Source organism: Desulfuromonas carbonis (assembly GCF_054658035.1).
Genome location: NZ_BAAHXR010000003.1, coordinates 1,694,403 through 1,752,073, shown reverse-complemented (window position 1 = coordinate 1,752,073; position 57,671 = coordinate 1,694,403). Strand labels below are relative to the sequence as shown.

The following is a 57,671-nucleotide window of genomic DNA, read 5'->3' as shown; positions in this document are numbered from 1 at the left end:
CTTTTCCGGTCTCTCTCTCGACCAGTTCGACGGCCTGGTCGAGGGTCTGGCACACCCCCGGGGCGAGGGTTCATGGTAAGCAAGGAGAACATTCAGAATCTCTACGTTTTGACACCCCTGCAGGAAGGGATTCTTTTCCATCAGCTGCGGGAGGGGGGACGCGCCTATTTCGAACAGGCCCGCTTCCGGTTGCAGGGTGTGCTGGAGCCGGAGCTGTTTCGCCAGGCCTGGGAGCGCCTCGCCGCTCGTCACGACATTCTGCGCACCCTCTTCGTCCACGAAAAAGTTCCCCGACCGCTGCAACTGGTCCTGCGCCAGGCCCCCCTCGATTTCCGCTTTGAGGATCTCTCCGGCCTCGGCACCGCCCGGGCCGAGGAACGCCTGGCGGAGGAACGCCGGGCCGACCTCGCCCGTCCCTTCGCGTTGCCGCGCCGCCCGCCGCTGCGCCTGGCCCTGTTCCGACTTGGCCCCGAATGCCATGAATTCCTCTGGAGTTTCCACCACATCCTCCTCGATGGCTGGAGCCTCGCCGTCCTTCAGCGCGACTTCGAAGCCCTCTATCTCGAGCTGCTGGCCGGCCGCGAAGCGCAACTGCCGCCGGCCCGGCAATTCCGCCACTACGTTCAGTGGCTGGAGAGCCGGGACCAGCAGGCCACCCTCGATTACTGGCGTCAAACCCTCGCCGGTTATGAGGAACTCGCCTCCTGCGCCGCCACCCCCTTTTTGGCGACCGGCTATGCCGGAGGCGAGTTCGAACTGACCCTGGAGCCGGAGCTCGGCGCCGAATTGCGCGCCCTCGCCCGCAGCCGCGGGGCGACCCTGAACAGCCTGTTCCGGGCGCTCTGGGCCCTGGCGCTGGGCGCCTGCGACGGCAGGGAGGAGGTGGTTTTCGCCGCCACCGTCTCCGGCCGGCCGCCGGAGCTGCCCGGCTGCGCGGAAATGGTCGGACTGTTCATCAACGCCGTGCCGGTGCGGGCCCTGCTGGCGCCGGAGCAGACCCTCGGCGGACTGGTCGATGCCCTGCACCAGGAGGGGGCCCGGGCTCTGCCCCATCACTACGCTTCTCTGGCCGAAATCCAGGCCCAGACCCCGCTGGGCGCCCACCTCCTCGATTCCCTGCTGGTCTTCGAAAATTATCCGGAAGGGGAACCAAGCCGGCTCCCCTTTCGCCAGGTCGATTTTGGCGTCGCCGAGCACACCAACTACGCCGTCGAGGTCCAGATCTTTCCCGAACCGGTACTGCGACTGCGGCTGCGCTACAACCGCAAGGCCTGTCCCGCGGCCCTCCCCGGAGCGTTGCAGCAGGGACTGCCGCTCCTCGCCGCAGCCCTGGCCCGGGAACCGGAGCTGCCCCTGGCCGAGCTTTTCGAACGCTGGCGCCAGGCGGGATTGCCGCGGCGCCGTCCGCTGCGGCTGGGGGTGGCCGCCAGCTTCACCGCGGAGGAACTGGAGGGCTATTGCGTCGCCCAGTTGCGCCCCTTCGGCGTCAATGCAGTATTGCGTTTCGCCGGCTACAACCAGGTTTTTACCGCGCTCAACGATCCGGCCGGCAGCCTGCGCCACGACTGCGACGTCGCCCTGCTGCTGGCCCGTTTCGAGGATGCGCTGCACGACCGGCCGGCCGAGCCGGAAGCGGCCCTGGCCACCTTTCGCCAGCTGCTGTTTCAGCTCCTCGCTAACTGGCCGGGACCGGCGCCGCTGCTGGTCGGCCTCTTCCCCGTCGACCCGGCTCTCGATCCGCAGCTGCGACAACGGCTGCAGGAACTCGGCAGCGAACTCGCCGAGCACCTGGCGGCCACCCCCGGCTGCTTCCCCCTCGACCTGCGCCAGAGCGCGGTCCGCTTCCGGGTGCGGGAGGTTTTCGATCCGAGCAGCGCCCAGGAAGGGCATATCCCCTTCAGCCGCGAGTTTTTCGCCGCCATCGGCAGCGAGACCGCCCGCGCCTGCCTCGCCCTGGCCGGCCACTCCTTCAAGGTGCTGGTCGTCGATGCCGATAACACCCTGTGGGGGGGGATCTGCGGCGAAGTCGGCCGGGAGGGGATCGACACCGGCGGCGGTTATCGCGCCCTGCAGGAGTTCCTCCTTGCTCGCCACCGGGAGGGGATGCTCCTCGCCCTGGCGAGCAAGAACCAGGCGGCGGATGTCCTGGATATCCTCGATCACCACCCCGGCATGCTGCTGCGCCGGGAGCATTTCGCCAGCTGGCGCATCGACTGGAACGACAAGCCGGCCAACCTGCGTGCCATCGCCGCCGAGCTCGGGCTGGGGAGCGACAGTTTCATTTTCCTCGACGACAGCCCCGCCGAATGCGCCCGGATGCTGCACGAATGCCCGGAGGTGCTGACCCTGCAGCTCCCTGCCGCCGCCGACCGGTTCGCTCCTTTTCTAGACCGGCTCTGGGCCACCGACAAACTGCTGCTCACCCGGGAAGACGCCGACCGGCCGGCCCGCTACCAGGCCGAACAGCAACGCCGTGCCGCGGAGCAGCGTTGCGGACGGGATGAATATTTGCGGGAGCTCGCCCTGGAGCTGGTGCTGCGACCGGCCCATCCGGCCCAGTCCGAGCGCATCGCCCAACTGACCCAGCGCACCAATCAGTTCAACCTCAACCTCGCCCGGCGCACGCCGGCGCAGATTGCAGAATTCCTCGCCGCCCCCGGCCAGTGCGGCCTGACTCTGGAGGTCAACGACCGCTTCGGCGCCTACGGCCTGACCGGAGTGGTGCTGATGCAGCGCCGCGCCGACACGGCTGAGATCGAGACCTGGCTGCTCAGCTGCCGGGTTCTCGGCCGCGGCGTCGAGGAAGGGCTCCTCGCCGCCCTCGGCGACTGGTGCCGGACCGCAGGGATCGCCACCCTCGGTGCCCGCTTCGTCCCCGGCCCCCGCAATGGCCAGGTGGCCGACCTGTTGCGCCGCGCCGGCTTTTCCGCTCTCCCGCTGGAAGATGGTGCCTGCCATTTCTCTCTGCCGACCAGCAGGCTGCCGGCGCTGGCCGCCCAGCTGACCCTGCGCTGGGAGGAGCCCTGCACCACGCCCGAAGCACCGCCGCGGCCGCTGCCGCCCACGCCCCTCCAGCCGCCGTCGGAACTGGCCGCCGACGCCCCGGAGCAGGGAGAGTCCTGGGAGCCGCCCCTCCTACCCGCCGGGGTGCGCCATGACGCCTACTACCATCCACTCGCCCTGGCGAACGCCGGCCAGCTGGTGGCACGGCTGCGTTGGCGGCGTCCGAACGCGGCCCCAAGCCCCTATACCCCCCCCCAGACTTCGACAGAAGCCAGCGTCTGTGCGATCTTCGCCGAGCTTCTCAACAGCCCGCCCCTCGGGCGCGACGACAACTTCTTTGCGGCCGGCGGCCACAGCCTCCTCGCCATTCGGGTCCTGGCCCGCCTCTACCGGGAGCTGGGGGTGCAGGTCGAGGTGGCGACCCTGTTTGCCCGGCCGACCGCCCGGGAGCTCGCCGCCTGGCTCGATGCCGCCGCGTGCGCCGGTTTCGAACCGATCCCGCGTACTCCGGCCGCCGCCGACTACCCCCTCTCCCCGGCCCAGCGCCGCCTCTGGGTCCTCGACCGCCTGGAGCCGGGCAACCCGGCCTACAATATCTTCGCTGTCGATCGCATCGACGGCCCCCTCGCGCCGGCCGCCCTGCAAACCGCCTTCGCCGAGCTGGTCGCCCGTCACGAGATCCTGCGCACCTGCTACCGGGAGCGGGACGGCGAGCCCCGTCAGCAGGTCCTGGAGGCGGTCGCCTTCCGCGTACCGCTGGAGGACCAGCCAGACGAAGCGGCGGCCCTTGAGCGCTGCCGGGAGCTGGCACTGCTCCCCTTCGCGCTGACCGACGAGCTGCCGCTGCGGGTGCGGCTGCTGCGCCTCGCTCCCGAGACCCACCTGCTCCTCTTCACCCTCCACCATATCGCTGGCGACGGCTGGTCGCTGGGGGTGCTGCTCAAGGAATTCCTCCTCCTCTACCGCGCCGCTTGCGCCGGAGTTCCGGCCGAGCTGCCGCCACCGGCCCTGCAGTATCGCGACTTCGCCGCCTGGCAGAACGCCCGCCTCGCCGATGGCACGCTGGAGTCGGCGCGCTCTTACTGGCGAGCGCAGTTGGCCGATCCGCCGCCGGCGCTGCCGCTGGCGACCGACTTTCCCCGGCCGCTGCGCCCCGACGGCCGTGGCGGGGTGATCGCTGCCACCTTCGACGCTGCCCTGACCCGCCGCCTCAACGACCTCGCCGTCGCCCAGGGCGCCACCCTCTTCATGGTTCTGCAGGCGCTGCTGCGGGTGCTGCTCTACCGCTACACCATGCAGCGCGAGCAGATCATCGGCACCGTCAGCGCCGGCCGCACTCACCCCGAACTGGAGGAGCAGGTCGGCTTCTACGTCAATACCCTCGCCCTGCGTGAGACCCTCGCCCCCGAGGAGGATTTTCTCACTCTGCTGCAACGGGTTAAAACAACGACCCTGGTGGCCTTCGCCCACCAGGACTACCCCTTCGACCGCCTGGTCGATGAACTGCGCCTCCCTCGCGACACGGCCCGCGCCCCCCTCTTCGACGTGCTGCTGGTGCTGCAGAATAACGAGGCGCCCCTCTTCGCCGTCGACGGCTTGCGCATCGCGCCGCTGGAACTCCCTGAGCAGACCAGCCGTTTCGATCTCTCCTTCCTCTTTGCCCCGCAGGGAGAGGAGCTGGGGTTGCAGATCAACTACGCCAGCGCTCTCTTCGAGGCCGCTACGGTCGCCGCCCTGGCCGGCCACCTGCAGCAGCTCGCCCGCTCTTTGAGCGCCGCGCCGCAGGAGGCCGTCGGCCGGGCGCAACTTTTGTGTGGTGAGGAGCGTGAGCGGCTGCTGGCCCTCTCCCGCGGCCCGTGCCGACCGCTGCCGGAGGGGCTCACGGTGATCGATCTGATCCGCGACCAGGCCCGCCGTCGGCCGCAGGCGCCGGCGCTCATCGCCGGGGAGGAGGGCTGGAGCTACCGGGAGCTCGACCAGATCAGTGACCGGATGGCGGCGACCCTGGTCGCTGGGCACGGCGTGACGCCGGGCAGCCGGGTCGCTCTGCACTGCAGCCGCGGACCCTGGACGGTGCTGGCGGCCCTGGCGGTCCTCAAGGCGGCGGCGGTCTACCTCCCCATCGACGCCCGCTATCCGCAGGAGCGCATCGCCCTGCTCGCGCGCGATGCCGCACCGGTGCTGGTCATCCGCTGTGCCGAGACGGACGCGCCGCCCTGGCCGCAGAGCGGCCCCTCCGTCACCGCCCGGCAGCTGGCGGAAGGGGACGCCGCGCCGCTGCCGCGACCGCCGCGGCCGGAGGAGGCCGCCTATGTGATCTACACCTCCGGCTCGACCGGACGTCCCAAGGGGGTCGTGGTCCCCCACCGCGGCATCCTCAATCTGGCCCGGGAACAGGGCGCGGCCTTCGGCCTGGAGGAAGACGACCGGGTGCTCCTCTTCGCCTCCCCCGGTTTCGACGCCTCGGTTTCAGAGATCTTCGTCACCCTGGCCAACGGCGCCGCCCTGGTCTGCCCGGTCGAAGCCGACCTTCGCGACCGCGCGCGGCTGATCGCCCTGCTGCACCGCCAGCAGGTGACCGTTGCCACTTTCCCTCCTTCCTATCTGGCCCACTTCGGCGTCACCGACCTGGCCGGGCTGAAAACCCTGGTCACCGCCGGCGAGAGTCCCCGCGCCCAGCAGGTCCAGGAGTTCGCCCCCCGGCTGCGCTACCTCAACGCCTACGGCCCTACCGAGAATACCGTCTGCGCCACCCTCTACCCGGTCGCGGCGACCCAGCCGATCCCCGAGCCCCTCCCCATCGGCCGCCCCATCGCCAATGTCAACTGCTATCTGCTCGACGACCAGGGGGAGCTCGTCCCCGACGGCGTCGTCGGCGAACTCGCGCTCGGCGGCAGCGCCCTGGCCGACGGCTATCTCGGCCAGGCAGAGCTGACCGCCCGCGCCTTCGCCGCCAGCCCGGCCCTGCCGGGGGAGCGCCTCTACCGCAGCGGCGATCTCGCCCGGCGCGGCAGCGACGGCGAGCTCCGCTTTCTCGGTCGCCGCGACGACCAGGTCAAGGTCCGCGGCTACCGCATCGAACTGGAGGAGGTCCGCCAGGCCCTCGCCACCCATCCGCAGCTGCGCGACGCGGCGGTGGTGCCGGTGGGGAAGGCGGGGATCTACAGCAGCCTGCTGGCCGCCTACGTCGCCGCCGAGCCGGCGCCGGGCAGCGCCGAGCTGCGCGCCTTTCTCGCCGCACGCCTCCCCGCCTTCATGGTGCCGGAGCAGCTGCTGGCGGTGGCGCAGCTCCCCCTCAACCGCCACGGCAAACTGGACGGCACCGCCCTGCTGGCGCTGGCGCAACCGTCGGCGAAGGTCACGGCGCCGCCGCAGACGCCCGCCGAGAAGCTGGTCGCCGCCAGCTTCGCCCGCGTCCTGAATTGCGGTGCCGTCGACCGTGAAGGACATTTTTTCGACCTCGGCGGCAACTCGCTGAGTGCCCTGCGCCTTCCCGACCTGCTGCGACCCCAGTTCCCGACGGCCACTGTCGCCGACCTCTTTCTGCACCCGCGGGTCTGCGCCCTGGCCGCGGCGCTGCAATCGGGCGCCAACCACCCAGAATCCGGGGTTGGTACCGACGTTTTCCTCTTTCCGTCCATCGACAGCCTCTTTTCGCCCATCAGCGCCCGAATCGCCGCGGCCCTGGCGCCGCGCCGCGTTCTTCCCCTCGAATTTTCCCCGGGGGGATTTGCCGAGTACTGCGAAACGGTGGTTCGCGACCGTATGACCCTCCCCGAAAAGACTCTCTTCCTCGGTTATTCGGGGGGCGGCAACTTCGCCTTCGAGGTCGCCCGCCGTCTCGGGGCCCGGGCGCCGCGGGCGCTGTTGCTGGTCGACTCCTGGATCTTCGAGGAGCCACCGACGCCGGACGACTACCTGGGCTGGTACCGGCAACTCTGCCGTGAGCAGGGGCTCACCGACGATTCCGAACGGCTCGCCGGCTATATCGCCACCCTCCCCCCCTGCTGTGAGCCGGAACCAGTGGCCAGTGACATCATCCTCATCACTTCCAGCGATCCGGAGCCTGCCAACGGCCGCTGCCACCGCCGCTGGTCCGGCAAGACCCGGGGGGACTGCCAGACGCTAACCGGTTCCGGTGCCCATATTGACATGTTCGCTCCGGGTCATTTTCAGCTCAACCTGCAAACCGCAAAGGGGATCATCGATGGACTCTTCAAAGTCTAGCCATTTCCGGCGTCATAGTTCCCTCCGCTGCCCGGCGGTCGGTCTGCTGCTGGTCTTCCTCCTGCTCCTGCCGGGCTGTTCCGGCGAAGATCTTGGGGACTACAAACAGCAAAGCCTCGATCAACTGGCGGCCGAACGTACCGGGAGCCTCAACGTCCCCTCGGTGAGCATCGCGGTGCGGGAAACGGACGACCAGGTCACCACCGTGGTCTACGGGGTGGAGGATCTCGCCAGCGCCACCCCGGCCACCATCCATTCCCGTTACCGGATCGGCAGTCTGACCAAGACCTTTGTCGCGGCCCGCATTCTGCAGATGGTCGAAGCCGGTATCCTCCGGCTCAGCGACACCCTCGAAGAGCTCCTGCCCGACGAAGCGCAGCGGCTGGCCAACTACCGCCCGGGGCGGATTCAGCTCACCAACCTGCTCAACCACACCAGCCTGATCTGCAGCTTCACCGAAATGCCGGAATGGAGCGGCAAGTTCACCAGCGATCCGACCTATCGCTGGAGCCCCGAGGAGCTGCTGGAGGTGGTTGCCCCCTACGCTACCGACTCCTGCAACGAGCCCGGGCAGACCTGGCACTATTCCAATACCAACTACGTCCTGCTCGGCAAGATCATCGAAAAATACGACCCGCAGCAGCGCCCCTACGGCCAGCAACTGCGCGAGGAGCTGATCGATCCCCTCGGCCTGACCGATACCTTCGTCCCCTCCTCCGACTTCCCCGACCAGATCCGCTGGATTCACGGTTACGTCAACTGGGATCTCCAGTTTGCCCCGCTTACGGACATTACTGACCTCGACTGGTCCTTCACCTGGTCCTCGGGGGAGATCATCTCCACCCCCACCGATCTCACCCGCTGGATCAAGTCGCTGCTGACCCCGGGAGTGGTGCTGCAAGCTGCGACGCTGGCGCTGATGGAAGATATGGTAACTACCGGCCTCGAAGGCGGCTATAATTACGGTCTTGGCCTGATGCAGATCAGCATCTACGGCACGCTGGGCCATGCCGGTGGCCATCCCGGATTCGACTGCACCGCCCAGTACCTGCCTGAATTCGACCAGGCGGTGGCCATGTGCGAAAACCGCACCCTGGCCCATCGCCAGAAGAGCGACACCGCCTTTCTCGGTTCGGTGCTGAGAAGCCTGCACCCGGAACGGAACTACCCTCTCATGCCGGGGACGATCCTGGCGACGGAATGATGCAATGGACCTGACAATTTATCGTTTTCTTTTCAGCCAGGCCGGCCCCGCGCGGAGCAGGATTCTGGCCGCGACTCTGGTCGCCGGGGTCGCCAACGCGGCTTTCATGGTCATCGTCAATTCGGTGGCCAGCGACTTTTCGGAGATCAGTGTCCGCTACTTTTTGATGTTCATCCTCTGCATTCTGGTCTACGTCCAGGCCAAGCGCTATGCGCTGCTCGGCACCACCCGGGTGGTGCAGCAAAATCTCTCCGGCACCAACCTGCGGATCATCGGCTCGGTACGGCGCATGGGGCTCGATGGCTTCGACGCGGTCGGCGACCGCACCATCTACCGCAGTCTGCTGGAGCATGGCGAGATCATCTACGAATCGTCGCGAATGGCGGTCTCGGCCTCTTCCGGAGCAATCATGCTCCTGGTCTCCTCTGTCTACATTTATCTCCTCTCCCCGACCGCCTTCTGGATTGTTCTGCTGGTCATCGGTGTCGGGGTCATGGTCTATCAGCTCAACCAGGCCCGGACCGCCGCCGCCCTGCGCGCCTACCAGGCCAACGAGGTCCGCTTCTTTGCCCTGCTCGACCATTTCCTCAGCGGCTTCAAGGAGCTCAAGGTCAACGTCCGCAAGGGTGACGACCTTTATCACCATTTTCTGGCGACCACTCTGGAGGAGACCGACCGGCTGAAGCAGGAGACGGAGAGGAGCTTCGTCTCCTCCATCGTCCTCTCCCAGACCCTCTTCTTCCTGCTGATGGGGGCGATGGTCTTTCTGCTGCCCAATTTCGAGCTGACCACCCCGGAGACGACCATCGCCATCGTCGCCGTCGTCCTCTTCGTCGCCGGGCCCATCGGCATCATCGTCGACTCGATCCCGATGCTCTCCAAGGCGCGCCTCGCCATCGACAGTCTGCAGAAACTGGAGACGCGGCTGGCGCAGCACGACGACCGCTCCGACCAGACAGCGGCAGCAGCCCCCGACGATTTCGCGCGGATCGTTCTGCAGGGGGTGACCTACAATTACCTGCGGGACGACCAGACCCTTTTCACCCTCGGCCCCCTCGATTTGACCATCTGCAAGGGGCAGATCCATTTCGTCACCGGCGGCAACGGCAGCGGCAAAACCACCCTGATGAAACTTTTGGCCGGCCTCTACTATCCCCAGAGCGGCACCATCCGCCTCGACGGCCCGCCCCTGAAGCGTGCCGACTACGGTCCCTACCGGGAGCTCTTTTCGGTCATCTTCACCGACTTCCATCTCTTTGACCGCCTCTACGGCTACCGGCAGACCGATCCGGAGCAGGTCACGGGATGGTTGCAGCGGCTGCAGATCGCCGACAAGACCGGCTACAGTCCGCAGGAGGGTTTTGGCAACCTCAATCTCTCCACCGGCCAACGCAAGCGGATCGCCCTGGTCTGTGCCCTCATCGAGGAACGACCGATCTGCCTCTTCGACGAAGTCGCCGCCGACCAGGATCCCGAGTTCCGTGAGTTCTTCTACCGCGAGTTCCTCCCCGAACTGAAGGCGAAGGGAAAGACGGTCATTGTCATCAGTCATGACGACCGCTATTTCGACATCGCCGACGAACTGATCAAACTGGACTGTGGCACCCTCCAGCACAGGAGCGAACGTTCATGACAATCTCGGTAAAACAACGGCTCAAGGGCTGGATTCGGGGCAATCTGCCGAGCCTGGCCATCCTCGCCATGCTGCTCGTCTTCTGCGTCCTCTTCTTCTGGCCACGGATCTTCATCACCATCGATGCCGGTCATGGGGGGGTTCTGTTCCGCCGCTTTTTCGGCGGGACCGTCACCGATCGGGTCTTTGCCGAAGGCTTCCACGTCATCGCCCCCTGGGACCGGATGCAGATCTACGATGGCCGGGTGCAGACCAACTATTCCGACTTCGAGGCCCTCTCCAGCGAAGGGCTGCCGATCAAACTGACCCTGGCGATCCGTTATCGCCCTCTTTACCAGACCCTCGGTCTGCTGCATAAAAACATCGGGCCCGACTATCTGGAGAAGATCGTCCTGCCAGAAACCGAGGCTGTCATCCGCCAGGCCGTCGGCCAGTATACGGCGGAGGAGCTCTATTCGCAGAAGCAGGCGGTCGTCGAGGGAATTCTCAAGGAGTCGCTGGAAAAGGTGATGCGGCGCTTCGTGCTGATCGAGAGCGTCGTCATCCGCCAGGTGATCCTGCCGAAAGTCCTGGTCAGTGCCATCGAAAACAAACTCGAGCAGGACCAGTTGGCCAAGGCCTATGAATTCAAGCTCCGGCAGGCCGAGAAGGAAGCCCGCCGCAAGGTCATCGAAGCGGGCGGGGTCAAGGGGTACAACGATTTGGTGAACAGTTCCCTGACCGACCGGGTCCTGACCTGGAAAGGGGTCGAGGCGACCCGCCAACTGGCCGAATCGAACAACGCCAAGGTGATCGTGATCGGTTCCGGCAAGGGGGGGCTGCCGATCATCCTCAATACCGGCGAAACCGCTCCGGCGGGCGGCGGCCAGCAATGAAGCTGATTCGCAACTTCCTCCTTCTGGCCCTCGCCATTGGCGCGCTGCAGATCTGGTTGCACCAGCGCGACAGCGATATTGCGGACCAGCGTCCCACCGAACTTTCCCAGGTCGAGCAGGTCAAGGTCGCCCTCCTCTGGCCCTTCGAGCTGCCCGGAAAACCGCGCGATCTCACCCGGGAAGGCGCCCAGTTGGCTGCCGAGCAGATCAACGCCGCCGGCGGCATCGGCGGCAAACCGCTGCAACTGGTCTTTTTCAACAACGGCGGCGATACCGACCGCAATGCCGAGCTGTCGCGTAAAATCAGCGGCGACCCGAGCTATAACGCCCTGGTCGGCTCCTACTATTCGAGTCTCGCCCTCGACACCCTGGTGGCCACCGAAGCGAAGAACCTCTTCTACGTCATCATCGGCGCCGAACTCCCCTCCCTGACCGGCTACTCCTTCCAGCATGCGGTCCGGCCCCACTTCAACACCAGCGACTACACCCGGGCGCTGGCCGAACTGCTGCGCTGCCGGGGGGATAAAAACCTCGCCATCATCGGCGACCAGAGCAGCTTTTCGGCCCAGAGTGCCGCCGATCTGATCAAGGCGTTTCGCGACCTCGGCGGGAACCCGCCGATTCAGCGCACGGTGCCGGCCTGGGTCCGCGATTTCCGCCACGTCCTCTCCGAAGACGCGATGGCGACAGCCGACGCCATCTACTTTTCCGGCAGCTATCAGCAATTGCCCGATTTCGTCAAGCAGCTCAGGGAATTCGGCCTGCGCGGCCGCGTCTATGGCGACAGCTCGGCGCTGCGCAAAGAGACGCCGCAGCTGCTCGGGCCGGCCGGCGAGGGGTTCGAGGCACTGACCACCTTCCATCCCGGGGAAGAAGGGAAGACTGCTGAATTCGTCCAGGCCTTTGTCGCCCGCTATGGGACCGAACCCGACCTCTGGGCGCGGGACACCTACGACGGGATCATGCTCCTGGCCGAATCGATCCGCGCCACCGGATCGCTGGAGGCGCGGACCCTCTTCGCCCATGTCCGCTTCCTCCCCGACTGGGACCTGGTCAGGGGAAAAATCTCCTTTGCCCCCGACGGCAGTCTGGAAGGGGAAAGGTTCTATCGGGGGCAGATCCGCCAGGGTGCCTGGATCTTTCCGGACGGCACCGTCCCGATCCAATCCTGCCAGCCCCCGCCCACGACGCCCGGGGGAAGCAAGGGGGGGCCGTGAAACCTCTGATTTTCGTCTTTCCCGGGCTGGGAGCCCAATGGGCCGGCATGGGCCAGGCCCTGCTGAAGTCGGACCCGGTCTTCGCTGACGCCGTGGCGGAACTCGACCCGCTCTTTGTCGCCGCGGGGGAACCGCCGCCGGGCGAGTTGCTGCGGCTGGCCGATCCGGCGCTGATCGACCGTTCCGATTACTCCCATCTGCAAACCTTCAGCTACCAGACCGCCCTGGCCCGATCCCTGATAAGGCGTGGCATTGTGCCGACCGGAGTGATCGGCCACAGTTCGGGGGAGGTCGCCGCCGCCGTCACCGCCGGCATTCTCACCCCGGCCGCCGCGGTCGAGCTGGTCGTTGCCCATCTCGCCCTGATTCGCGCCGTCGCCGGCCAGGGGGAGATGCTCTTCGTCGCCCTCCCCCCGGAGCGGGCCGCAGAACTGGCCAGCGCCCGGCCGGGGCTGGAGATCGCCGCCTGCAACAGCCGCAACTCGGTGGTCTTCGCCGGCAGCGCGGAACAACTGGCGCAGCTGACCGTTGAACTCGGCGCCAACCAGGTTTTCTGTCGTTCGCTACGCACCAGCATCGCCTTTCACAGCCAGATTCTCGACCCTCATCTCGACCGGTTTTCCGCCGCCATCGCCAAACTGGCGACCGCACCATCCCGGTATTCCTACTATTCATCCCTGACCGGCGGCCCCTTTGCCGGGCCCTGGGACGCGGCCTACTGGCGCCGGCATATCCGCCAGCCGATCCTCTTCAGCCAGGCGGTGGCGACGATTCTGAGCACCGATGCGGCCGTCGATTTCCTCGAAATCACTCCGCACCCGACCCTCGCCCTCGGCCTGCGCGCCGATCTTGCCGGATACGGCGCCGCGGGCCGGGTCTTCGCCCCCCTGGAGCAGGGGTGCGACGAACCGGCCCGGCTCGCGACCCTGGCGGATGAACTGGCGGCTGCGCCAGCCCCGGCGGCGCGGGAGGAAACGGCAGCCGCGACGTCCCCGCGCGAGGCCCTGGTTGCGGAGCTGACCCGCCAGCTTGGCAGGAACCCGGACCTGGAAGAGGAAGCGAGCTGGTCCGAGCTGGGGCTGACTTCCCTGCAGCTGATGGAACTCGCCCAACGGCTCGGCGCCCGTCTCGGCCGGCGCATTTCTCCGGCCAGTTTTTTCCTGCATCCGCTACCGGCCGCTTTCCTGCGTTTCCTGGAGGCCGCGCCCCCCCCTTCCGTGCGGCGGGGAGCCCCCCAGGCCGCCGCGGGGACTCCCGTGGCGATCATCGGTATGGCTTTTCGCTTTCCGCCCGACCTCGATTCGCCCGGGCGGCTGTCCGCCTTTTTGCGCAGCGGCGCCAATGCCGTCACCGCCGCCCCGGCCGACCGACCGGAGCTGGCCGGAGAGAGTGCTGCCTTTCTGCAACCGCTGCCGATCGGCTTCGATGCCCGTTACTTCCATATCTCCGCCGCCGAGGCCGCTGACCTCGACCCCCAGCAGCGGCTGCTGCTCGAAGTCTCCTGCCAGGCGCTGGAGTCGGCCCGGATCGCTCCCGGCAGCCTGCGCGGCGCCAACGTCGGCGTCTTCCTCGGCATCAGCACCGACGATTTCAAGGAGCTCGGCCAACGCCGGCCGATCGACTCCCCCTACCTTGCCACCGGCGCCATGTTCAATACCGCCAGCGGCCGGCTCAGTTATTTTCACGATTTCAGGGGCCCGGCCCTCTCCATTGACACCGCCTGCTCCTCCTCCCTGGTCGCCCTGCACCAGGCGGTGCGCGCCCTGCGCCAGGGGGAGTGCGAGCTGGCCCTGGCCGGCGGCGTCAACCTGATCCTGTCACGGCGTCTTTTCGACAGTATGCGCACCCTCGGCGCCCTCTCACCGACGCAGAGCTGCAAGCCCTTTGCCGCTGCCGCCGACGGCTACGCCCGCGGCGAGGGGTGCGCTCTGCTGGTCCTCAAACCCCTTGCCGCGGCGCAGGCCGCCGGCGATCCGATCCTGGCAACGATCCGCGGTTCGGCAGTCAACCAGGACGGCCGCAGCAACGGCTTGACCGCCCCTAACGGCGCCGCCCAGAGCGACCTGATCGGCCGGGCCTTGGCCGATGCCGGACTCGATTACGACGCCGTCGGCCTGATCGAGACCCACGGCACCGGCACCCCCCTCGGCGATCCGATCGAAATCGGCGCCCTGACCGCGGCCTTCGCCGCCCGCGATCCGGCACTGCCGCCCATCCTGCTCGGTGCCTTGAAGAGCCAGTTCGGTCACCTGGAAGCCTGCGCCGGCGTGGCCGGGGTGATCAAAACGATCCTCGCCCTGCAGAGCGGCGAGGTCCCCGGCATCTGCCATCTCACACCCCCCTCCAGTCAGATCGACTGGCAGCACATCCCGTTCCGGGCCTCGCCCGATCCCCAGCGCTGGCCGGTCGACCGGCCGCGCATCGCCGGGGTCAGCGCTTTCGGCTTCAGCGGTACCAACGCCCATCTGTTGCTGGAGGCGCCCCCGCCGGTACCCGCCCCCCAGGCGGCAGCTGCGGTCCCACCCTGGCTGTTTGCCATCTCGGCCCGCAGCGAGGGCTCGCTGCGGGCCCTGGCCCGGCGCTACCGGGAGGAAATGCAGGCCGGGACGCTGAACTGCGATCACCACCTCGCCTTTTCCCAGTTGACCACCCGCGACCACCACCCCTACCGATTTGCCACCCTGGTCGAGGACGCCGAACAGCTCGACGCCCGCCTCGAACGGTTCCTGGCCGGGGAGGGGGCACCGCGGGTAGCGTCCAACCGCGGCCAGCTCGCCATGCTGCTGCCGGGCCAGGGAACCCAGTATTCCGCCATGGGCGCGGAGCTCCACCAGACCTATCCCAGCTTTCGCGCGGCCGTCGACGATTGCGCCGCGCGCTGCGCCGCCCAGGGGTTCCCGATCCTGCCCGTTCTCTGCCCCGCCAGCGCCGCCGACCGCGCCCGCATCGACGAGAGTCCCTTCGCCCAGCTCGCCTACCTCTGCTTCGCCTGGGGGGCTTTCGCCCTCTGGCGCTCCTTCGGGGTGACTCCCGACCTGCTGATCGGCCACAGTCTCGGCGAATATGTCGCCGCAACCCTCGCCGGCGCCCTCGACCTCGACACGGCGATCCGCCTGATCGTCAAGCGCGGCGAGCTCACTGCCGCCCTGCCGGTCCAGGGGCGCATGGCGACGGTCATGGCCGCACGGGACCGGGTCGAGGCGATGCTGGCCGAATTCCCCGGTCTCGATTTGGCGGTCATCAATGGCCCGGCGCAGCTGGTGGTGGCCGGCGCCGAGGCGGAACTGGCCGACTTCTGCCGCCGTCTGGAAAGCGAGGGGATCGACTGCACCCAACTGGCAATCCACTTCGCCTCCCACTGCCGGCTGATCGAACCGGCTCTGGAACCGTTTGCCGCCTTCTGCGCCGAAATCACCCATCGACCGCCGCGGATCCCGGTGATCAGCAACCTCAGCGGCGAACCCTTTGCCGCCGGGGAGGGATTCAGCGCCGACTACTGGTGCCAGCATCTGCGCCAGCCGGTCGATTTCGGCCGCGGCCTGGCCAGCGCCGTGCGCCTCGGAGTGACGGAGTTCATCGAACTCGGTCCCTCCTCGGTCCTGACCAGCCTGGTCCGCAGCGCGGGCCCTCCCCCGGGAACGGGGCTGATGCAGACCGCCTCCCGCACCCGGCCGGGGCTGACGCCCCTGTTCGAATCGTTACGCGAGCTCTACCTGCGCGGCTTTGCAGTCGCCTGGCCCGAGGTCTTTGCCCCCTTTGCCCCGCGCAAGCGGGCACTCCCCCTCTACCCCTTCGAGCACCAGCTCTTCCCCCTGCCAGGAGGTGCCCCGCCGATGACCGTCCCTGCGCCCCCCGCCAACCCGTCCACGCTCTCTACCCCTGCCGGAACCTCGGCCGTCGCGGCGAGCCTGGCGGCGCTGCACCGCATCGTGCAGCAGATCACCTGGAAAGAGCCGGCCGAGCTCGATCCGCAGGCCAACCTGTTCGAACTCGGACTCGATTCGCTGATGCTGGTGCAGATCCGCCAGCAGATCGCCAAGGAGTTCGACATCAACATCCCCCTGGGCGACTTTTACGAAAGCTTCGACACCCTCGGCAAACTTGCCGGGCACCTCGCCGCTGCGGCGCCGCCGCCAGCTGCTTTGGCGCCAGCGCCTGTCAGCACCGCGGCGGCACCCCCGGTCGCACCGGCCAGCGACAGTCCGGACCTGGTCGAACTCTGCGCCCGCCAGCTGGAGACGCTGCGCGAGCTCTGCCATCGTCAGCTCGACCTGCTGGGAACCACGGCGGCCGTCGCCCCCCCTGCCGCCGGGCCGGAAGCCGGAGAGGCGACCGCCACCCCGAAATTCAATTTCCGCTCCATGCGGTTGACTCCGGACCAGCTCAGTGCCGACCAGCAGCGCTTCATCGCCGATTTCGCCGCTGATTTCAACCGCAAAACCGCCGGCTCCAAGGCGAGGGCCGCCCGTTATCGCCGGGTCCTGGCCGACTGGATCAACTCCCTCGGCTACAAACAGAGCCTCAAGGAGCTGGTCTATCCGATCGTCGCCGCCCATTCGCAGGGGGCTCACTTCGTCGATATCGACGGCAATACCTATATCGACCTCGCCATGGGTTACGGCGTCACCTTTCTCGGTCATCGCCCGCAGGAAGTGGTCGCAGCCCTGCGCGAACAGCTTGAGTCGGGCTTCGAACTCGGCCCCCAGTCGCAGCTGGCCGGGGAGGTCGCCGAGCTGATCAGCGAGCTGACCGGGGTGGAACGGGTCGCCTTCTGCAATACCGGTTCGGAGGCGGTAATGGTCGCACTGCGGCTGTCGCGGGCGGTTACCGGTCGGGACCGGGTGGTGATATTCGGCAATTCCTACCACGGCACCTTTGACGGTGTCCTGGCGACGGCGGTTGACGGCACTACCTATCCGACCGCCACCGGCATTCCCCGCAAGATGGTCGAGGATGTCCAGATCCTCACCTACGGCGACAGCGCGGCCTTCGAGCAGATCCGCCGCCAGGCCGGCACCCTGGCGGCGGTACTGGTCGAGCCGGTGCAGAGCCGCAACCCGACCCTGGTGCCGGTCGAATTCCTGCGCCAGTTGCGGGCGCTGACCCGCGAGTTGGAGGTTCCGCTCATCTTCGACGAAACCATCACCGGCTTCCGCATGCACCCGGGGGGCGCTCAGGCCATCTTCGGGGTGCGCGCCGATCTGGTGATCTACGGTAAGGCAATCGGCGGCGGCCTGCCGCTTTCCGTGGTCGCCGGCAGCGCCCGCTACCTCGACGCCATCGACGGCGGCGACTGGCAGTTCGGCGACGACTCCCATCCCGGCGATGAACTCACCTTCTTTGGTGGCACCTACGTCAAGCACCCCCTCGCCCTGGCCGCGGCCCGGGCCGCCCTGACCCGGATCCGGGCCGAAGGTCCGGCGTTGCAGGCCCGGGTCGGAGCGCTTCTCGACGATCTGGCGCAGCGCCTCAACGCCTTTTTCGCCACGGCCAAGGTGCCGGTGAAACTCGCCCATTACGGCTCCATGTTCCGTTTCGAAGGGCAGGGGAAGTACAGCCTGGCCCTCGACCCGATCGAAATGGATCTCTTCTTTCACCTGCTGATGGAGCAGGGGATCTATACCTGGGAACGACGGATCTGCTTTTTGAGCGCCGCCCACAGCGCCGCCGACATCGACCGGGTGGTTGCCGCGGTGGAGCAGGCCGTCGCCCGGCTGCGCGCCGGCGGGTTTGCCTTTGCCCACGCCGGCGCAGGGCCGGCGGCTGCGGCGCCAGCCAGCGCTCCGCTGACCAGCGCCCAGCAACGCCTGCTGGTCTACGACCAGCTCAGCGCCGAGAAGACCCTCTACAATCTCCCCCTCGCCTACCAGCTCGACGGCCCCCTCGACCTGCAACGTCTCGAAGCCGCCATCGCCGCCCTCCTTCCGCGCCATCCGGCCCTGGGCGCCCGCTTCCTCTTCGCAAACGACCGCCCGTGCCAGCTCTTCGACGCCGAACGCTCCTTGCGCCTGGAACGCCGGGCCGCCGCGGGTCGCCCGATCGCCGAGCTGATCGCCGAATTCGTCCGCCCTTTCGACCTCGCCGAGGAGTTGCTGGTCCGGGCGGCACTCTTCACCCTGGGCGAGGATAGGCATCTGCTCGTCTTCGATTTTCACCACCTGGTCGCCGACGGCCTGGCCCTGAGCCTGCTGGTGCAGGAGGTCATGGCCGGTTATGCCGGCCAGCCCCTCCCGGCCATCCCCCCTCACTTCGCCGCCTTCGTTGCCGCGGAGGGGAGCTACCCTGATTCGCCAGCCGCCACGGCCGACCGGACGTTCTGGCTGCAGGCCTTCGCCGAACCGGTACCGCCGCTGGCACTGCCGACCGACTTCCCGCGTCCGGCCGAGCAGGATCATCGCGGCGACAACCTCTTCTTCGACCTGCCAACCGCCACCACCGCCGCTCTCAAGGGTGCGGCCGGCAGCGCCGGGGTCTCCCTCTTTGCCTTGCTGCTGGCCGGCTACGGGGCCCTGCTGAGCCGGCTGAGCGGCGAAGCCCGACTGGCCATCGGGATTCCCGTCGATGCCCGGCCGGCCGGCTGGGAGCGCAGCGTCGGCATGTTCGCCAACACCCTGGCGCTGCCGCTGCAGATCGACGACACCCTCCCCTTCCGCGACCTCGCGCGCCAGGTCCAAAAGGACTTCCTGCGCGCCTATGAACATCAGGCCTACCCCTTTGACAAGCTGCTGCAGGACCTCGACGTCCCCCGCGACCTCGGCCGCAACCCGCTCTTCGACACCATGTTCATCTTCGAAAAGGGGCAGGACCGGCTGCTGCAGCTTCCCGGCCTGGTCTGCACCCCGGTCCCCTACAACAAGCCGACGGCGATGTTCGACCTTACTTTCGAGGCGATCGAGGCCGACGGCGAGCTCCATTGCCGGCTGGAGTATGCCACCGCCCTCTTCCGGCGCGAGACCATGGAACGGCTGGCGGGCCGGCTGGTGCGGCTGCTGACCGCCCTCGCCTCCGAACCGCGGACCGCCCCGGCAGCCATCGAACTGCTGGACGAGGACGAAGTGCAGCGCCTGGCCGCCCTCAACCGCACCACCCGGCCCTTCGCCGCCACGGCCACCATCCCGGGACTCTGGGCCCGGCAGCTGGCCGCGAACCCCGCGGCGACGGCGCTGGTCTTTGCCGGCCAGGAGTTCTCCCGCGCCTGGCTCGACCAAGAATCGAACCGCATCGCCCGGGCGCTGACCGCGCTGGTCGCGCCGCAGCCCGACGAGCGGGTCGCGTTGCTGAGCGAACGCAGCCCCCAGGCGGTGGCCGCGCTGCTCGGCATCCTCAAGGCCGGCGCCGCCTATGTCCCCATCGCGCCCGATTTCCCCGCCGAGCGCCGCAATGCCATCCTCGCCGGCAGCGACGCCCGGGCCCTGGTCGCCAGCCGTCATCAGTGCGACGCCTGGAGCGCGGCCTGCGGCCGACCGCTGCTGGTGATCGAGGAGTGCGCCGGCGCTGACGACGCGCCGTTGGCGTCACCAACCCTCGATGCGGGAAATCTGGCGTACATCATGTTCACTTCCGGCTCGACCGGGGCCCCCAAGGGGGTGATGATCAGTCACCGCAACGTCGTCGCCATGACCGACAACCTCCCCCAGGTCTACGGCATCGACGAAAGCGACACCCTGCTGGCAGTCACCACCTTCACCTTCGACATCTCGGTGCTGGAAATTTTCTGCTGTCTGCTGGTCGGCGCCCGCATTGTCCTCGCCAGCGACGATGACAACCTCGCCATTACGCCGTTGGCGACGCTGCTGCGCGAAGCAGGGGTCACGGCCTTCCAGACCACCCCCTCGCGGCTGAAGCTGATGCTGGAGCTGAGCGGCGAGGAGGCAGTCCTGGGTGGACTGCGTACCCTGCTGATCGGCGGTGAGGCCTTTCCGGCCGATCTTTTCGCCCGGCTGCGCCACGCCCGGCCACAGATCTTCAACGTCTACGGTCCGACCGAGACCACCATCTGGTCGACCTCGACCCGGATCAACGGCAAGGAGCGCCCGAGCATCGGCCGGCCACTATGCAACGAGCAGGTCTACATCCTCGACCGGAGGTTGCGGCCGGTGCCGCCGGGGACGGTGGGTGAACTCTATATCGGCGGGGCCGGCGTCGGACGCGGCTACCTGGGGATGGCCGAGCTGACCGCCCGCAAGTTCGTGCCCGACCCCTTCGGCGCGCCGGAGGGGCGCCTCTACGCCACCGGCGATCTGGCCCGCCTGCAAGAGGATGGCGAACTGGAGTTTCTGGGTCGCGGCGACGACCAGATCAAGCTGCGCGGCTACCGTATCGAGCTGCAGGAGATCGAAAACTGCCTGACCACCCACCCGGCGCTGCTGCAGGCGGCGGTGAAGACGATCCGTGAGCCGGCCAGCGGCGAGGTCCGCGACCTGGCCGCCTGCTACACCCTGCGCGGCGGGGCGACGCCCCCGAGCGTGGAGGAACTGCGCGAGCACCTCGGTCGCTGGCTCCCGCCCTACATGCTGCCGGCGAGCTTTCAGCGGCTGGAACGGATGCCTCTCAACCCGAGCGGCAAGATCGACCGCAAGGCGCTCCCCGCCGCCGCCCCTCAGGACGGCCCTGCCGTCGTGACGGCGGTGCCTGCAGAGTGCGCCCCCCTGGCGACCATCTTCGCCCAGGTCCTCGGGGTCGCGACGGTCGGCGCCGACGATAATTTCTTCACTTTGGGCGGCGATTCGATCCGCGCCATTCTGGTCGCCGCCAGGGCCCGGGACGCAGGAATGGCGCTGGACGTCCGGCAGATCTTCGCCCATCCCACCCTGCGCGAGCTCGCAGCGCAGCTGGCCATCCATGCGCCGGCACCGCTTCCGGCAGGCGCCAGCCCCGCTCCGGAGCCAGCGCGCCGCGACCGGGTCCTGCCGCTGACCCCGATGCAGGAGGGGATGCTGTTTCATACCCTGCTCGACGGCGACGCCGAAGCCTACGTCAACCAGGCCCTCTTTCGCCTCGATTGCGAGCTCGACCCGGAACGCTTCGCCGCCACCTGGCAGGAGCTCACCGATCGCCACGCCATGCTGCGCACCCGCTTCGTCCCCCAGGGGGACGGCGCCCCCAGCCAGGTTATCCTGGCGGCCCACCGTGCCGAACTGCGCCAGGAGGAGCTGAACCAGGACAACACCAGCGACCCGGAATCGGCGCTGCTGGAACTGGCCCGCGCCGAACGGGCCCGGCTGGTCCGGGTCGAGGCGGCGCCACCGATCGCCATCGTCCTTATCCGGCGCGGTCCGCGGGACTGGCAGGTGCTCTGGACCTTTCACCACATCCTCTTTGACGGCTGGTCGATCGCCCTGTTGCTGCGCGAATTCGTGTCCCGCTACCAGGGGGGTGAACTGGAACCGCTGCGGGGTGATTTCCCGGACTACCTTGCCTGGCTCGGCCGGCGCGATGAGCTGCCGACCCTGGCGTACTGGGAAGAACGCCTCGCCGGGGCGCAACCGCCCCGCTTCTTTCCGACCACCGCCGGCGTCGGTTATCGGCAACAGCAGCTCGATCTCGGCCTCGACGCGGCCATCTTCCAGCGCCTGGCCGGCCTCGCCCGCAAGGAGGGGCTGACCCTCAACGCCCTGTTGCAGGCGGCCTGGGCGACGACCCTCCATAGCGCCGGCGGGGACGACGATCTCCTCTTCGGCGTCACCGTCTCCGGCCGGCCGCCGGAGCTGCCGGGGGTGACCGGGATGGTCGGGCTCTTCATCAACACCCTGCCGGTACGGGCCCAGCTCCCCGCGGCGCCAACCACCCTGGCGGAGCTGGCACGCACCCTCCAGGCGGCGAACCTCGCCGCCGGTCCTCACCAGCATCTGAGCCTGGCCGCCCTTCAGGCGCGGATCGGTCATCCCCTCTTCGACCATCTGCTGATCTTTGAGAACTATCCCCTGGCCGATGGAGTGGCGGAGCTGTTCGGAACCGGGCTGGAGACTTCGCCGGTGACGGCGGTCGACTACTTCGAACATACCCACTACCCCCTGGAAGTGATCCTCTTTGCGCAGCAGGAACTGGCCGTCACCTTCCGCTTCAACGCCGCGCAGGTCGCCGTTCAGCAGATCGAGGAGCTCGCCGAGGGTTTTCTGGCGATCCTGACCGCCGCGGCCGCCGAACCGGCCCGTACCCTCCGCGCCCTGTGCGGCGACCGCCCCCGGCTCGCCTTCGCCCCCGCAGCAGCCGCCCCGGAAGCGGCGTCCTCTCCTCCGGCCGGGGCCCCGCCGGGAGTCAATGAAACCCTGCTCTGCGCCCTCTTTGCCCAGGTGCTGGAGCTGCCGATGGTGCGCCGGGACGACCATTTCTTCACCTGCGGCGGCCACAGCCTCAAGGTGGTGCGGCTGGCCGGCCGGATCTGGGAGGAGCTGGGGATCCAGGTGCCGCTGCGGCTGATCTATACCCATCCGACCCCCCGGACCCTCGCAGCGGCCCTGGCCCTACCGAGCGCTGCGACCGTTTTGGATCTGCAACCCGGGCCGACGGCGGAGCATTATCCCCTCGCCGAGGGGCAGAAAGGGCTCTGGCTGACCCAACAGCTGCAGGCCGATTCCTGCGCCTACAACACGGTCGGCTCCTACCGCCTGCACGGTCCTCTCGACCCGGCCGCACTGGCAACAGCCCTCGCCGGCTGCGCCGCCCGCCACGAGGCCCTGCGCACCTCCTTCCAGCTGCACCAGGGGGAACCCTGCCAGACGATCCTTCCCACCATGACCGACCTGCTGACCACGGTCGACCTGCGCGGCGACACCGATCCCGAGCAGACGGCGCGGGAGGCGATCCTGACCCAGCTGCGCACCCCCTTCGACCTGACGCGGGCGCCGCTCTTCCGCGCTACCCTGTTCCAGCTCGACGAGAAGGAGCAGATCCTCGCGCTGGTCTTCCACCACCTGATCAGCGACGGCTGGTCCGATACGGTCCTCGCCCGGGAACTCGCCCAGGGCTACGCCGCCGCCGTGCGCGGGGAAAGTGCGGAACTGCCCCCACCGGCGCTCCATTACCGGGACTTCGCCCGCGCCCAGCAGCGCTACCTTGCCGGTGACGCCAGCGCAGCCGATCGCCGTTACTGGGGCGCTACCCTGGCCGGCGAGTTGCCGCAGCTCGACCTCTTTGCCGATTTTCCGCGCCCGGCGGTCCGCGCCGGCCGCGGTGCCCGCCATCGTTTTGACCTGGCGGAGCAGGCAAAGGGGATACGGCAGCTCGCCCGGCAGGCACGGGTCACCCCCTTCGTGGTCCTGCAGGCCCTGCTCAAGCTTCTCATCTATGCCCTCGCCGATGCCGAGGAGTCGATCATTGGCGTCCCCAGCGCCAACCGCAGCCATCCGGCCACCCACGACCTGGTCGGTTACTTTCTCAACCTGCTGCCGATCCGCTCCCGCCTCAGGGGCGAGCAGTCCTTTTCCAGCCTCCTCGACGAGCTCCAGCAACAGACCCTGGCGGCATTTGAACACCAGGACTACCCCTTCAGTAGCCTGGTTGCGGATCTCGGCCTGCCGCGCAGCCGCAACCGCCATCCCCTGTTCGACGTGCTGCTGATTTTCCACAACAATCGCCCCCTGGTGCTGGAGCTCCCCGGTATCGACTGCGAGCCCTTTTTCGAGGATTCGGTCAGCTGCCGCTTTGACCTCGATTTCGAACTCTTCGACGACGAACCTCTCAGCGGCTTCATCGAATACGACTGCGAACTCTACCGGCCCGAAACAGTGGCGACCCTCGCTTCCGCCCTGGCGCGCCTCGCCGCGGTTGCCAGCGGGGCCCCCGAAACCCCGCTGCGGGAGCTGGCCCAGGAAATCACCCGAAATCTCGGCTGCGACGACGCCGATTTTCTCGCCGAGCTGAACCGGATCGGAGACGATTGCTAGATGTGCGGCATCACCGGCTACTTCGCCCTCGATTTTGCCACCGACTGCCGTGACGCCGCCGTAATTCTGCCGCGGATGGCGGCTGCCCTCGTCCACCGCGGCCCGGACGGCGAAGGCTACTTCACCGGACCCGAGGTCTGCTTCGGTTTCCGGCGCCTGGCGATCGTCGATCTGGAGGGGGGGGGACAGCCCCATTTCAACGAGGATGGCTCGCTGGTCTCGATCTGCAATGGCGAGATCTACAACGAGCCGGAACTGCGCGCCGAACTCCTCGCCCGCGGTCACACCTTCCGCTCCCGCAGCGACGTGGAGGTCCTGGTCCATCTCTATGAGGAGTACGGGGACAACCTCGTCGACCACCTGCGCGGCCAGTTCGCCTTTGCCCTCTACGACCGCCGCGCGCGGCGATTTCTCGCCGCCCGCGACCAGATCGGCATCTGCCCCTTCTACTACGCCATCCACCAGGGCCAGCTCCTCTTCGCCTCGGAGATCAAGGCCCTGTTGCAGTATCCCGGCTTCCGCCCGGCCATCGACCCGGCCGGACTCGACCAGATCCTCACCTTCCCCGGCCTGGCCAGTCCCCAGACCATGTTTCAGGGGGTCAAGTCGCTGCCGGCCGGCCAGCTGCTGCGGGTGGCCTCTGGCCGGCTGGAGGTGCAGGAATACTGGGACCTGGACTACCCGCTGGCGGCAGAACCGGCGCCGTCGCGCGATCCGGCGCTGCTCTGCGAGGAGCTGCTCGCCACCCTGACCCGGGCGGTTGAGCGACGGCTGCGCGCCGATGTCCCGGTCGGCTTCTACCTTTCGGGGGGTCTCGATTCCTCCCTGGTGGCGCGGCTGATCCAGCGCCTGCGTCCCGCCGACCACTGGGACTGCTTCTCCATCGGTTTCGCGCAGGCAGAGATCGACGAGCAGGCTTTTCAGGAACTGGCGCTGAGTGGGATGGACGCCCGCCGTCATCTGACCGTCTTCGACTGGCAGGGGATCGCCAGTCGCCTCCCCCAGGTGATACGCGCCGCCGAAACTCCCCTCAAGGAGTCGTACAACACCTGCTCGCTGGCCCTCTCGGCGATGGTTCGCGACCAGGGTTACAAGGTTGTTCTCAGCGGCGAGGGGGCCGACGAGCTCTTTGGCGGCTATGTCGGTTACCGCCTCGACCGGCTGCGGCGCCCCGCTCCCTTTCCGACCCCGGAGCAGCTCCTCGAAGGGGAGACCCGGCAGCGCCTCTGGGGGGACGCCGATTTTTACTACGAACGGGATTATCATGCGTTTCGGGAATTGAAGGGCGCCCTCTATGCCCCGGCGCTGGCCGCCGCCCTCGACACCTTCGAATCGACCGGGAATCCCGTTTTAAACCGTGAGCGACTGCGCGGACGCGATCCTTTTCACCAGCGCTCCTACATCGATTTCAAGCTGCGCATCGCCGACCATCTTCTTGCCGACCACGGCGATCGGGTGGCCATGGCCCATTCGGTGGAAGGGCGCTACCCGTTCCTCGACCTCGACCTGATCGAACTGGTGCGCGGCATCCAGCCGCGGCTGATGATCGCCCAGGGGGTCGAAAAGGCCCTGCTCAAACAGACCGCCACCGACATCGTTCCCCCCGCGATCGTCAACCGCGAAAAATTCGCTTTCGTCGCCCCGGGGAGTGATTATCTGCTGCGCCACGACCGCCAGTTCGTCCTCGATTACCTCTCCTTTGAGCGGGTCAAGCGGGAAAATTATTTCAATCCGGAGACGGTGGAACGTCTCAAGGAGATGGCGCTGGAGGAAGGCTTTTCCCTCAATCAGACCTTCGATAACGACCTGCTGATGGTGGTCCTCACCTTCAGCCTGTTTCTGGAAGAGTACGGGGGGTAAGGCGGGCCGGCGGCGCAGCATCCTGACCTTGCCGGCAACGCCCCACCTGTTCCGAACCCTGGAAATCCCTTGCTTTTCCGGGGTTCGCCATGCTAGATAATGGACCTTCGGGCGGGCGACCATTCACCGCCCGCGACCGTTTTCTGCCGTGGAGTTCACCGTGACCTTCCCTCTGCTGCTGGCACTCTGCTACCTGATCGGCGCCATACCCACCGGCGTGATCCTGACCCGCCTCGCCGGCCGTGGCGATGTCCGTCAGGCGGGGAGCGGCAACATCGGCGCCACCAACGTCTACCGGGTCGCGGGGCGCAAGTTCGGCATCCTCACCCTGATCGGGGATTGCCTCAAGGGGCTGCTGCCGATGCTGTGGATCGTCAAGTCCGGCGCCTGGTCTCCGGAGCAGGTTGCCCTGGCTGCGGCCGTTACCTTCCTAGGCCACCTCTACCCGGTCTACCTCGGCTTCAAGGGGGGCAAGGGGGTGGCGACTGCCCTCGGCATCTTTCTCGTCCTCTCTCCCCTCGCCGTTTTCATCGCGCTGGTTGCCTTTGTCGCCATCCTCTGGAAGTGGCGCTACGTCTCGGCGGCCTCGATCGCCGCCGCCGCTCTGATCCCCTTTCTCGCCGGCGGGATCGCCCGCTCACTCCCTCTTTTCGCCGCCAGCCTTTTCATCGGCGGGATGGTGATCGTCCGCCACCGCGCCAACATCGAACGGTTACGGGCCGGCACCGAGAGTCGCTTCAAGGCTTGACCCCTTCCGCTTGACGCCCCGGGTCAAAACCTCTATATTGACGGGAATTTACCCTTTTCCGTCCACCCCGGGGCCGACCTCAAGACCATGAGCCGACGAACCGCCCTCCTCCTCTTCGCCCTGCTGCTGCCGCTTCTGATCGGCACCCTGCTGATCGGGCAATTTTTGTTGACGCCGATCACGCCACCGCCCGGGACCGAGGTTACGGTCCACCGCGGCGCACCCTTCGCCACCATCGCCCGCACCCTGGCCGCCAACGGCGTTGTCAGCGAGGCCCTGCCGTTGCAACTCCTGGCCCGCTGGCGCAGCGCCGGCAACCGGGTGCAGGCCGGAACCTACCGCTTCAGCAACGCAGCGACGCCGGGGGAAATCCTCGACCGGCTGGTGGCGGGAGATGTCCTGCGGACCACCCTGACCATCCCCGAGGGGTGGACCCTGCGGGAAATCGCAGCCCGGATTGAAGCCAAGGGGCTCGCCGATGCCCGGGAGATTTTACGCCTCGGTCAGGACGCCAGCTTTGTCCATACCCTCGGCATTCCGGCCGGGAGCCTCGAGGGCTACCTTTTTCCGGAGACCTACAGCCTGGCCGCGGGCACTTCACCCGAGGCTATCCTGCAGATGATGGTCGCGGAATTTCGCCGCCGCCTCACCCCGGAACTGATTGCGGCCGCCCGGGAGCAGGGGCTCGACGAACACCAGCTGGTGACACTGGCATCGATCGTGCAAAAAGAGGCAGGCAGTGAGACCGAGATGCCGCTGATCGCCGCCGTATTCAGCAACCGCCTGCAGCGCCGGATGCCGCTGCAGGCCGACCCGACGGTGATCTACGGGATTACCGATTTCGACGGCAACCTGACCCGCGCGCATCTGGCCGCAAAGACGCCCTACAATACCTATCGCATCGCCGGTTTGCCGCCAGGGCCGATCGCCAGCCCCGGCAGCGCGGCCCTGACCGCGGCGGCCCATCCGGCAGCGGTCGACTATCTTTACTTTGTCGCCCGCGGCGACGGCAGCCACGCCTTCTCCGCGACCCTGGCCGAACACAACCGGGCGGTTCGCCGCTATCAGCTGCACCGCTGACTCGCAAGGAACTGGCATTGGCATGGCCATCACGATCCTGATTGCCGAAGACAACGAATCGGTCGCCAAGGCCGTCGGCGGCCTGCTGGAGCGCAACGGTTTTGCGGTGACCCGGGCGGCCGACGGCGTCACCGCCCTCGGCATGATTGTTCGGACTCCGCCCGACCTGCTCCTGCTCGACCTCAAGCTTCCGGGCCTGCACGGCGTCGAGCTGCTCAAAAAGCTGCGCCAGAGCCCCCGGACCCGGGACCTGCCGGTGGTCGTCATCAGCGGCATCTACCGTGGCGACAGGTACGTCCAGGCCGCCCGGGCTCTCGGGGTCAGCCACTACCTCGAAAAACCGTTTCGCGCCGCCGCACTCCTTGCAGCCATTCAGGAAATGCTCAGCGCAGCCGGCCGCCCCGCCACAGCGCCCCCTGCCGCAACAGAAGAACCGCGGAACAATATTCCACCTGCCGGCGAAACCCCGACCGCGGTGCCAGCGGCGGTCGAACCTTCACCTCATCCCGCCCCCTTCGACCAGCATCTTCTGCGCGCCTTTCGGGAGCGGTTCAGCGGCAACCTCCGGTTCCACTACGCGGACGGCGAACGGACGCTGACCTTTGTCAATGGGTCCCCGGTCGCCTTGCGGCCGGGATTCACGGCGGCCAATTTCGGCGATTACCTGCGCCAGCGCGGCAAGATCTCGGCCGAGGAGTACGCTTTCTACACCAGCAGCGGCGGCGAGCGCCACGATACCCTGGTCCAGCTCGGCTGTCTCGATTACCCGGGGCTCCTCGAGGAGAAGCTCGGCTACCTTTCCAACGAACTCCTCGCCGGCTTCGCCCGGCCGCCAGTGACTATCGGGATCGAGCCAATGCCCGCTCCCGACTTCCTTCAGGTCGTCACCATCAACGTGCCGCGGCTGATCTACCAGGGGTATCACCGGACTCCGCCCCGGGAGCGGTTGCGCCGCTTTCTTGCCGAATGCGGAAGCCACTATATCGCCCCCGGCGGTGACTACTATCGCTACATCAACTTCCTCCCCCTCAGCGAGGAGGAACGCCAGGCGCTGCTCAAGATCGACGGCTCCCGCACCCTTTTCGCCCTTCTCGATCGCCGCGAAGGGCTGCTCCCGCTGGTGCAGACCCTGCAGTCGTTCGACATGCTCCAGTTCGCCCCGGCACCCCTGACTCCGGCCGGCCCCGGGCCGATCCCCCTGCGCACCCTCTTCAACGCCATCCAGGAGGATGACGAGGAGGATGCGGCGCCGGAAGAAGAGACGCTGGAGAGCTTTGCCGACGTGGTCGAAGCGGAAGGGTCGGCGGAACTGCCGACACCGGCGCAGGCCCCTCCGGACGATGAGCGTTACGAGTTCGCCCTGGCGAAAAAAGTCCGGCAGATGGCGAGCGACCTGAAGGGGAAGAACTACTATGAGATCTTCAACCTCACTCCAGCCCGTTTCAGCTTCGACAAGGTCAAGGAAAGGTACTTCGCCATTACCCGCGAATTCGGTCCCGATGCCCTGATGCGCCTCGTCGGTGAGGAAGCGGCCATGGTTCAGGACATCCTCGCCACCGTCGCCAACGCCTACGACACCCTCTCCGACGTGGTCAAGAAGGAGCGCTACGACGAACTGCTCGGCTCCGAGCGGGTCGGCCTCGGCCAGAAGGGGGACGACCGCTTTCAGGCCCAGGTCCAGTCCCAGTCGGGGAAGGTCTTTATCGAGATGGAGGAGTGGGACAACGCGGAAAAGGCCCTGCAGGACGCCTGTAACATCGAACCTCAGAACGGTGATTACCTGGCCCACCTCGGCTGGGCCATTTATCGCAATCCGAAGAATGGCAACAGCCGGGCGATGATGGAGAAGGCCAAGCAGCTGGTCAATCGCGCCCTGACCCTGGAGCGCACTGCCGACGGCTATGCCTTCAAGGGGTGGATGCTCCTCGATGCCGGCCAGGATTCCCTGGCAGAAGGGGACTTCAACAAGGCGCTCAAGCTCGACGCCCGCCACGGCCTCGCCCGGCGCGGTCTGCGCACCCTCCTCGATCGCCGCGAGCAGGAGAAGAAGGGGCTCTTCCGCCGCATGTTCAGCTGAAAACTGTCTGATCCCCAGGCATTCGCCGCAATCATCGGCGCAGGCTCAAATCCATTTACCCGGATAATTTCCCATGCCCCCACTGCCGCAAAAACCGAAACGGGACCCCCGCCTGACCCGCACACTGGCCACCATCTACGGCATTGCCATGGTCAACATCGGCGCCTTCTTCCTCTATGACAGCCTGACCGCGCCAAGGTTTGCCCTCGACACCAATTTCCGGGTCGGCTTCGCCTGCCTGATGCTCGGCGCCATCGCTCTCTTCTTCGTTCGTCGCAGCAGGAACAAGGGGGACTGAGCCTGCTGCGCCGGTTCGCTGCAGAGTCACTGGAGGTTGTTGTGGCAGAGCATAGGGGATTTCTGGCGGAATGGAAACGGCTGCCGTGGCTGCTCGGCAAGCTCCTGGGAGGGATGACGGCGGCGGGCGGCTTCACGGCCGCAGTGATATTTCTGACGCGGTGGCCGGACCCGGGCCCGGGTGTTGTGATTCCCGCCCTGCTGGCCGGGGGCGCCGGCATCGCCCTTTTTCTCTACGCAAACCGCGGCCTGCCGCTCAGGCCCGCAGTTTCGCCGCGCCACAGTGCGTTGGCGTGGCTCCTGCTGCTCCTCTTTGCCGGCATCTTCCTGCTCGCAACCTGGTTGACCACACGCTGAAAAGCGGCCTCAGCAAGCCAACTCCCCAAACCGTCCAACTCTTTGCCGACCAGTTCCTTTACGGCGATATGCCCGTCCCGGTTGGCGTCAGGCGCCCTACCCCGATCAGTTGCGGTGTCTGCTCGTTGTTGTACTCCCTGCGGGCCACCCTCTCCACCTGCGGCTGCAGGTAGGCGAAGAGGTCGTCGAGACGCAGGGTACCATCCGCCATGACCACCTCTTCGTTCTTGATCCCCTTGAGCAGGAAGTAGGTAAAGAGGCCGTGTCCTTTCTCGGCGTAGGTCGAGCTGGTCTGTTCGCCGCTCGACGCCGCGAGGACGGTCAGGTTTCCAGCCAGCGGCGTCTGCGCTTTCAAGTTGAGCGCGATGGAGCGGGTCCCCTGGGCGATGACCGAGCGCCCACCGGCCCCGGAGAAGCAGGCATCGAGGGCGACGGTGATCTCTTTCGCCGGGAGTCTGCCAAGGGCGGCATAGAGGCGTTTCAGCGAGTAACCGGTCTCTTCGAGAAAAGCCGGATCGCCGTCGTAGGGGACGAGGTAAGCATCTCCGCTCTTTGAATTCGGCGCGCCGTGACCGGAGTAGTAGACAAAGAGGGTGGCGCCGGGCTCGACCTGGTTGGGAAGCCACTTTTCGAAATATTTTTCAAAGTCGCTTTTGGCGGCCCGATCGTTGGTCAGGGTGACGACATGTTCTTCAGGATAGCCGAGGGTCTCGATCAGATAGGCGGTGACCGTTTCGGCGTCATGCCGGGCAAAGGGGGCAGCTGGAAGATTCTGCCGGTAGTTTTCGATACCGATGACCACCGCGTAGGCGTTGGCACGCTCGGGCCGCCGGACGACCGGCAGTTCATCGACATCCGAGGTGATGACGGGGGGCGGTGCCCCTGTGGCCGAGGGAGGGGCCGCTGGTTGCGCCCTGGTCTGCCCGATCACGATCGGCTCGTCGCTCTCGTAGATGAGCGTGCAACCCGCCAACTTCTTGCGGGCTGCCGCCTCTGCGACCTGGGCATCTCCCCCGGAGACCGTCGCCTCGATAAAGTAGGTCTCTCCAGCCTTGGCATACAGGGGAATGCCGCTGCTGCCGCGTTTGTACAAATGCTTTCCCGGTTCCAGTTGGGCCACCAGGAAATTCCTGGGTGCCAGGCCACCCAGCCTTTGACCATCCACCTCCGGCTCAGCCACAACCGCCGCGCCAGCGGGGGAAAACCCACGGTAAACATAGAGCAGCGCCTTCCCCGGCGGCGGGGTCAGGCGTTTCATCTGGGCGTCTGTCTCCGGAAGGGCCAGCGGCACTCTCGCGCAGGCCGTCAGGAGAAACAACATTCCAAGCACAAGCCAGCGCATCCTGCTCGATCCCTTCATGGCAACCCTCTTCCCGGATTAATCACTTATTACTTGATCGCCCCGATCCATTGCGGCGTCTGCTCATTGTTAAACTGCCTGCGCGCCACTCGCTCGACCTGCGGGCTGAGGTAAGCGAAGAGATCGTCGAGGCGCAGGGTGCCGTCAGCAGCAATGACATCCTCGTTCTTGATTCCTTTGAGAAGGAAGTAGGTGAAGAGGCCGTGCCCCTTCTCGGCGTAGGTGGAACTGGTCTGTTCACCACTGGATGCCGCCAGCACCGTCATATTCTGAGCCGCAGGGGTCTGCGCTTTTAAATTCAGGGTAATCGACCGGGTCCCCTGGGCGATGACCGAGCGACCACCGGCACCGGAGAAGCAGGAATCGAGGGCGACAACGATGGACTTTGCCGGCAACTTGCCCAGTGCAGCATACATCCGTTTCAGCGAATAGCCGGTCTCGTCGATGAAAGCGGGATCGCCATCGTAGGGGACCAGATAGGCGTCGCCGGTCTTGGGATTGGGCGCGCCATGGCCGGAGTAGTAGACAAAGACCGTCGCGCCGGGCTCGACGTTGTTCGGTAGCCATTTTTCGAAGTATTTGGCGAGATCGACGTTGCTGGCGCGGTCGTTGAGAAGGGTCACCACGTTTTCTTCGGGGTAGCCGAGAACCTTGGTAAGATAGGTGGTCACGGTCCGCGCATCGGCGATAGCGAAATCAGCAGGGGGGAGCTTCTGCCGATAGTGTTCGATGCCGACGACAATAGCGTAGGCGTTGGGCAGTGATTTGACCGCTCCCGGCGGTAAGTCGTCCACATCGGACTTTACGGCCGGGACGGCTGGTTGAGCAATGGCAGGTGCCCCGGCTGGGAGTGCAGGAATCGCCTCAGCCTGTTGCTTCATGACCAAAAGGGCATTAGCCAAGGTGATGGCATCTTCCCTTTTTTCGAACCAAAAATCGACACCGCACATTTCGCCGAGCCCGACTCCAAAGCGTTGACCCGTCGCCATGATGCCATAATCGGCAACCGCTGGGGCCATGTACTCGAACGGACAGGAGATTATGCCGACAGAATCGAAATTGAGATCGATCCGGTCAGTCTTGATCTCGAAACCGCGCAATGGTCGAGAGTAATTCGAAGTAGCACCTACACCCAGTTGAACCAGCTGACCGATTGCTTGCTTAGCCTCAGCAGGGCTGAGTTTCGCGACGTTCTCAGGTGCTGCCCGGTAGATAGGTGTCCCGCTGCACGCCGTCAAGGAAACAAGGCCGAGGCCCAGGATTATGGCAAATCGAAGCACCTGTAACGACCAGCGTGGCAAAGTATTCATAATGTTCCTTTTGACAATGGATGGGGCATCGCCAGTCATTTGCCAGCCCCAATCAGCTGCGGCGTCTGCTCGTTATTGAACTGCTTGCGCGCCACCCGTTCCACCTGTGGTTGCAGGTAGGCGAAGAGATCGTCGATGCGCAGCTTGCCGCTCGGAGCGACCACGTCTTCGTTCTTGATCCCCTTGAGCAGGTAATAGGTGAAGAGGCCGTGCCCCTTCTCGGCGTAGGTCGAGCTCATCTGTTCGCCACTGGATGCCGCCAGGACTGTCATGTTCGCGGGCGGCGGCGCGGTCGCCTTAAGGTTGAGGGTAATAGCCCGCGCCCCTTTGGCGATCACCGAGCGCCCGCCCGCCCCGGAGAAGCAGGAATCGAGGGCGACGATGATTTCCGCCGCCGGCAGCTTGCCGAGGGCGGCGTACATCCGCTTCAGGGAGTAGCCGGTCTCGGCGATGAAGGCCGGGTCGCCGTCATAGGGGACGAGGTAGGCCGCTCCGCTCTTCGGATCCGGCGCACCGTGGCCGGAGAAATAAACGAATACCTTCCCCCCTGACTCGACCTGGTTCGGTAGCCACTTTTCAAAGTATTTGACGAAGTCGCCGAGGGCGGCGTGGTCGTTGGTGAGGGTGACGACGTTCTCTTCCGGGTAGCCGAGCACGCCGGTGAGATACTTGGCGACCATCTCGGCGTCGTGAACCGCGAAGTCAGCAGCGGGAAGCTGCTGCCGATAGCGTTCGATGCCAATCACCAAGGCATAGGCGTTTCGGTCCAGCAGTGGTTCGACGGTGGGCAATTCATCAACATCCGAACGGATGACGGCAGCCGGTGAAGCACTGCGCACCGCGACCGCGGCATAGCTCTCCTGATGCTGATTACGGTTCAACAGGAAGCTGGCAAGCTGCGGGGACATGGTCAGCTCCTGGGCGAGCCTCCCAGCCAAAGTGGCGAGCATGTTACCAATGTCTGTATCGACCTGATCCGGTCCCTTCCAAGACTGGTGGATTCCCTCCTTGACTGATCCCTGGTAGCCCGACCAGATCTCCCGATACTGGCTGTCATAGAGCTTGACCTTGCCGTCTGCCTGGAAAAACAACCCCGGATCCGCGCCGCACCCGAGCTTGTAGCCGAGGAAGGTCAGGTTCGCCTCTATGACGAGATCGAAAGACTCATCGGCGGAGAACCCGCTGATTACCTCGACGCTGTCAAAGAGTTGGGAGAAAGTTCCGGTGAGAATTTCTCGAAAGGAATTGCCAAACGGGTATTTGGTCACCTCAAGGCTCCCCCAGCAGCTGTTCGGCAACTGGGTCATGGAGTTGAGATCGAGGGTAGAGCGGGGGATAAGGAGGGCAGCCTTGACCGGGTATTTCTTGCGGATTTGCATATCGGGTGGCTGCGGCTTGACCGACGCAACTTCCAGCGTGGCGCAGCCGGCCAGAACCAGACAACCCAGCAACATCGCCAGCAGATGAACCCGTCCTCTCATGTGGCGCCTCCTGAGGCTGAGACATAGCAGAGATTTTCCATATTTATTCACTCAACCGGACAAATGTACATCAAATTCTTTCATGGAACCGGGGTTTTCCATAAAAAACAGCCGCCCGGCAGCGGGACTGCCGGGCGGCTGTTCATTTCAAAGCACATCCTGATTCTACCTGGCAGCGAATCCCTTGCCGCCGGGATTTCCCTTTACGGCACGATCGCTCCAATAAGGTCAAGCAAGGGCCCGGGGTAGAAACCGAGTAACAGAGTGGCGAAGAGGCAGACCATCAGCGCGGCATGTTCGCGGGGATGGCCGGGATGGAGGTCGGGAGCGGTCTGGTCGCTCATGAACATGATAATCACCAGCCGCAGGTAGTAGTAAGTGGAGATGACGGAGGCGGCGACGCCGATGACCGCCAGCCAGTGATAGCCGGCGCGCATGGCGGCGTAGAAGATGCCGAACTTGCCGATGAAGCCGGCGGTCGGCGGCACCCCGGCGAGGGAGAAGAGGAAGACGCCGAGAGCTCCGGCGCGGAAGGGGTAGCGATAACCGAGACCGCGCCAGTCGTTGTAATCCTGCGGTTCACCCTCCGGGCCGGAACAGGAAGCGATGACCCCGAAGGCGCCGATGCTGACGACGCCGTAAGCGACGATGTAGAAGACCACGGCGCTGCGCCCGGCCGCGCCGCCGGCGAGCAGGCCGGTGAGGACATACCCCATGTGCGCCACCGAGGAGTAGGCGAGCATGCGCTTGACATTCTGCTGCGGCAGGGCGCTGAGGGTCCCGATCACCATGGTGACGGCTGCCAGCATCCAGAGCAGCGAATCGAGCTCCGCCACATTCTCGAAACCGGCAAAGAGGAGCACCAGGGCGGCGAAAACCGCGCCCTTGGAGCCGCTGGAGAGAAGCCCGGTGACGGGCGCCGGCGCCCCCTGGTAGACATCCGGAGTCCAGAGATGGAAGGGGACCAGCGAAACCTTGAAGCCGACCGCCACCAGCAGCATTCCCCAACCGAGCAGCGCCACCGGACGCAGGGTCCCGGCTGCGGTGACCGCACCGAGCGCCTCGGGAAGGTGGAAGCTCCCGGCGCTGACATAGATCAGGGCAATGGCGAAGGCGGTAAAGCCGGTCGTCACCGCGCCGAGCACCAGGTACTTGAGCCCGGCCTCGGCCCCCATCTCTCCCTGCTTGTCGAAGGCGATGAGAATGTAGAGGGCGAGGGTAAAGGATTCGAGACCGAGGAAGATGCCGACCAGCGAAGTCGCCGCGGAAAGGAGCGCCATGCCGGCCGCGGCAAAGAGGACCAGCGAAACGAACTCGCCGGCAGGGAAGGCCCGGTCCTCGGCGTAGCGCAGCGACAGCAGCAGGGTCAGCGCCGCCGTCAGGCTCCAGAAGATGGCGAAGAAACGGGCATAAGGACCGGCACCGAAGAGACCGGCGACCTCCAGCTGCGCCGGAGGAACGGCGCCGGCGACAAGAGCGGCGACCAGGGCGAGGCCCGCTCCGGCGATAAAGAGCGGCCGCCGTGCCGGCCACCAGGCGCCGAGCATCAGCAGCGCCGTGGCGCCAAGGGCGAGGATCAGGATCGGCAGCAGGGCTTGCAGCTGAAGGGCGGTCATGGGGCGCCTCCCGCCTGGGCAAGGCTGGCACCGCTGTGAAGAAGATTGGCGAGGGTGCCGTCGAGGGGGGCGAGGAAGGTCGCCGGATAGAGCCCGAGCCAGACCACCAGGATCGCCATCGGCACCAGGATCAACCCTTCCCGCAGGGTCAGGTCGGGCCAGGGGTCAGTGCCCAAGGGGGGGCCCCAGAGGATCTCCCGCACCAGCCGCAGCATGTAGGCGGCGGACAGCACCACGCCGGCGGCGGCAAGAATCGTCAGCACGGGGTGCACCTTGAAGGTGCCGAGGAGGATGATGATCTCGCCGGTAAAGTTGTTGAGCCCCGGCAGGCCGAGGGAAGCGAGCGAGAAGAAGAGGAAAAAGCCCGACAGCACCGGCATCCGCGCCCAGAGCCCGCCCAGGCTGTCGAGTTGCCGGGTTTTGGCGCGGGAATCGATCATGCCGATCATGCAGAAGAGCGCACCGGTGGTGATGCCGTGGTTAACCATCTGCAGAATGCTGCCGGAAAGGGCGGTGGCATTCCAGGCAGTGAGGCCGAGGATGACGTAGCCGAGATGGGAGACCGAGGAGTAGGCGACCAGCCGCTTGGCATCGACCTGGGCGGTGGCGATCCAGGCGCCGTAGAAGATGCCGCCTACGGCCAAGGCGCCGAGAAACGGCAGGAAGGCCGCCGTCGGCCCCGGGAAGAGGGGGAAGGCGATACGCAGCAGGCCGTAAACACCGGTCTTGAGAAGCAGGCCGGCCAGATCGACGGAGCCGGCGGTCGGCGCTTCGGTGTGGGCGTCGGGAAGCCAGGTGTGAAAGGGGATCAGCGGCGTTTTGATGGCAAAAGCCAGCATGAACCCGGCAAAAAGAAGCCAGCTCTGGCCGGTCGTCAGCTCGGTCTTGATCAGGTCGGCGAGGGCGAAGCTGTAGAGACCGGTCTGCTCGCCATGGAGCAGATAAAGCGCGAGGAGCGCCACCAGCATCAGCAGGCTGCCGGCAAGGGTGTACAGGAAGAACTTGGTGGCCGCGTAAAGCCGCCGTTCATGCCCCCAGACGCCGATCAGGAAGAACATCGGAATCAGCATGACCTCCCAGAAGAGGTAGAAGAGGACCATGTCGAGGGCAAGGAAGACCCCCATCAGCCCCGACTCGAGCAGGAGCAGCAGGGCAAAAAAGAGGGGGCCGTGGCGCTTTACCGGCCAGGAGACGAGGATCGCCACCACCTGCAAAAAGCCGGTCAGCAAGACCATCAGCAGCGACAGCCCGTCGAGACCGAGGGTGAAGCGGATGCCGTAGCGGGGAATCCAGGCGAAATCCTCGAACAGGAACCAGTCGCTGCTGCCGGCGTGAAAGCGGACGAAAAGCCAGAGGGTCACCCCGAACAGCACCAGGCTCGTCGCCAGCGCCAGCGCCCGGCATTCGACCGGTTCGTGGCGGCGCAGCACGCAGAGGAAGGCGCCGGCCAGGGGAAGAAAGACCAGCAGCGACAGCCAGGGGAAGCTCGGCAAAGGGTTCATCACGCTCCTCCCCCGCCGACGGTGGCCAGCAGCAGCCAGCCGAGAATCAGCAGCAGTCCCCAGGCGAGTCCCTGCAGGTAATGGGAGACCCGGCCCGTAGTCAGTTGCCGCAGCCGGTCGCCGAGCCCGGCGCAGCTGCGCGCCAGGCCATTCAGAATGCCGTCAATCAAGGCGCCGTCGCTCCCCTGCCAGCAGAAGGCAGCGACCCACCGAAACGGTTTCAGCAGCACCAGTTCGACCAGGGCATCGGCCCGCCAACCCTGCAACAGGAAGCGACTGCCGGCGCCGGGGAGTTCCCCGGCAAAGCGGCGATAGCGCCAGTGGGCGAGGAGCCAGCCGGCTGCGACCACCAGCGCCGAAGCCCCGGCCAGGAGCAGTTCGAGGTGGTGATCGGCGTTGATTTCCCGGCCCCCGGCAGAGCCGAAAAGCTGCGCGAGCTGTTCACTACCGCCAAAGAGCGGGGGGAGGTTGAAGAGGCCGCCGCCGAGGCCGAGGAGCGCCAGCAGCGGCAGGGTCCAGATCATCAGACCGGGCAGGGGATGCGGATGAACCTCACTGCGTGGCGTCCCGGCAAAGACCAGGTAGACCAGACGGAAGGTATAGAGGGCGGTCAGGAAGGCAGTCAGCAGGCCGACCCCCCAGAGAATGCGGTAATAGCCGCCGCCGCTGTAGGCGGCGAGCAGGATCAGGTCCTTGGAAAAGAAGCCCCCGGTCAGCGGCACTCCCGCCAGGCAAAGGGCGCCGGCGAGGAAGAAACCGAAGAGGAGCGGCGCCCGGCGCGCCAGGCCGCCCATGCGATGAATGTCGTTCTCACCACCGCAGAGGTGAATCACGCCGCCCGCCCCCATGAAGAGGAGCGCCTTGAAAAAGGCATGGGTGAAGAGGTGAAACATCGCCCCGGTCACTGTCCCGGCACCGACCGCCAGGAACATGTAGCCGATCTGGCTCATGGTCGAATAGGCAAGCACCTTCTTGATCTCCCGCTGCGCCAGGGCGCAGGTCGCCGCGTAGAGGGCGGTGGCGGCGCCAACAGTAGCGATTGCCGCCAGGCCGACCGACGAGAGGGAGACCAGCGGGAAGAGCCGGCAGAGGAGGTAGACACCGGCCGTGACCATGGTCGCGGCGTGAATCAGTGCCGAAACCGGCGTCGGGCCGGCCATGGCGTCGGGAAGCCAGGTCATCAGCGGCAGCTGGGCGCTCTTGCCGCAGGCGCCGGCCAGCAGCAGCAGGGTCAGGAGGGTGAGCGTCGCCGGCGGCAGGGTCGCCGCCTGGCTATTGATCCCGCTCAGCGAGAGGGTGCCGAAGAGGCCGAAGAGCCAGAGCATGGCAACGGAAAGGAAGACGTCGCCGACGCGGGTGACAAGAAACGCCTTGCGCCCGGCGTCGGCATTCTCCCCCTTCTGGTACCAGTAGCCGATCAGGCCGTAGGAGCAGACCCCGACCCCCTCCCAGCCGAGGAAGAGGAGAAGCAGGTTGTCGGAGAGGACAATCGTCAGCATGGCGAAGACGAAGAGGTTGAGCAGGGCGAAAAAGCGCGCGTAGTCGGGTTCGTCGCGCATGTAGCCGATGGCGTAAAGATGGATCAGGGTCGAAACCCAGCAGACCATCAGGGTCATGCTGGCGGCGAGATGGTCGAAGAGGATCGTCACCGGGATCGACAACTCACCGGTCGCCACCCAGGTGTAGAGGGTGGCGCTGGTTCCCGTCCCCGCGGCACGGAAGGCGAAGAGACTCGCCAGCACTGCCGCCGCAAGGACGCCGCAGACCGCCAGCGCCTCGGAGAGGAGCCGCGGCAGGCGCATGCCGAAGAGGGCATTGAGCACCCCGCAGAGGAGCGGCAGCAGCGGAATCAGAAAGAGGAGCGAGTCGTTCATCCCTGCATCCCGTTGAAAGCGTCGGCGTTGACCGTCCCTTTGCGCTTGCGCAGGTAGACGACCATCGCCAGGGAGATGGAGACTTCGGCGGAAGTCATCGCCATCAGAAAGATCACAAAGATCTGGCCGTCGACCTGCTGCCAGAGGGCGCTGCCGCCGACCAGCGCGAGACCGACGGCGTTGAGCATGATTTCGGCGCCGATCAGGATCATGATCAGGTTGCGCCGCGCCAGGACGCAGGCGAGGCCCATAATGAACATCGCCCCGGAGACCATCAGGATATGTTCGATCGGCACGATCATGATTCGCTCCTGCGACGGCGGCCGCCGTCGGTCCGGCCGACATAGAAGGCGCCCACGGCGGCAAAGAGGAGCTGGAAGGAGACGATCTCCACCGCCAGGGCGTATTCCTTGAAGAGCGCATAACCGAAGACCCGCGGCGACGCGTAGTAGCGGGGGACGCCATCGGCGCCGCCGGGGTCGGCTACGACCAGCAGCAGGGTACAGCTCACCAGCACCAGGGTCAGGGCCACCACCGGCCCCCAGCGCAGCCAGCCGGGCCCTTTCAGGTCCTGATCCGGCGTCAGCTCCAGCATCATGATGATAAAGAGGAAGAGGACCATGATGGCGCCGGCGTAGATGATCACCTCCCAGGCCGCCACCAGCGGCGCGCCGAGCAGGTAGAAGAGGAGCGCCAGCGCGAAAAAGGCGTTGACCAGGTAGATGACCGCATGCACCGGGTTGCGCCGGGTAATGCACAGGCCGGTAGCGACCAGGGCGGTAGCGGAAAGGATGTAGAAAAGTGCTGAGGCCATAAGTGCTAATTTCGAATTGTGAATTTTGAATTTTGAATTGAATTCATAATCTGCCATTCAAAATTCAAAATTGCCCCTTCAGGGCAGGTTGGACTTGATATCCGCCACCGGCGATTCTTCCGCCCCCGCGCCGCGGGGTTGGCCGACGCCGATACCGGCGTGAGCGTAGAAACTATACTCCTTGTCCTTGCCGCCGTCGGCGATCAGCAGGTCTTCCTTTTCCCAGACCAGCTTCAAAGGGTCGCGGTTGCAGATCTCGTAATCGGGACTCATCTGGATCGCCAGGGTCGGGCAGGCCTCGGCGCAGAGTCCGCAGAAGATGCAGCGGCTGAAGTTGATCCGGAACCAGGCCGCATAGCGCCGGCCGTCCTCCCGCTCCGCCGCCTGCATCGAGATGCAGTCGACCGGGCAGGCGGCGCTGCAGAGATAGCAGGCGACGCAACGCTCTTCCCCCCCGGGGTCGCGGGTCAGGACCATGCGCGCCCGGTAACGCGGATAGGGGGTGCGCTTCTCTTCCGGGTACTGGATCGTCACCGGCTTGCGCAGCATGTTGCGCAGCGTTACCCAGAAGGGCTCGATGGTGCCACGGATGTCACGCCAGAGATTCAAAATCTATCCCTTCAGCCAGAGCATTACCGCCCCGGTAATCACCACATTGACCAGCGCCACCGGGACCAGGAATTTCCAGCCGAAATGCATCAGCTGGTCGTAACGCAGCCGCGGCATGGTGCCACGCACCCAGATAAAGACGAAACAGACCGCCATCACCTTGAGCAGGAACCAGAGCACCGGCGGCAGCAGCGGCCCGTGCCAGCCGCCGAGAAAGAAGACGGTGGTCATCGAGCCGAGGATGATCATGTTGATATATTCACCGACGAAAAAAAGCCCGAAACGCATCCCCGAGTACTCGGTGTGGAAGCCGGCGACCAGTTCGTTCTCCGCCTCGGGGATATCGAAGGGGATACGCTTGCTCTCGGCGGCGACGCTGACCAGGAAGATCAGGAAGGCGAGGGGATGGGTGACCGCAAAGGGGTAACTCGCCTGGGCGTTGACGATATCGGTCAGGGAAAAAGAGCGGGACGCAAGGATCACCGGCACCACCGCCAGCCCCATGGAAAGCTCGTAGGAGATCAGCTGGGCGAGGCCGCGGATCGCGCCGAGCAGGGCATACTTGGAGTTGGAGGCCCACCCCCCCAGGGCGATGCCATAGACCGCCAGGGAGGAGAGTCCGAGAAAGTAGAGGACGCCGACGTTGAGATCGCAGACCACCATCGGCACCGTCTGTCCGAAGAGGGTCAGCGGCGGGCCGAAAGGGACGACGGCGAAAGCGAGCAGGGCGGTCACCGCCGCCAGGCCCGGCGAGATCATGAAGAGCCATTTGTCGGCATGGGCCGGACAGACATCTTCCTTGGTGAGCATCTTGATCAGGTCGGCGAGGGGCTGCATCAGACCGAAGGGGCCGACCCGGTTCGGTCCGTAGCGCAGTTGCATGCGCCCCAGAAGCTTGCGCTCGGCAAGGACGATGTAGGCAGCCATGGTCAGGATCACGCCGAAGACCAGGGCGAGCTTGACGAGAATCAGCACCAGGGTGACGAGCAAGGGCGTCATGGGTCCTCCCCTCGGGCGATCTCACATTCGTCGGCCGGGCCGCCGGGGACGAGACAGGCGAGGCTGCTGCCACGCAGGCGCGGAACAATCACGAGCCCGGAGGCCATCTCGGTCACCACCCGGACCCGGGCCTGAAGCTGGCCGAAGCGCGTGGCGATGCGGACCGCCGCGCCGGAGACGAGACCGAAGCGGCCGGCGTCGTCGGGGTGGAGCAGCACCTCCGGCTCCGGACGCAGCGGCGCCAGCGGCGCCGAGAGGCTGGCCAGGAGCTCCGATCCGGCAAAGCTCTCCACCGGCAACAGCCGCAGGGTTCCCGCCGGAACACAGTGAGGGCGCGGCCGCACCGGTGCTGGAGGCTGCTGACCGGAACCGCTGACGCGCACCCCCTCCCCTTCGGGATCGAGACCCACCAGCCCGGCAAAACGCGGGTCGGCAACGGCCAGGGCCGCGCGCACCGTTTCCAGCTCCGGCTCCAGGCCGGCCAAAAGGGCGAGCAGCTGCCAGGCCGGGCGCGGCTCGTCGCCGGGGGTATCGAGCCGGAAGCTGCGCGGCGGATGGTCACCAGCGCCGGTCACAGAAATCGGAAGGCCGGGGGCAAAGGCAGTGGCAAAAGCGAGCATCCGCCCCTCCTGGTTGACAAAGCTGCCGGCGCTCTCCGCCGGCACCGTGGTCGGCAGGAAGATCGCCGCCCGCGGTCCGGCCTGCCCCGGAACGGCATCCAGCACCACCAGCAGTTCGAGTCGCGCCAGGGCGGCCTCGACCCGGCCGGGGTCGGGGTGATCCTGAAACGGATCGCATTCAAGGCAGACCAGGCTCCGGACCGCACCGGCAAGCATGGCGTCGAGCAGATGGTCGGCGTCAGGGCGATCGCCGGCGAGGAGCGCGGCCCCGTAACTGTTGGGCGCGGCGAGGAGCAGGGCAGCGCCGCAGCGGCGCTCGGGGCGGTCAAAATGGCGGGCCGTCGCGAGCAGGGCATCAACCCCCGTGGCGCCGAGCAGGTCGCTGCCACCAAGCAGCACCGGTCGCTGCGTCTGGTCGAGGCGGGCGGCGATTCCGGCGAGCAGGCTCTGCTGCTGGCGGCTGAAGGGGGCGAAGTCGCCCGTGACCAGGGCAGCCAGGGCGATGGGCAACTGCTCCGGCGGCAGCGGCAGGTGGGTGGCGGCACAGGGGAGGGTCACCGGACGCGGATCGAGGATCGCGACCCGGGCGCCGCGCCGGACCGCCTGGCGGATCGCCAGCGCCAGCATCGGCCCCTCGGCGAGGGGGTCGGCGCCGACCAGCAGGATGAAATCGCTGTGACGGATCTCTTCCTGGCTGCGGGTGAGATCGCCGAGACCGGCGGCGAGGGTGCGGGCGGCACGATCACGCTGCGGATGGGGATCGAAGAGGATCCGGTCGCTGCCGATCGACCCGGCCCAGCGCCCGAGAAGCCAGTTCGCCTCGAGCGAAGCACGGGGGGAACCGAGAAAAGCAATGCTGGCCGGACCGTGGGCCTTGACCTGGGCGGCGATCCGGCCCCCCAGGGCCAGCAGCGCCTCGCGCCAGTCGACGCGGTTGCCGTCGACGCGGGGATGGCGCGGCCGGTCGGGGTGGTTGGCATGGCCGTAACCGAAGCGGCCCCGATCGCAGATGAAGAAGCCGTTGGTCTGGCGGTTGATGCCGGAGCGCACCCGCTGCAGCTCCCGGTAGCGGGCGCCGGGGATGACGGCGCAACCGAGGCTGCAGTGAGGACAGATCGACGGCGCCTCCTGCAAGTCCCAGTAACGGGACTTGAAGCGATAGGTCTTGTCGGTAAAGACCCCGGTCGGGCAGGCATCGACGATATTGGCGGAGAAGGGGCTCTCCAGCCGTCCGGCGCGGAAACGGCCGAAGAAGAGGCGGTTGCGCGTCCCCATGACGCCGAAATCGTCGCCGCCGCAGTAGTCCTGGTAGGTGCGCACGCAGCGGTAGCACTGGATGCAGCGGTTCATCTCCTGAACGACGAAGGGCCCGAGGTTCTGGTTGTTCCAGGTCCGCTTCGGACCGCGGTAACGGCGGATACCGTGCCCCCCGGCGATGGTCATGTCCTGGAGCTGACACTCGCCCCCTTCGTCGCAGACCGGGCAATCGTGGGGATGGTTCATCATCAGCCATTCGATGACATGGCTGCGCTGCTCGGCGGCGTCGGCATCGACGGTGGAGACGACCATGCCGTCCTTCGCCTCGACCATGCAGGCCATCTGGATCCCCTTGATCGGCCCATCCTCGAACCTCATGGCGCAGAGGCGACAGGCCCCCACCGCCCCCAGCGCCTCGTGGTAACAGAAGTGCGGGATGACGATGCCGAGCGCCTTCGCCGCCTCAAGAACATTGGTCCCGGCGGGAACGGTGATGGATCGGTTGTCGATGGTCAGAGTCGGCATAAGACCTTTTTTCCACAGAGACACAGAGACACGGAGAAAATCTCTTCAGAGCACAATGCGCTTAACCCCATCCTTGAGGACGGGGACGTTGAAATTGATCAACAGCCCCAGAGGCTTGTGGGCGAGTTTCATATAGCCAAGCAGCTGTGCCTGATGAACCGGGTCGAACCGGTCGACCGCCTTCAGTTCAACAACGATCTGATACTCCACCAGCAGATCCAGGCGGTGCACCCCAAGCCTTTGGCCTTTGTACAGGACCGGGACTTCCAACTGGTTTTGTACTGACAGACTGCGTCTTTCCAATTCAAAACAAAGAGCTTTTTCGTAAAGAGATTCCAGCAGCCCCGGCCCGAGTTCGCGATGAACTTCAATCGCCCCGCCGATAATCTGTTCCGACAACAGATTAAGATTCTGCATTTACTCTGGGTTTCCGTGTCTCCGTGGCTGATCAGCTTTTCAGGGGACACTTCCCCCGCTTGATATGATCCTCGACCTCTTCGCCGAAGAGCCGCAGCAGGCTCTCCACCGGTCCCATCGCCCCCATCGCCAGGGCACAGAAGGAACGGCCGTTGATATTGCGGATCTGGCCGCGCAGATTGTCGATATCGTCAGGGGTCCCCGCACCGTTCTCGATCTTCTCCAGCAGCCAGTTGACGTAGGGGAGGCCGTCGCGGCAGGGAGTGCACCAGCCGCAGCTCTCGCGGGCGAAGAAGCGGTTGAGGTTGAGGGTCGCCCGCACCATGCAGGTGGTCTCGTCGAAGACCGTCACGCCAGCGGTGCCGAGACGGCTGCCATAGGCTTCCGGTCCCTCGAAGTCGAGGGGGGTGTCAAGGTGCGCCGCCGTCAGAAAGGGGGTCGAAGCACCGCCGGGGAGGCAGGCCTTGAATTTCTTTCCCTGCCAGACCCCGCCGCCATGCTCCTCGACGATCTCCCGCAGGGTGGTGCCGAGGGGGAGTTCCAGGCACGGGGTCCGTTCGAGATGACCGGAGAGGCCGTAAAGCTTGGTCCCCGCACCCCGCTCGGTCGCCGCCAGGTCCTTGAACCAGTCGGCGCCGTTCATGACGATATGCGGGACATTGGCGAGTGTTTCGACATTGTTGACCGTGGTCGGCTTGCCGAAGAGGCCCCTGACCGCCGGGAAGGGGGGCTTGCTGCGCGGGTTGGGGCGCTTCCCCTCGATCCCGTTGAGCTGGGCGGTCTCCTCACCGAGGATGTAGCGTCCGGCGCTGCCATGAACATGAATCTTCAGGCCGAAACCGCTGCCGAGAATATCGTTACCGAGATAACCGGCGGCGGTCGCTTCAGCAATCGCCTGTTCGAGGTTGGCGACGCACTTCTCATAGGCATAGCGGATGAAGATAAAGGCCTCCGGCGCCTGCAACGCATAGGCGGCAACGATGACCCCCTCGATTACCTGGTGCGGATCGGCCTCGATGAGCAGGCGGTCCTTGTAGGTCCCCGGCTCCATCTCGTCGCCGTTGACCACCAGGTATTTCGGCCCCGGCTGGTCGGCCGGGAAAAAAGACCACTTCAGCCCGGTCGAAAAACCGGCGCCGCCACGGCCGCGCAGCCCGGAATCCTTGATCAGCTCGCGCACCGCGGCCGGGGTCATGGTCTTGACCGCCTTGACCAGGCCCTCATAGCCGCCGGTCTTGCGAAAGTCGTCAAGGAAGACGGTCGCGCCCGGATGGCGATTCTTGAAGAGGACTTGTTCGCTCATGCCTCGCGTTCTCGCTCCAGGATCGCATCGACCTTCTCCGGTGTCAGCTCCCCGTAGGTGGTGAAACCGATCATCATCGCCGGGCTTTCGCCGCAGGCGCCGAGACAGCAGGTCGGCAGCAGGGTGAAGGCGCCGTCGGCGCTGGTGCCGCCTGGGGCGATACCGAGCTTCTGCTGCAGGTAGCTGTAAATCTCCTCGCCGCCGCGGCTCCAGCAGCAGATCGAATCGCAGACATGGATCACCTTGCGCCCGACCGGCTGCCGGTAGAGCTTGTCGTAGAAGGTCGCCAGCTCCTCGATTTTCAGCGGGCTGGTGTCGAGGATCTGCGCCGCCAGCTCGATTCCGGCGTCGGGAATCCAGCCATGGTTGGCCTGGATCGCCCGCAGCACGTCGATCACCATCTCCATCGGGTGCTCGGCAGAGGCGGCCCGGGCCGTGAAGGTATCGATCTGGTTTTCGGTGAGAAGCAGCTCCATACGGTGATCAATTCCCTGTTATCTTGAATTCTATCCGTCCGACAGGTCCCATATCGCCCCCTAACGATCGAGATCGGCCAGCACGAAATCGATCGATCCGAGGATGGTGATCAAATCAGCGACCAGCCAGCCGCGGGTCAAAAACGGCAGCGCCTGCAGGTGCGGGAAGCTCGGGGTGCGGATACGCATGCGGTAGGGGACGTTGTTGCCGTCGGAAACGGCGTAGTAGCCGCACTCCCCCTTGGAAGATTCGATCCCCCGGTAGCATTCCCCCACCGGCGGGGTCATCCCCCGGGTGACGTTGACAAAGTGGTGAATCAGGCTCTCGATGTCGCGCAGCCCGTCCCCCCGCTTCGGATAGACATATCGGTAGTCATCGCTGATCCAGCGACCGGAGGGCATCTGTTCTGCCGCCTGCCGGACGATCTTCAGGCTCTGGCGCATCTCCTCGAGCCGCACCTGGTAGCGGGCGAAGGAGTCGCCGCCGGTCGCCGTGGCGACCTCGAAATCGAACTGCTCGTAGCTCGAATAGGGCATCGCCCGGCGCAGGTCCCAGGCCATGCCGGTGGCGCGCAGGTTGGGGCCCGAGAAGCCCCACTCGATCGCCTCGTCGCGGGAGATGACCCCGATCCCCTCGGTACGGGCGCGGAAGATCGGACCGTCGGTGAGGAGTTTTTCGAACTCGACGATGCGCGCGGCGAAGTCCCGGGTGAAGGTGTCGACCACCGCCTTCCAGCCATCGGGGAGATCGTCGGGGACGCCGCCGATACGGAACCAGGAGGGGTGCATGCGGCCGCCGGTGATCATCTCGACGATGTCGAAGATCTTTTCCCGCGACTCGAAGGCGTAGAAGACCGGGGTCATGGCGCCGACATCGTGGCCGAAGGTGCCGAGCCAGACCAGGTGGTTGCTGATCCGGAACAGTTCGTCGAGCAGCACCCGGATGTAGCGGGCGCGGGGCGGCACCTCGACGCCGAGCAGGGTCTCGACCGAGTTGAGGTAGGCGTGGTTGTTGAGCACCCCGGAGAGGTAGTCGATGCGGTCGGTGTAGGGGATGAACTGGTTCCAGTGCTGACGCTCCCCCATCTTCTCGGCGCCGCGGTGGTGATAGCCGATGTCGGCATCGAGGTCGACGATCTCCTCCCCCTCGAGCTGCAGCACCAGGCGCAGCACGCCATGGGTGCCGGGATGATGCGGGCCGAGGTTGAGAATCATCGTCTCGTGGTCGTCCGGCAGGCGCCGTCCTTTGAAGAAGGCGCCGCCGTCCCGGGGGATCATGGTCGCCGCCGTCTCCGCGGTATAGGGGGCCATCTCGGTGGCGCGGAAGGGGTGCTCCTTGCGCAGCGGATGGCCGACCCAGGAGTCGGGCATGAGGATGCGGCGCAGATCGGCATGGCCGGCAAAGCGGATGCCGAACATGTCATAGACCTCCCGCTCGTACCAGTCGGCGTTCTTCCACAGCCCGGTGATCGAGGGGACTTCCGGCTCCCTGCCGGTCAGCGGCACCTTGACCCGCAGGTAGCCGGGATCGTCAAAATTGAGGAGATGGTAGACCAGGGTAAAGTCATGCGCCTGGCGATTCGAGCGGGCGCTCTCGTCAACGGCGGTGAGATCCTCGAGGCGCCGGAAGCGCTGCGGCGCCTCCTCCTTGAGAAACTTCAGCAGCTGCGGGGCGGTGGCGGCGTCGGTGACCAGGGTCGGCATGTCCCGCCCCTGCGGGTCCTCGGTGACGCTGGCGCCGAAGCGCTGGGCCAGGGCTTGCTGCAGGTCGCCGGTCGACGCGGGGAATTCGATCTGCGGCTGGTCGGGCCGCCACATCTGCTCGGAGCGACTCTGCCAGAAGTTCGGCTGCTGCAGCGAACTGCCGCGAATCGCCGCGTTGCCGTAGCCGGGGCCACGCGGGTCGCGGCTCTTGCTCACCCCGTCGACCAGCACCGGCACCGTCGTCCCCTCGCTGCCGCCGGCCAGCCCCAGCACCGGCCGCGCCGGACGCTCCTCGCGGGCAATCTTCTCCTGGAGAAGGAGAAGCCCCTGCATGAAGGCTTCGGGGCGGGGCGGACAACCGGGGATGTAGACGTCGACCGGGAGAATCTGGTTGACCCCCTGGATGACACTGTAGACATCGTACATGCCGCCGGAGTTGGAGCAGCTCCCCATGGAGATGACCCACTTGGGGTTGGCCATCTGCTCGTAGAGACGCAGGATCGATGGTCCCATCTTTTTGAAGGGGGTCCCGGAGATGACCATCAGGTCGGCTTCGCGGGGAGAGCCGCGCAGCACCTCGGCGCCGAAGCGGGCGAGGTCGAAACGGGGCGTCATACTCGTCATCATCTCGACGAAACAGCAGGAAAGGCCGAAGAACATCGGCCACAGGCTGTTCTTGCGCCCCCAGTTGATGGCATCGTCGAGGGAGGCGAGGAGCACACCCGGCGGCAGCTCGCTGCTCATGACTCCCTCCCGGGACGTGCCTTGAGGTGCATTCGTGGCCCCCAGTCGAGCCCGCCCATCTTCCAGACCCAGGCGAGGCCGGCGAAGAGAACGACGATGAAGAAGGTAATTTGCAGGAACCCGGCCCAGCCGAGGAGATCCCAGGCCACCGCCCAGGAGACGACAAAGATCATCTCGACGTCAAAGACGATGAAGAAGATCGCCACCAGATAGAAGGGGACCGGCTCGCCGAGCTTGGCGGCACCGGTCGGCGCCACCCCCGACTCGTAGGCCTCTCCCTTGAGGGAACTATGGCTGCGCTGACCGAGGTTACGGGCGAGCAGGAGCAGCAGACCGACAATGAAGACCGCAATCCCGGCATAGAGCCCGAGCGAGAGGAGCGCGGCGAAATCGGGCGGCGCTTCCCCGCCGGAGGGGGCGGCAGGCAGATTGCTGGCGGCGACGGCAAAGGTCATGAAAAACCCGGGCAAAGGAAGGGGCGAACGGGTGGGTCAGCTGTCCCGGCGGGGGAGCAGAGCACAGCCGGTGGGACCCGTCCGGCACCGTTGTGGCGAACGTAAAAACGGTCCAAATCATACCACAGAATAATTCGATGTCTATCGGCAGAGAGGGGCGAGAAGGATTGCGCCCGCCCCCGGGAAGGTCCCTTGAAAAGGGCACTTTCTCCGCTAGACTTCAGAACATTCGAAGCCCTTTGGCAAAGGAGTGCCTGCCCATGAAAAACTGCGTTCGCTTGGTATTGGCCCTGACCGTCCTGCTGCTGGCAGGCGGCTGCAGTATGACCTGGCGAGCGGAGTGGCCCGTTGCCGGCCGGAACCAGCCGACGGCTGCGTCCAAGGCATTGCTGGACCAGGCGGAAAGCGAGTTTGCGACGGCGGGCGATGCCGGCGGCGTCCGGCGGGCGATTACAGCATATCAGCAGGTACTGGCGGAGAACCCTGCCGACTACCGGGCCCTGACCCGTCTCAGCACCCTGCATATCCTGCTCGGCACCGCCTACACCAAGGGGCGCTCGGAGCAGAGCGAGATTTTTCACCGGGCGATGAAGTATGCCGAGCGGGCGATGTATACCAATCCCGACTTCCGCGCTGCCGTCAGCGATGGGACCCCGCCCTGGGAGGCCGCCGGCAGTCTCACAGTGCGGGAGGTCGAGGCGATCTTCTTCTGGGTCACGGCCGTGCAGTACGACTTCAAGGACGGCATGTCGCTGCCGGGTAAAATCGTCAACATCGGCTGGCTGCAGCATTGCCAGAAGATGCTCGACTGCATCGAGGCGGTGGCACCGGAGTTTGGCGGTGGCGGGGTGGAATTCGCACGGGTGATCTGCTACTACGCCCTCCCCGAGTCGATGGGGGGCTCCAAGGCGAGGGGGGACGAGTACATGCAGCAGGCGGTGGCCAGGGGCGACCGGGAAGGGTGGCTGCTCCCCCGCTGGGCACGGGGGAAATATTATTACGAGATCCTCGACCAGACCGAGCTGCAGCGGCAGGACCTGGAATGGGTCGCCAGCCAGGACCCGGCCAGGATGCGGGACCCCTACCCCTGGCGGATCCACTTCCAGGAGAACGCGCGGGAACTCCTCTGACGCCACTTTCCCGCCACGCCGTTACGCCTGACGATCAGACCTGCGCCCGGCGGCGATCGCCGCCCGGGCGAGCTCGTCGCAGCGCTCGTTCTCGGCATGGCCGGCATGCCCGCGCACCCAGTGCCACTCGACCTGGTGCCTGCGGCTCTGTTCCAGCAGCTCTTCCCAGAGGTCGCGATTGGCGACGTCTTTCTTCTGGCTGTTCTTCCAGCCCCGTCGCACCCAGCCGTCGATCCACTCGGTGATCCCCTTTTTGACATACTCGGAATCGGTGGTCAGCTTCACCCGGCAGGGACGCTTCAATGCGGACAACCCTGCGATGGCGCCGGTCAACTCCATGCGATTGTTGGTCGTCTCCGGGGCATAGCCAGAGAGCTCCTTGACCTTGCCGTCGTAGCGCAGGATCGTGCCCCAGCCGCCGGGACCGGGATTCCCGGAGCAGGCGCCGTCGGAGAAGATTTCCACCAGTTTGTCGTTTGCCATTCGGATCGTCCCCGGGTTAGAATGCAGAGCCGCACGATACCGGAATCGTTCCGAAAAGAAAACCCTCTTCACCGGTCTTGTTCATGCCTGGAATCCTGCTCGACATCCTCGCCGCCTGCTGGCAGATCCTGGCCGAATCGGCCCCCTACGTCCTCTTCGGCTTTTTTGCCGCGGGGCTGCTCCGGGGCCTGATTTCCGACCAGGCAATAACCCGGCACCTCGGGGCGAACTCCCTGGGAGCGGTTCTCAAGGCCTCCCTCTTCGGCATCCCCCTCCCCTTGTGTTCCTGCGGAGTGATCCCGGCTGCCATCGGCCTGCGCCGCCAGGGTGCGGGAAAGGGCCCGGCCGCCGCATTTTTGGTGTCGGTTCCCGAGACCGGGGTCGACTCCATCGCCATTACCTGGGCCCTCTTTGATCCGCTGATGACCCTGCTGCGGCCAGTGGCGGCCTTTGTCACCGCCACCGTCACCGGAGTGCTGATCAACCTTTTGCCCGAGGACCGGCCCGCGCCGCCGGTGGCAACAACGCCCGGCTGCGGCTGACCGGGCAACGCTGGCGGGAGTTCCCCGTCGCCGCCCCGACCAGCCACTCTCGGCTTGCGCCTGCGCGCCGGCCTTGACTATGCCTTTGGTGAGCTGCTGCACGACATCGGCCGCTGGCTTCTCCTCGGCATCCTCATCGCCGGCACCCTGAACGCCCTGCTGCCGGCCGATTTTTTCACCCGCCACCTCGACAACGAACCACTGTCGCTGCTCATCATGCTTGCCAGCGGCATCCCTCTCTACATCTGCGCCAGCGCTTCGACGCCGATTGCCGCGGCCCTGGTGCTCAAGGGGCTCTCCCCCGGCGCCGCCCTTGTCTTTCTCCTTGCCGGCCCGGCCACCAACGCCGCGACCATCACCGTCGTTCGCCGCTACTGGGGGGGCGCTGCCACTGCGGTCTACCTCGCGTCAATTGCCGGTTGTTCCCTCATCCTCGGCTGGCTGGCAAACCGCATCTACGGCTATAGCGGCCTTGAAATCACCCTGGCGATGAACAGCGGGCAGCCGTCGGGCCTGCGCCTCCTGGAGCAGGCGGCCGCGGCCATGCTGATTATGCTCTTGCTGCGGGCCTGGCGACGCCGGCGCCCCAAGTCGGACCCAGCCCCGGGCTAGGCATTGCTTCGGGAAATGCGGAGGCGAGATAAGTCCTGCTGGAATTGGCGGGGCCGGTGCTGAAAAGGAAGCGCTGGCCGACGCTCCGACCTGCGGCTAGGCGCCGAGAACCTCCCGCACCTTGGCGCCCAGCGCCTTGAGCGTGAAGGGTTTCTGGATGAACTGGACACCCTCGTCCAATACCCCGCGGTGGGTAATGATATCGGCGGTATAGCCGGACATGAAGAGGCACCTGAGCCCCGGATAGCGGGCCTGGAGTTTTTCGGCCAGCTCCCGGCCGTTCATTTCGGGCATGACCACATCGGTCATCAAGAGGTGGATTTCGCCGCGGTGTTCCTGGGCCAGGCGAATGGCCTCACCCGGGGTCGCGGCGGCCAGTACCCGATATCCCTGCAATTCCAGCATCTGGGTGCCGACATCGAGGATGTCCGGCTCGTCCTCCACCAGCAGCACCGTCTCCTTCCCCCCTTCGATCGCCTCGGTTACTTCCGCGGCACCGGCAGGCACTTCCTCCCCCTGGTAGCGCGGGAGATAGATCTTGAAACTCGTCCCCTGCCCCGGCTCGCTGTAGACGTCGATAAAGCCGTCATTTTGCTTGACAATGCCATAGACCGTCGCCAGCCCGAGCCCGGTCCCCTCGCCGACCCCCTTGCTGGTGAAAAACGGTTCGAAAATTTTCGCGCGGGTCTCCGCGTTCATGCCGCAGCCATCGTCACTTACCGTCAGCAGAACGTAGTCACCGGGAACCAGGCCGGTGTGGTGGTGACTGAACAGTTCGTCACAGCTGAAGGAGCCGGTCGCCAGGGTGATCCGGCCGATGCCGTTGATGGCATCCCGCGCGTTGATGCAGAGATTGGTCAGAATCTGGTCGATCTGGGATGGGTCGATCCGGATCGGCCACAAATCGGGTCCCGGGAGCCAACGCAGTTCGATCTCTTCACCGATCAGCCGACCGATCATTTTAAGGGCGTTGTTCACAGTTGCGTTCAGGTCGAGCACCTCGGGGGCGACGGTCTGCTTGCGGGCGAAGGCGAGCAGTTGGCGGACGATGTCGGCGGAACGGGTCGCCGCCCGCTGGATTTGTTCCAGATGCCCCTGCAGGGTGGGAGAAATCGTCTCCTTTTTCCGGGCCATCTCCACGTGGCCAAGAATGACACTCAGCATGTTGTTGAAATCATGGGCCACCCCGCCGGCGAGACGTCCCACCGATTCGATCTTCTGGATCTGACCCAGCTGAGCCTCAAGTTTGTCCTTCTCCTCCTCCCTTTGCACCTGTTCGGTGATGTCCTGGATGGTCCCCCGCAAATACAGCTCCTGCCCTTCTTTTTCCGCCCGGAGGGCGCCGCGCCCGCTCACCCAGCGGATGACCCCGTCATTGTTGCGAATGATCCGGTACTCCCGGTTAAACGGCTTTCTCTGCCCGATGACCTCTTCCTGGAGATAGCGCGCGAGCGAGTCCCGGTCCTCGGGATGGACGAGAGCAAGCCACCCTTCGATGCTCCGCTCGTAATCGGGACCGATGCCGAAAATGGCATCCAGAACCTCCGAGGACTGCCAATACCTCGCCACCAGGTCGGCCTTGTACGAACCGATGGCGGCGGCGCGCTGCGACTCCCGAAAGAAAAATTCACTCTCCCGCAAGGCAGCTTCTGTTTTTTTGCGGTCATCAATGTCGACATGCACCCCCAGCATGCGCAGGGCTTTGCCCTGGTGGTCCCGCGCCATGATCTTGCCGAGGGACAGGATCCATTTCCAGCCGCCATCCCTGGTCCGCTGCCGGAACTCCACTTTGTATTGGGGCAATTTCCCTCGCAGATAGTTCCGGAAGGTGGCAATCACTGCATCCCGGTCATCGGGGTGCAGGCGCGCGGTCCACCTGGCGTTGGTCTCGTGAAAGGTCGCCGGATCATAACCGAGCATCAGGGCGTAACCCGGGTTGACCACCGCCTCGCCCGTCTGCAGGTTGAGGTCGTACAGCCCCATATTGCCGGCCTGCAGGGCCAGTGCCATACGCTCCTCGTTGGCCCGCAGGGTGGCTTTTGCCGCCTGCTCTTCGGTAATGTCGCGCGCCGTGGCAAAGGCTAGCCCCGCCGTTTTATCGTAGGTCACCCGCCACGACAGCCACTTGACCGAACCATCCTTGCAGTAGTAGCGGTTTTCAAAATTATCGGTGAACCCTGCCTGCTGCTGGCGGCGGATTTCCTCCACGGTGGCCTGGCGATCGTCGGGATGAACAAATTCGAGGATCGGTTTGGCAGCGATCTCGGCCGCCGAATAACCGAGGGTTGCGGTGAAGGCCGGGTTGATCTTCAGAAAATAACCATCGGGGTCGGCCATGCACATCAGGTCGGTGGAGGTCTGGAAAAAGCGGAAGTACTCCTCCCGCTCTTTCTCTGCCTGCCTGCGCTCGGTGATGTCGGTCAGGGTGCCGGCAATGGCGACGGTTCTCCCCCCCTCGATGATCGGCGTTTCGTTGACCTCGACCCAGATCTTCCGCCCTTTTTTGCCGATGCACTCCAGCGAATAGGGGGGCTGGCGTACGCCGGTTTCGATCGCCCGCTGGGTCGCCGCGACGCCCGCCTGGTTGAGGGGATGATCGGTGATCAGGTCGGTCCAGCGCACCATTGCTTCCGCGGGTTCGCAGTCAAAAAACTCCCGGGATTGCGGGCTGACATAGGTCAGGAGCTGGTCGGGGGTGTGTATGTAAAAGAGGTTGGTGCTGTTTTCGACGACCAGCCGCAATCGCTGCTCGGTCTCCCGGAGCCGCTCTACGGCCTGCTTGCGGGCGGTGATGTCCTGGAGATAACCGCTCCAGATCACTGTCTCACCGGCCGGCGCCGGGTTGGGCCGGGAATGGACCAGCAGCCATTTCAAACGGCCGGAAGGTGTGATGATGCGAACCTCGGTGGAAAATTCCCGTCCCGCCCGGTTGGCCGCCAGGTCGGCCTGGTGGAAACGCTCAATATCCTCGGGATGCACCAGCTGCCAGGCCAGGTTCATGTCCGCGAGGAGCGCATCCGGGTCGAGCTCCAGCAGGGCCCGGCACGGTCCCGGGGCGACGTAGAGAAAGCGGCTGGTCCCGGTCGCGTCGATGAAAGAATCGTAGAGCATGACCGGCAGGGTATTGACCAGCCGTTCATAGCGCTCCTGGCTGGCGAGCAGGGCCGCCTCGCGCTGCCGGTCGTTCGGCGCCTCGTTTTCCATCGTCGTTCTTTCGTTGTGCCCCTAAGTCGGGCGGATGGCAATAATTTTGGAAGTTTAACAGATTTTTCCGCGCCGCAAAGGGGCGCAGCCGAAGGCGGGCAGCCATCCCCCGGGCGGCCCCAAACCGCCCCTCAGGCCGGGGCGAGCAGCGCCTGGTATTCGGGATGCTTGCGGATATAGGCCGCGACGAAGGGGCATTGGGCGACGACCTGCAACCCCTGGCTGCGGGCATAATCGAGCGCCGCTTTTGCCAGCTTCCCTCCCAGTCCGTTCCCTTCCAGCTCGGACGGGACCAGGGTATGGGTCAGGACGATTCGACCCGCTGCCAGGGTAAAATCCAGGTAGGCGACATGCTCCCCGACCTCGACCTGGAACCGGTTTGCTGACGCCTGCCGGATGACCGTCATATCCATCTGTGCAATCCCTTTCTGCTGTGCTGTAAAGTCAGGTTCCGCCTGCGCTCAGGCATCAGGCACCGCCCTGCTTGGTCGGCGCCGAATGCTCGCGATCGGCCGCAAATCGGAGGCGATGCAGGGCGCTCAGCACCTGATCGAGCTCGGGCGCCGGCCCGCCGCCCATATTTTCCTCATCCGCCACCATCAGTTCGCGCGCATCGTACTCCCAGCGCTGCAGCATGGCGATCTTCTGCTCCCGCGTCAGGAGCGGATCGTCGACGATGGCATCAGGCGTGGCGAAATACCTGGCCGGGTCATGGATGGCCTGGTCGATATTCATGGCCCAACTCCTTTCCTTGTGTGAGTTATTATACACCAAGCGGCAATATCGCTGCCGGCCGGCGGGGATGCCAGCAAACGACCGCTGCCACCTCCGCACTCACCTTCGCCCGCATTGAGGGAAGCTGATCGCGACTATTCTGGCACGCGCCACAGTTTTGCAGTTGACCATATCCTGCGCTTCCCTTACAACGACAATCAGGAGGGGTGGGGCGGACGGTGCTGGGCATCGCGAAAATGCGGGGGGCTTGCGACCTGATTATCGGTCGGACGGGCCGAGGAGGCGTAGTTCCCGGCGGCGCAGTTGAGATTTTTTCAGACCCACTGGCCTAAGGAGGCAGCGGAACAACGATGTCGATCGCCATTATCTATCCCGGCCATGATCGTAGCGCCTGGGTCCAGGCACTGCAGTCTCGACAGCCGGACCTGGAAGTCGAAGTCTGGCCGCAGATCACCGCGCCGGAACGGGTTGAACTTGCGCTCTGCTGGAACCAGCCTTCCGGCTGCCTGCGCCAGTTCCCCAACCTGAAGCTGATCTCTTCTTTCGGCGCCGGGGTCGACCACCTGCTTAACGATCCCCAGCTCCCGGACGACATTCCGATCGTGCGGCTGGTCGACCCGCAGCTGCAACAGTCGATGGCCGAATATGTCCTGCTCGGTGCCCTCGGCCACTTCCGCCGCTACCAGGATTATTCCTCCCTGCAGCGGGCGAAAAGCTGGCAACCGCTGGCGATTCCGCACATTTCAGCGGTGCATGTCGGCATCATGGGTTGCGGGGAGATAGGGCGTTTTGTCGGTGAAAAACTGGCTGCGACCGGCTTCACGGTTCACGGCTGGAGCCGAACCCCGCGGCGAATCGAGGGGGTAGTCACCTATAGCGGCGAACAGGAATTGGCGACCTTCCTCGGCCGCAGCCACATCCTGGTCTGCCTGCTGCCGCTGACGGCGCTGACGGAAAATATCCTCAATGCCGAGCTCTTCGGCCAACTTCCCAAGGGGGCCTACCTTATCCAGGTTGGGCGCGGGGCGCACCTGGTTGAGGACGACCTGCTGGCCGCTCTCGATGCGGGACAGCTGGCCGGCGCGCTGCTCGATGTTTTTCGCCAGGAACCCCTGCCCCCGGAACACCCCTTCTGGCGGCATGCCAAGATCCGGGTGACCCCGCATATCGCCAGCATTACCAACCCGAATTCCGCCGTTGAGCAGATAATTGCCAACTATCACCGCTTGCGCCAGGGAAAAGAGCCGCTGAACCTGGTGGACCGCCACCGCGGCTACTGACAGCCTGGCCCGATTCGATTGAAAAGGCCCGCCCCAAGGGAGGGCCCCGTGACCACTAAGCGATCAGCTTGCTGGCGATGCGTGCCACATGCGCCCCCTGGAAACGGGCCCCGTCCAGTTCGTTGGCGCTCGGCATCCGCTCACCCTGTCCCCCGG

Annotated in this window: 37 protein-coding genes and 1 pseudogene (2 of these 38 cut by a window edge); 17 read left to right on the top strand and 21 right to left on the bottom strand. The window is 65.8% G+C overall.

Features of this window, described 5'->3' with window-relative positions; all coding sequences use genetic code 11:
• The 13 genes from ACYQ8E_RS14890 to ACYQ8E_RS14830 form a co-directional block, all read left to right on the top strand.
• On the top strand, nt 1–79 hold the final stretch of the coding sequence (locus ACYQ8E_RS14890; protein ID WP_066724359.1) for a non-ribosomal peptide synthetase. 9,440 nt of this gene lie to the left of the window's left edge; 79 of the gene's 9,519 nt are visible here — the last part of the coding sequence; the start codon falls outside the window, past its left edge; its stop codon occupies nt 77–79.
• Nucleotides 73–7,230, top strand: a complete 7,158-nt coding sequence (locus ACYQ8E_RS14885; RefSeq protein WP_066724355.1) for a non-ribosomal peptide synthetase — start codon at nt 73–75, stop codon at nt 7,228–7,230. Before ACYQ8E_RS14890 ends, ACYQ8E_RS14885 begins: the two co-directional genes overlap by 7 nt.
• Nucleotides 7,211–8,434 (top strand): serine hydrolase domain-containing protein, encoded by a 1,224-nt coding sequence (locus ACYQ8E_RS14880; RefSeq protein ID WP_066724352.1) that lies wholly within the window; start codon nt 7,211–7,213, stop codon nt 8,432–8,434. Before ACYQ8E_RS14885 ends, ACYQ8E_RS14880 begins: the two co-directional genes overlap by 20 nt.
• Before the next feature lie 4 nt (nt 8,435–8,438).
• Nucleotides 8,439–10,067 carry a cyclic peptide export ABC transporter gene (locus ACYQ8E_RS14875; RefSeq protein ID WP_066724343.1) on the top strand — a complete coding sequence of 543 codons (1,629 nt, stop codon included), beginning with the start codon at nt 8,439–8,441 and terminating at the stop codon, nt 10,065–10,067.
• Nucleotides 10,064–10,942, top strand: coding sequence for a prohibitin family protein (locus ACYQ8E_RS14870; protein WP_066724341.1), 879 nt, complete (start codon nt 10,064–10,066; stop codon nt 10,940–10,942). The genes ACYQ8E_RS14875 and ACYQ8E_RS14870 overlap by 4 nt, the downstream gene beginning before the upstream one ends.
• Nucleotides 10,939–12,159: an ABC transporter substrate-binding protein gene (locus ACYQ8E_RS14865; protein ID WP_066724339.1), complete on the top strand. Its 1,221-nt coding sequence runs from the start codon at nt 10,939–10,941 to the stop codon at nt 12,157–12,159. The genes ACYQ8E_RS14870 and ACYQ8E_RS14865 overlap by 4 nt, the downstream gene beginning before the upstream one ends.
• Nucleotides 12,156–24,044 carry an amino acid adenylation domain-containing protein gene (locus tag ACYQ8E_RS14860; RefSeq protein ID WP_459861270.1) on the top strand — a complete coding sequence of 3,963 codons (11,889 nt, stop codon included), beginning with the start codon at nt 12,156–12,158 and terminating at the stop codon, nt 24,042–24,044. Before ACYQ8E_RS14865 ends, ACYQ8E_RS14860 begins: the two co-directional genes overlap by 4 nt.
• Nucleotides 24,045–25,904, top strand: coding sequence for an asparagine synthase (glutamine-hydrolyzing) (gene asnB / locus ACYQ8E_RS14855; protein WP_066724329.1), 1,860 nt, complete (start codon nt 24,045–24,047; stop codon nt 25,902–25,904).
• A 160-nt stretch (nt 25,905–26,064) separates the two neighbouring features.
• Entirely contained in the window at nt 26,065–26,652 is a 588-nt protein-coding gene (gene plsY, locus ACYQ8E_RS14850) for a glycerol-3-phosphate 1-O-acyltransferase PlsY (RefSeq protein WP_066724327.1), read from the top strand.
• A gap of 87 nt (nt 26,653–26,739) precedes the next feature.
• Complete coding sequence (gene mltG / locus ACYQ8E_RS14845; RefSeq protein ID WP_066724324.1) at nt 26,740–27,732, top strand: endolytic transglycosylase MltG; 993 nt, start codon at nt 26,740–26,742, stop codon at nt 27,730–27,732.
• Between the two features lie 22 nt (nt 27,733–27,754).
• Nucleotides 27,755–29,809, top strand: coding sequence for a response regulator (locus ACYQ8E_RS14840; protein WP_066724321.1), 2,055 nt, complete (start codon nt 27,755–27,757; stop codon nt 29,807–29,809).
• 73 nt (nt 29,810–29,882) lie between these two features.
• Nucleotides 29,883–30,107 (top strand): hypothetical protein, encoded by a 225-nt coding sequence (locus ACYQ8E_RS14835; RefSeq protein ID WP_066724318.1) that lies wholly within the window; start codon nt 29,883–29,885, stop codon nt 30,105–30,107.
• A gap of 41 nt (nt 30,108–30,148) precedes the next feature.
• The gene (locus ACYQ8E_RS14830) at nt 30,149–30,463 is read left to right on the top strand and encodes a hypothetical protein (protein ID WP_066724315.1); all 315 of its coding nucleotides are present in this window, start codon (nt 30,149–30,151) and stop codon (nt 30,461–30,463) included.
• Nucleotides 30,464–30,521: 58 nt separating this feature from the next.
• Here the strand turns inward: ACYQ8E_RS14830 and ACYQ8E_RS14825 are convergent, their stop codons facing one another.
• Both ACYQ8E_RS14825 and ACYQ8E_RS14820 read right to left on the bottom strand, forming a co-directional pair.
• Nucleotides 30,522–31,721, bottom strand: a complete 1,200-nt coding sequence (locus ACYQ8E_RS14825; RefSeq protein WP_197463722.1) for a caspase family protein — start codon at nt 31,719–31,721, stop codon at nt 30,522–30,524.
• A gap of 131 nt (nt 31,722–31,852) precedes the next feature.
• Entirely contained in the window at nt 31,853–32,617 is a 765-nt protein-coding gene (locus ACYQ8E_RS14820; protein WP_197463721.1) for a caspase family protein, read from the bottom strand.
• A gap of 78 nt (nt 32,618–32,695) precedes the next feature.
• Between ACYQ8E_RS14820 and ACYQ8E_RS14815 the strand changes: the two genes are divergently transcribed.
• Nucleotides 32,696–33,109 carry a hypothetical protein gene (locus ACYQ8E_RS14815; protein WP_459861265.1) on the top strand — a complete coding sequence of 138 codons (414 nt, stop codon included), beginning with the start codon at nt 32,696–32,698 and terminating at the stop codon, nt 33,107–33,109.
• A 59-nt stretch (nt 33,110–33,168) separates the two neighbouring features.
• Here the strand turns inward: ACYQ8E_RS14815 and ACYQ8E_RS14810 are convergent, their stop codons facing one another.
• The 14 genes from ACYQ8E_RS14810 to ACYQ8E_RS14745 form a co-directional block, all read right to left on the bottom strand.
• Complete coding sequence (locus ACYQ8E_RS14810) at nt 33,169–34,614, bottom strand: caspase family protein (RefSeq protein WP_066724307.1); 1,446 nt, start codon at nt 34,612–34,614, stop codon at nt 33,169–33,171.
• 203 nt (nt 34,615–34,817) lie between these two features.
• Nucleotides 34,818–36,230, bottom strand: coding sequence for an NADH-quinone oxidoreductase subunit N (locus tag ACYQ8E_RS14805; protein ID WP_459861262.1), 1,413 nt, complete (start codon nt 36,228–36,230; stop codon nt 34,818–34,820).
• The gene (locus tag ACYQ8E_RS14800) at nt 36,227–37,732 is read right to left on the bottom strand and encodes a complex I subunit 4 family protein (RefSeq protein WP_459861260.1); all 1,506 of its coding nucleotides are present in this window, start codon (nt 37,730–37,732) and stop codon (nt 36,227–36,229) included. The genes ACYQ8E_RS14805 and ACYQ8E_RS14800 overlap by 4 nt, the downstream gene beginning before the upstream one ends.
• Nucleotides 37,732–39,606 carry an NADH-quinone oxidoreductase subunit L gene (nuoL, locus tag ACYQ8E_RS14795; RefSeq protein WP_459861258.1) on the bottom strand — a complete coding sequence of 625 codons (1,875 nt, stop codon included), beginning with the start codon at nt 39,604–39,606 and terminating at the stop codon, nt 37,732–37,734. Before nuoL ends, ACYQ8E_RS14800 begins: the two co-directional genes overlap by 1 nt.
• Nucleotides 39,603–39,908: an NADH-quinone oxidoreductase subunit NuoK gene (gene nuoK / locus ACYQ8E_RS14790; RefSeq protein WP_459861256.1), complete on the bottom strand. Its 306-nt coding sequence runs from the start codon at nt 39,906–39,908 to the stop codon at nt 39,603–39,605. Before nuoK ends, nuoL begins: the two co-directional genes overlap by 4 nt.
• Nucleotides 39,905–40,420, bottom strand: a complete 516-nt coding sequence (locus ACYQ8E_RS14785) for an NADH-quinone oxidoreductase subunit J family protein (RefSeq protein ID WP_066729663.1) — start codon at nt 40,418–40,420, stop codon at nt 39,905–39,907. The genes nuoK and ACYQ8E_RS14785 overlap by 4 nt, the downstream gene beginning before the upstream one ends.
• A 78-nt stretch (nt 40,421–40,498) precedes the next feature.
• Entirely contained in the window at nt 40,499–41,029 is a 531-nt protein-coding gene (nuoI, locus tag ACYQ8E_RS14780; RefSeq protein ID WP_066724295.1) for an NADH-quinone oxidoreductase subunit NuoI, read from the bottom strand.
• 3 nt (nt 41,030–41,032) lie between these two features.
• On the bottom strand, nt 41,033–42,028 hold the full coding sequence (nuoH, locus tag ACYQ8E_RS14775; protein ID WP_066724293.1) for an NADH-quinone oxidoreductase subunit NuoH: 996 nt from the start codon (nt 42,026–42,028) through the stop codon (nt 41,033–41,035).
• Nucleotides 42,025–44,430 carry an NADH-quinone oxidoreductase subunit NuoG gene (nuoG, locus tag ACYQ8E_RS14770; RefSeq protein WP_459861253.1) on the bottom strand — a complete coding sequence of 802 codons (2,406 nt, stop codon included), beginning with the start codon at nt 44,428–44,430 and terminating at the stop codon, nt 42,025–42,027. The genes nuoH and nuoG overlap by 4 nt, the downstream gene beginning before the upstream one ends.
• 45 nt (nt 44,431–44,475) lie before the next feature.
• Nucleotides 44,476–44,847: a GxxExxY protein gene (locus ACYQ8E_RS14765; protein ID WP_459861252.1), complete on the bottom strand. Its 372-nt coding sequence runs from the start codon at nt 44,845–44,847 to the stop codon at nt 44,476–44,478.
• Between the two features lie 31 nt (nt 44,848–44,878).
• Nucleotides 44,879–46,150, bottom strand: a complete 1,272-nt coding sequence (gene nuoF, locus ACYQ8E_RS14760) for an NADH-quinone oxidoreductase subunit NuoF (protein ID WP_459861250.1) — start codon at nt 46,148–46,150, stop codon at nt 44,879–44,881.
• The gene (gene nuoE / locus ACYQ8E_RS14755; protein WP_459861248.1) at nt 46,147–46,626 is read right to left on the bottom strand and encodes an NADH-quinone oxidoreductase subunit NuoE; all 480 of its coding nucleotides are present in this window, start codon (nt 46,624–46,626) and stop codon (nt 46,147–46,149) included. Before nuoE ends, nuoF begins: the two co-directional genes overlap by 4 nt.
• 60 nt (nt 46,627–46,686) lie before the next feature.
• Nucleotides 46,687–49,074: an NADH-quinone oxidoreductase subunit B/C/D gene (locus ACYQ8E_RS14750; protein WP_459861246.1), complete on the bottom strand. Its 2,388-nt coding sequence runs from the start codon at nt 49,072–49,074 to the stop codon at nt 46,687–46,689.
• Entirely contained in the window at nt 49,071–49,529 is a 459-nt protein-coding gene (locus ACYQ8E_RS14745) for an NADH-quinone oxidoreductase subunit A (RefSeq protein WP_459861244.1), read from the bottom strand. Before ACYQ8E_RS14745 ends, ACYQ8E_RS14750 begins: the two co-directional genes overlap by 4 nt.
• Nucleotides 49,530–49,789: 260 nt before the next feature.
• Between ACYQ8E_RS14745 and ACYQ8E_RS14740 the strand changes: the two genes are divergently transcribed.
• Complete coding sequence (locus tag ACYQ8E_RS14740) at nt 49,790–50,659, top strand: TRAP transporter TatT component family protein (RefSeq protein WP_459861242.1); 870 nt, start codon at nt 49,790–49,792, stop codon at nt 50,657–50,659.
• Between the two features lie 21 nt (nt 50,660–50,680).
• Here the strand turns inward: ACYQ8E_RS14740 and rnhA are convergent, their stop codons facing one another.
• The gene (rnhA, locus tag ACYQ8E_RS14735) at nt 50,681–51,142 is read right to left on the bottom strand and encodes a ribonuclease HI (RefSeq protein ID WP_066724272.1); all 462 of its coding nucleotides are present in this window, start codon (nt 51,140–51,142) and stop codon (nt 50,681–50,683) included.
• An 83-nt stretch (nt 51,143–51,225) separates the two neighbouring features.
• Here rnhA and ACYQ8E_RS14730 point away from each other — a divergent pair.
• A pseudogene (locus ACYQ8E_RS14730) lies at nt 51,226–52,296 on the top strand (SO_0444 family Cu/Zn efflux transporter).
• Between the two features lie 96 nt (nt 52,297–52,392).
• Here the strand turns inward: ACYQ8E_RS14730 and ACYQ8E_RS14725 are convergent.
• From ACYQ8E_RS14725 to ACYQ8E_RS14715, 3 genes are all read right to left on the bottom strand, one after another.
• On the bottom strand, nt 52,393–55,500 hold the full coding sequence (locus ACYQ8E_RS14725; RefSeq protein WP_066724257.1) for a hybrid sensor histidine kinase/response regulator: 3,108 nt from the start codon (nt 55,498–55,500) through the stop codon (nt 52,393–52,395).
• Nucleotides 55,501–55,631: 131 nt separating this feature from the next.
• Nucleotides 55,632–55,913 carry a GNAT family N-acetyltransferase gene (locus tag ACYQ8E_RS14720; RefSeq protein WP_066724254.1) on the bottom strand — a complete coding sequence of 94 codons (282 nt, stop codon included), beginning with the start codon at nt 55,911–55,913 and terminating at the stop codon, nt 55,632–55,634.
• 55 nt (nt 55,914–55,968) lie between these two features.
• Nucleotides 55,969–56,235 carry a hypothetical protein gene (locus ACYQ8E_RS14715; protein WP_066724251.1) on the bottom strand — a complete coding sequence of 89 codons (267 nt, stop codon included), beginning with the start codon at nt 56,233–56,235 and terminating at the stop codon, nt 55,969–55,971.
• Nucleotides 56,236–56,585: 350 nt separating this feature from the next.
• Here ACYQ8E_RS14715 and ACYQ8E_RS14710 point away from each other — a divergent pair, with 350 nt between their 5' ends.
• Nucleotides 56,586–57,515 (top strand): 2-hydroxyacid dehydrogenase, encoded by a 930-nt coding sequence (locus ACYQ8E_RS14710; protein WP_066724248.1) that lies wholly within the window; start codon nt 56,586–56,588, stop codon nt 57,513–57,515.
• 55 nt (nt 57,516–57,570) lie between these two features.
• On the opposite strand, the gene wrbA is transcribed toward ACYQ8E_RS14710, so the two are convergent.
• On the bottom strand, nt 57,571–57,671 hold the 3' end of the coding sequence (gene wrbA, locus ACYQ8E_RS14705; RefSeq protein ID WP_066724245.1) for an NAD(P)H:quinone oxidoreductase. Its footprint extends 514 nt past the window's final position; only the last 101 of its 615 coding nucleotides appear in the window; its start codon lies beyond the right edge, outside the window; its stop codon occupies nt 57,571–57,573.

Coding starts and splice junctions, on each gene's coding strand:
- ACYQ8E_RS14885 (WP_066724355.1), top strand. CDS start 73: ATGGTAAGCAAGGAGAACATTCAGAATCTCTACGTTTTGACACCCCTG.
- ACYQ8E_RS14835 (WP_066724318.1), top strand. CDS start 29,883: ATGCCCCCACTGCCGCAAAAACCGAAACGGGACCCCCGCCTGACCCGC.
- nuoH (WP_066724293.1), bottom strand. CDS start 42,028: ATGACGCCCTTGCTCGTCACCCTGGTGCTGATTCTCGTCAAGCTCGCC.
- ACYQ8E_RS14865 (WP_066724339.1), top strand. CDS start 10,939: ATGAAGCTGATTCGCAACTTCCTCCTTCTGGCCCTCGCCATTGGCGCG.
- nuoL (WP_459861258.1), bottom strand. CDS start 39,606: ATGAACGACTCGCTCCTCTTTCTGATTCCGCTGCTGCCGCTCCTCTGC.
- nuoF (WP_459861250.1), bottom strand. CDS start 46,150: ATGAGCGAACAAGTCCTCTTCAAGAATCGCCATCCGGGCGCGACCGTC.
- nuoK (WP_459861256.1), bottom strand. CDS start 39,908: ATGATCGTGCCGATCGAACATATCCTGATGGTCTCCGGGGCGATGTTC.
- mltG (WP_066724324.1), top strand. CDS start 26,740: ATGAGCCGACGAACCGCCCTCCTCCTCTTCGCCCTGCTGCTGCCGCTT.
- ACYQ8E_RS14810 (WP_066724307.1), bottom strand. CDS start 34,614: ATGAGAGGACGGGTTCATCTGCTGGCGATGTTGCTGGGTTGTCTGGTT.
- ACYQ8E_RS14715 (WP_066724251.1), bottom strand. CDS start 56,235: ATGAATATCGACCAGGCCATCCATGACCCGGCCAGGTATTTCGCCACG.
- ACYQ8E_RS14725 (WP_066724257.1), bottom strand. CDS start 55,500: ATGGAAAACGAGGCGCCGAACGACCGGCAGCGCGAGGCGGCCCTGCTC.
- ACYQ8E_RS14800 (WP_459861260.1), bottom strand. CDS start 37,732: ATGAACCCTTTGCCGAGCTTCCCCTGGCTGTCGCTGCTGGTCTTTCTT.
- ACYQ8E_RS14840 (WP_066724321.1), top strand. CDS start 27,755: ATGGCCATCACGATCCTGATTGCCGAAGACAACGAATCGGTCGCCAAG.
- ACYQ8E_RS14875 (WP_066724343.1), top strand. CDS start 8,439: ATGGACCTGACAATTTATCGTTTTCTTTTCAGCCAGGCCGGCCCCGCG.
- ACYQ8E_RS14710 (WP_066724248.1), top strand. CDS start 56,586: ATGTCGATCGCCATTATCTATCCCGGCCATGATCGTAGCGCCTGGGTC.
- ACYQ8E_RS14750 (WP_459861246.1), bottom strand. CDS start 49,074: ATGAGCAGCGAGCTGCCGCCGGGTGTGCTCCTCGCCTCCCTCGACGAT.
- ACYQ8E_RS14765 (WP_459861252.1), bottom strand. CDS start 44,847: ATGCAGAATCTTAATCTGTTGTCGGAACAGATTATCGGCGGGGCGATT.
- ACYQ8E_RS14825 (WP_197463722.1), bottom strand. CDS start 31,721: ATGAAACGCCTGACCCCGCCGCCGGGGAAGGCGCTGCTCTATGTTTAC.
- ACYQ8E_RS14870 (WP_066724341.1), top strand. CDS start 10,064: ATGACAATCTCGGTAAAACAACGGCTCAAGGGCTGGATTCGGGGCAAT.
- ACYQ8E_RS14880 (WP_066724352.1), top strand. CDS start 7,211: ATGGACTCTTCAAAGTCTAGCCATTTCCGGCGTCATAGTTCCCTCCGC.
- ACYQ8E_RS14805 (WP_459861262.1), bottom strand. CDS start 36,230: ATGACCGCCCTTCAGCTGCAAGCCCTGCTGCCGATCCTGATCCTCGCC.
- asnB (WP_066724329.1), top strand. CDS start 24,045: ATGTGCGGCATCACCGGCTACTTCGCCCTCGATTTTGCCACCGACTGC.
- ACYQ8E_RS14720 (WP_066724254.1), bottom strand. CDS start 55,913: ATGGATATGACGGTCATCCGGCAGGCGTCAGCAAACCGGTTCCAGGTC.
- nuoG (WP_459861253.1), bottom strand. CDS start 44,430: ATGCCGACTCTGACCATCGACAACCGATCCATCACCGTTCCCGCCGGG.
- nuoE (WP_459861248.1), bottom strand. CDS start 46,626: ATGGAGCTGCTTCTCACCGAAAACCAGATCGATACCTTCACGGCCCGG.
- ACYQ8E_RS14740 (WP_459861242.1), top strand. CDS start 49,790: ATGAAAAACTGCGTTCGCTTGGTATTGGCCCTGACCGTCCTGCTGCTG.
- rnhA (WP_066724272.1), bottom strand. CDS start 51,142: ATGGCAAACGACAAACTGGTGGAAATCTTCTCCGACGGCGCCTGCTCC.
- ACYQ8E_RS14745 (WP_459861244.1), bottom strand. CDS start 49,529: ATGACCTTTGCCGTCGCCGCCAGCAATCTGCCTGCCGCCCCCTCCGGC.
- ACYQ8E_RS14785 (WP_066729663.1), bottom strand. CDS start 40,420: ATGGCCTCAGCACTTTTCTACATCCTTTCCGCTACCGCCCTGGTCGCT.